This window comes from Nonomuraea sp. NPDC049750, assembly GCF_040659625.1.
GTDB lineage: Bacteria > Actinomycetota > Actinomycetes > Streptosporangiales > Streptosporangiaceae > Nonomuraea.
Genome location: NZ_JBFANB010000035.1, coordinates 1 through 57,671, shown reverse-complemented (window position 1 = coordinate 57,671; position 57,671 = coordinate 1). Strand labels below are relative to the sequence as shown.

The following is a 57,671-nucleotide window of genomic DNA, read 5'->3' as shown; positions in this document are numbered from 1 at the left end:
TCGATCACGCCCCGCTCGGGACCGGCGGCGACCAGGTCGGTCAGATACACGGCGACCTCGGAGCGGTCCACGGGCTGCCAGGGGAGCGTGCGGTCCACCGGGATCGCGGGGAAGGCGGCGGCCAGTTCCCGGAGCAGCTGGTCGAGGTGCTGGTGGAAGGTGGTGCAGCGCAGGATCGTCCAGCCGACCCCGCTCTCCCTGATCAGCCGCTCGGCTTCGAGCTTGTCCTCGAGATACCCGGTCGCGGCCTGGTCGGCGCCGACGATCGAGGTGAACACCAAATGCGGCACCCCGGCTTCCTTGGCCGCGTCGAGCAGCACCGCGGTACCCGCTACATCGACGGAGCCGGCCCGGTGGGCCTTACGGGCGAAAGTGGCGAGATGGATGATCGCATCGACGTCCCGCACGGCGCTGTACACGCCTTTGCCCCAAGTCAGGTCACCCCATACCCATTCGATGTCCCGGCCCGAGTGCGCCTGGCGGCTCAACGCCCGCACCGCGTGACCCGTCCTGAGGAGTGTGGGCACTACTGCTTTGCCCAGCATGCCGGTTGCGCCCGTGACCAGAATGTGCATTCCCCGCCCCTACCCGCAGCCTGGGAATTCTCCCGAAATGACAACGAAATTCATCGCATGCTTGGTCAAAGGGTCTGTCTACTTCGGTCGAGGGTAGGGCCGGGGTCATGGCACGCATAGCAGCGGAATCCCTGGTAGAGCGGCTCGCCGAGTGGGGCGTCGACACCGTCTTCGGCATGCCGGGCGACGGCATCAACGGCATCATGGAGGGCCTGCGACGCCATCGCGACAAGGTGCGCTTCGTCCTGGTGCACCACGAGGAGGCCGCCGCGTTCATGGCCACGGGCTACGCCAAGGCGACGGGGCGGATCGGCGTCTGCCTGGCCACCTCCGGCCCCGGCGGCATCCACCTGCTCAACGGGCTCTATGACGCCAAGCTCGACCACGCTCCCGTGCTGGCCATCACCGGAATGCAGGAGAGCTCCGTGCTGGGCACCGCCTACCAGCAGGAGGTGCAGCTGGATCGGCTGTACGCGGACGTGGCCGAGTACAACATGATGATCACCAATCCGGCCCAGCTGCCGGCGCTGGTGGACGTGGCGATCCGCACCGCCTACGCGCGGCGCGGGGTCGCCCACCTCACGCTGCCCAACGACCTGCAGGTGGCCGACGCGGACGCCGACCCCTGGCAGCACGTCGCCCCCGCCAGGACCCCGCAGACCGCGCCCGTCTACCTTGAGGCCGCCGGGATCCCCCGCCAGGAGGACATCGAGTGGGCAGCCGAGGTGCTCAACACGGCCGAACGGCCCGCCATCCTGGTCGGGGCGGGCGCGCTGCACGCCAGGGACGAGGTGCTGGCGGTCGCCGAGGCGCTCGGCGCGCCGGTGGTCAAGACGCTGCCCGGCAAGGCGGTGGTCCCCGACGACTCGCCGTACACGACGGGCGGGATCGGGCTGCTCGGCACCCGGCCGAGCGAGGACCTGATGGAGGAGACCGACGTCCTGCTCATGGTGGGCACCAACTTCCCCTACTCCAAGTTCCTGCCGGAGCCGGGAGGGACGCGGGTCGTGCAGCTGGAGGCCGACCCCGCCAGGGCCGGGGCACGGATCGCCACCGACGTGCCGGTCGTGTGCGACGCCAAGGAGGGCCTGCGTGCCCTCCTGCCGCTGCTCTCCGGCCGCGATGGGAACGCCCATCTGGCGAAATATCAGAAGCAAATGGTCAAGTGGCGTGAGGACATGGACGCGCTGGAGAACGCCGACCGCGACCCCATCGCCCCCCAGTACGTGGTGTCGGTCCTCGACGACCTGGCCGCCGACGACGCCATCATGACCTGCGACAGCGGCACGATCGCCACCTGGGCCGCCCGGCACTGGACGATCCGCGGCGGGCGCGCGTTCTACCTGTCGGGCAACCTGGCCTCGATGGCGCCCGGCCTGCCGTACGCGAACGCCATGCAGCACGCCTACCCGGGCCGGCAGGTGATCGCGTACGTCGGCGACGGCGGGTTCGCCATGCTCATGGCCGAGTTCCTCACCGCCGCCCAGCAGCGGCTGCCGGTCAAGGTCGTCATCAACAACAACCGCTCGCTCGGCATGATCCTTTGGGAGCAGATGGTCCTCGGCTACCCCGAGCACGGTGTGCGCTTCCCTGAGCCGGCCGGCGACTTCGCCGGCTGGGCCCGGGGCTGCGGCGGGTTCGGGGTCAAGGTCACCAAGGCGGGCGACCTCGTGTCCGCGGTCCAGCAGGCGCTGGCCTACGACGGGCCCGCGCTGGTGGACGTGGAGGTGAACCCGAACGAGCCGCCGCTGCCCGCCAAGGTCTCCTACGACCAGGCCAAGAGCTTCGCCCAGGCGTTCATCAAGGGCCAGCCGCACCGGGCCGCCATCGCCACCACCCTGTTCAAGGACCGGATCCAGCGGCTCGGCGACTAGCCAGGCGCCCGGTGATCAGCAGCGGCTCGGCGACCAGCCGGCGAGTCAGCGGCTAGTCGGCGGCTCGGCGCTTGGCCAGGTGCTCCTCGATCCGCTCGGTGCCCCACCAGCCGGTCGCCAGCACGATCCGGTAGCGGCGGGCGATCGTCTGCCCGCGCGCCAGCTCGAACTCCTGGTGGAAGGCCCATGAGGGATTGACGGCGGCGAACGGGCCACTGCGCACGAACCAGTGCGACTCCGGCCCCGGATCCGGTACGAAGATCAGCGTGGACGACCGGTCCACCTCGTCGTGCCGCCCCTGGAAGGCCAGCCAGCGGGCCCGCTGCCCCATCATCTCCTCGCCGCCCATCCCGTCGGGGCCGAGCACCTCGCCGCCGGTGAACGAGCGCGGGCCGCGCCAGAACAGGCCGCTGTATCCGGCGAGCGGGCGGCCGTGCGTGGTGGGGCTGCCGAAACGTAGCGGCTCCTCACGCAGGCCGGTGAGGGTTGTGTGCCAGACCAGCTCCCAGGAGCCGTTGGCCGGATCGACCGCCTCGACGGTGAGCTCGCGCCGCTCCTCCACCCAGGGCTCGCCGCGCGAGCTGCGCCAGGTCAGCTGCCCCGACAGGCCGTCTTCGCGTACGTCGAGGCTGTCGTGGCGCATCGTGCCGTTGTTGTCCAGGTCGATGTAGCGCTTCTCCTCGCGGACGAACGTGCCGCCGCCCCAGAAGTTCTGGCCGGACACGTGCGAGGCGGTCAGTTGCAGGCCCTTGTGCCAGCGGTGGTCGTGCGGCCGGTAGGAGGTCACCACGTCACCGGCCAGCGTACGCATCGGGTGGATGTACGGCTTGGGCGCCTCGAACGGCTGCGGGTCGGGCTCGTGAACGTAGCGCATCAGCTCCACGCCGTGCGCCTCGAAGACGATCGCGCTCATGAGGGGCTCCATCCGGGGGTGTCGCCGTGCAGGCTGCGGTAGAAGGGATCGCCGGGGCCCACCTCGCCCGCGTGTACCGTACAGCCGGTCAGCGCCGCCTTGTACATGGCGGTGATCAGCTCCAGCGACCGGCGCCCGTCCCGGCCGCTGGCCCGGGGCCGCCGGCCCGCGCGCAGGTCCGTCACCAGGGCCCGCAGCTGCTTCAGGTGGGAGGTGGGCTCGTCCTCGGCGGGCGGCCACTCGATCGGGCCGGCGTGCTCGGCCGGGGTGCAGGTCCAGTCGTCGTTGGTGTAGCCGTACAGGTGGGTCAGCTCCAGGGTGGCGTCGGCGAGGTCGATGCGTATGTGGCTGACCTGCCGCGGCGACAGCACGCTGTTGACCACCGTGGCCAGGGCGCCGGACTCGAAGCGGACCAGCGCGGTCGTGACGTCGTCGGTCTCGACGTCACGCGCCAGCCTGGCCGCCATGGCGCGCACTTCGCTCCACTCGCCCAGCAGCTCCAGCAGCAGGTCGAGCTGGTGGATGCCGTGGCCCATCGCCGGGCCGCCGCCCTCGGTCTCCCAGCGCCCGCGCCACGGCACCGCGTAGTAGGCGTCGTCGCGGTACCAGGTGGTCTGGCAGTGCGCGACGTACGGCGTGCCGAGCGCGCCCTTCTCGATCAGCCGCCGCAGGTGCTGCGCGCCGGAGCCGAAGCGCTGCTGGAACACGATCGCCGCGTACGGCCCGCCCTCCTGCTCGGCCGCGACCATGGCGTCGTACTCGGCCAGCGACAGGCACGGCGGCTTCTCGCACCACACCCACGCGCCCGCGCGCAGCGCGGCGGCCACCTGGGCGGCGTGCAGGGAGGGCGGGCTGCAGACGTCGACCAGATCGGGGCGTACCTCGGCGAGCATGCCTTCGAGGTCGTCCGAGGCGTACGGCACGCCGAACCGGTCGGCGAACGCCTGGGCCAGCTCGGCGGTCGCGTCCACGACGGCGACCACCTCGATGTCGTCAGACAGCTCCTGGAAGGCGGGCATGTGCGCGAAGCTCGCGATCGCGCCGCCGCCGACGATGGCGACGCGCAGGGGGGATGGCACGGGCGACCTCCTTGGGAGACCTTTGGAAAGCGCTTACCGGAGCACGTTATGGTGCGCGGGCACTCCTGGGCAAGGGCTACGCCGTGGCGGCACACGCTCTGGCGATGCCGTTCGCGGCGGTCAGCAGGGGCTCGACCAGCCGGGGGAGCTCGCGGGCGCGCCTGGAGGACAGCACCATGCCGAGCGCGGCGATGGCCCGGCCGTCGACCAGGACCGGGGCCGCGGCCGAGCAGGAGCCGAGCGTCATCTCCTCATACGTCAGCGCGTACCCCTGGGCGCGTACGGTGGCCAGCTCGCGCGCCAGCCGCCCCGGCTCGGTGATCGTGTGCGGGGTCGGCCGTTCGAGCACGCGGTCCAGGTACGACCGGACGAACCACTCGGGCTCATAGGCGAGCAGGGCCTTGCCGACGCCCGTCGGATGCATGGGCAGCCGCCCACCCGTCCTGGACACGATCGGCACGGCCCGCCGCCCGGCCACCTTGTCCACGTACAGCACCTCCAGCCCGTCACGGACGGCCAGGTGCACGTTCTCGCCGGTGCTCGCGAACAGCTCCTGCAACCACGGATGAGCCAGGTCCTGGAGCTTGGCGGGCGCGAGCTGGCCCAGCTCCCACAGTCGCAGCCCGATGCGGAGCCGCCCGTCGGGCGCGCGGCTCAGCGCCTGCCACTCCTCCAGCTCGCCGACCAGCCGGTGCACCGTGCTCAGCGGGACGCCGCTGCGCCTGGCCAGGTCGGTCAGCGTGAGCTGCGGGTGCCCGGAGTCGAACGCGCCCAGGATGGCGAGCACCTTGGAGGTCACCGTGCGCCCCTGGGATCCACCTGACATACCGCAAATCCTGCACAATTCTTCCGCTCAGTGGAAGAGGCAGCTCGAACAATCGGCCGCCGAAGCAGGATGCTTCCTTCATGCGCACTCAGGTAGGGATCATCGGGGCGGGGCCCGCCGGTCTGCTGCTGTCCCACCTGCTCCACCTGCGCGGCATCTCCTCCGTGGTGCTGGAGAAGCGCGGCCGCGAGTACGTGGAGCGCCGCGTGCGCGCCGGCGTGCTGGAGCAGGGGACGGTGGACACGCTGGTCGAGGCGGGCGTCGGCGCGCGGTTGCTGCGCGAGGGCCTGCCGCACCGGGGCATCGAGCTCAGGTACGGCGGGCAGGGCCACCGCATCGCCTTCGAGAAGCTGGTGCCCGGCCGGACCATCACGGTGTACGGCCAGCAGGAGGTGGTCAAGGACCTGATCGCCGCCAGGCTGGAGGCGGGCGGTGACGTGCGGTTCGAGATCGAGGACGTGGCCGTGCATTCGCTGGAGGCCGAGCCTTACGTGACGTTCGGCGGCGAGCGGCTCGACTGCGACGTGATCGCCGGTTGCGACGGCTTCCACGGCGTGTCCAGGCCGTCCATCCCGCCGGGCGTTCTGCGGCTGTTCGAGCGGGACTATCCCTTCGCCTGGCTCGGCATCCTGGCCCGGGTGGCGCCGTCGTCCGAGGAGCTCATCTACGCCAGAACCGAACGCGGCTTCGCGTTGCACAGCATGCGCTCGCCCACGGTCAGCCGCTTCTACCTGCAAGTTCCGCCCGACGCCACCGTGGCGGAGTGGCCGGACGAGCGGATCTGGGCCGAGCTGAAGGCGCGGCTGGAGACCGTACCCGGCTTCGTCCTGGACACCGGCGAGATCTTCGACAAGGGCGTCACGCCGATGCGGGCCTTCGTCGCCGAGCCCATGCAGTACGGCCGCCTCTACCTCGCCGGCGACGCCGCCCACATCGTGCCGCCCACCGGCGCGAAGGGGCTGAACCTCGCCGTGGCCGACGTACGCGTCCTGACCGAGGCGCTGGACCGGTTCTTCGCCACCGGCTCGGCCGACCTGCTCGACGCCTACTCCGAGTCCTGCCTGAAGCGGGTCTGGCGGGCCCAGCACTTCTCCTGGTGGATGACGACCCTGCTGCACACGTTCGACTCCGACGACGACTACGGGCGGCGGCTGCAGCTGTCCTACCTGGACTACGTGACCTCCTCCGAGTCGGCCGCGACGACGCTGGCGGAGAACTACGTGGGCTTGCCATGATCAACTTCGAAGGGCGGCCATGACCCATCCTCCTTACCTGAGCCCCGGCTACCGCAGCACGATCCTGCGCGCGCCCGCGCGGCCACCGGTGGCCTTCAGGAGCGATCCCGACGCGATCGAGCTGACCGGCCCGGTCTTCGGCCACGACGAGGTCGGCTCGCTCGACTCCGACCTGACCAGGCAGCACGTCGGGGAGCCGCTCGGCGAGCGCATCTCCGTCACGGGCCGCATCCTGGACTCCGCCGGAAAACCGGTCCGCGGCACGCTGGTGGAGCTCTGGCAGGCCAACGCCGCCGGCCGCTACGCCCACGAACTCGACCAGCACCCCGCCCCCCTCGACCCGAACTTCACCGGCGCCGGCCGCTGCCTCACCGACGAGGACGGCCGCTACCGGTTCGTCACGATCAAGCCCGGCGCCTATCCCTGGCGCAACCACCACAACGCGTGGCGGCCCGCGCACCTGCACTTCTCCGTGTTCGGGCGGGCCTTCACCGAGCGGCTCGTCACGCAGATGTACTTCCCCGGCGACCCGCTGATGCCCTTCGACCCGATCCTCCAGTCGATCCCCGACGAACCGGCCAGGCAGCGGCTCGTCTCGGCCTTCTCCATGGAGCTGACCGAGCCCGAATGGTCGCTGGGCTACTCCTTCGACATCGTGCTGGGCCGAACCCCGATGGAGTCGTCATGAACCTCACGCCGTCCCAGGACGGAGCCTTCATAGAGCTCACGCCCTCCCAGACCGTGGGGCCGTTCTTCAGCCACGCGCTGCCGTACCCGCACGACTGGGAGCTGGTGCCTGCCGGGCACGCGGGCGCGATCATGCTGACCGGCCGCGTCCTGGACGGCGCCGGTGAGCCGGTGCCGGACGCGCTGCTGGAACTCTGGCTGGGCCGCACCGGCGACCGCGGCGCGCTGCTGCGGGGCGACGGGGAGGTGTCCGGCTTCGGGCGTTGCGCTACGGCTCCTGATGGTTCGTTTCGCTTCCGTACGGCGCGGCCTGAGGGGGCGTACCTGTCGCTGCAGGTGTTCGCCCGGGGGCTGCTGCGGTCGTTGCTGACCCGCGTCTACCTGGAGGATCTGCCCGATCCGCTGCTGGACGGCTTGGAGCCGGAACGGCGGGGGACACTGATCGCGACGGGGTCGGGGGACCGGTACCGGTTCGACGTGCGGCTCCAGGGGGATGGGGAGACGGTGTTCCTTGACTTCTGACGGGACTGCCGCTTTTGGCGGGGTTGCCGGCGGAGCTTCTGACAGCGCTGCGGGGGTGGCCTCTGGCGGCCACTCCGGCGGGGCTGCCGCGGACAGCGGGCTGCTGGCGCCGGTGCGGGCGGGCACCCGGGTGGAGGCGGTGACGTCGGACGCGGCCTGGCTGCGCGCCATGCTGGACGCCGAGGCGGCGCTGGCTCGTGCGCAGGGGCGCGCCGGGCTGATCCCCGGTGCGGCGGCGGCCCTGATCGACCGGGTGGCCTCGGGGTTCACCGCGGACCTACCGGACCTCGCCCACCGAGCCAGACAGGCCGCCAACCCCGTCGTCCCCTTGGTCGCCGACCTGCGCAAAGCCGTCACCGCAGCCGGGGCCAGCGCCGCCTCCTCCGAAGCCGCCGCCTCTTCCGGTGCCTCCGGTGCCACCGGGCCCCGAGGGGTTGGTAGCGCGGCTACCGGAAGCGCTGGGGACGCGCGAGAGGCCATCGGGAGCGGAGGGGCGGCCGTCTTCGTCCACCGGGGGGCCACCAGCCAGGACATCTGTGACACGGCCGCCATGCTGGTCGCCGCGCGTGCCGTCAGCTTGATCGCGGCGGATCTGGACGCGGCCATGGAGGTGCTCGCCGGATTGGCGGAGCGGCATCGCGACACGCTGATGGCGGCTCGCACGCTGAGCCAGCAGGCGGTCCCGACGACATTCGGGCTGAAGGCGGCGGGCTGGCTGACCGGCCTCCTGCGCGCCCGCGACCGCCTGACCGCGCTACGCCTCCCCGCCCAGCTCGGCGGCGCGGCCGGCACACTAGCCGCCCTCGTCGAAACCGTCCGCACCGCCGACCCCGAACTCGCCCACGCCGAACCAGGCCGCACCGCCGACCCCGAACCCGGTGGTGGCGAGAGTGCGCAGGCGCGGGTGCTTCGGCTGGTCGAGCTCTATGCCGGGGAGCTCGGGCTGGCCGCTCCGCTGGCGCCGTGGCATGCCGAGCGGTCCGTGGTCGCCGAGCTGGGCGCGGCCCTGGCCGGTACGGCGGGCGCGCTCGGCAAGGTGGCGACCGACGTGATCCTCATGGCCCAGACCGAGGTCGGCGAGGTGGCCGAGTCATCCCGGGGCAACTCCTCGGCCATGCCGCAGAAGCGCAACCCGGCCCTGTCGGTGCTGATCCGGTCGGCGGCGCTGCAGGTGCCCGCGTACGCCCAGCTGCTGGGACAGGCGGGGGAGCACGAGCGGGCCGCGGGCGCCTGGCAGGCGGAGTGGTCGCCGCTGCGCGAATGCCTCCGCCTGACCGGCGGCGCCGCGGAGACGGCCGCCGAGCTGGTCGCCGGGCTTCAGGTGTTCCCGGACAGGATGCGGGACAACGCCTGCCTGACCGGCGGGCGCATCGTGTCGGAACGGCTCGCGGTCCACCTCGGCCGCGATGCGCTCAACGAGGCGCTGAGCCGTCCAGGTCCGCTGGAAGGGCCGGAGGAGCTGCTGGATCCCGAGGGCTATCTGGGCGCCGCGCCGGAACTCGTCGATCGCCTCCTGGCCGACTACCGAGAGCGTCGCGTCCCCTCCGACTACCGCAAGCGCAGCGTCCCGGGCGAACACCGCGAGCGCCGCGTCCCGGACGACTACCGGAAGTGATCGTGAGCATGAAGCTGCATCACCGCGTCGACGGTCCCGCCGGAGCGCCGTTGCTGGTTCTCGGGCCGTCGCTCGGCACCACGCTGGACATCTGGCAGCCGCAGCTTAGCGCGCTCACCCAGTCGTGGCGGGTGCTCCGGTATGACCTGCCGGGCCACGGCGGCTCGGCCCCTGCCACCTGCGGCCTGACGATCGACGACCTGGCGCGGGCCGTACTGGACCTGGTGGGCGATGTGGAGGACACGGAGGCCGGAGAGTTCGCGGTCGGCGGCATCTCTCTAGGCGGCGCCATTGCCACCACGATCGCGGCCGGTCAGCAGGAATCCGGCGAACAGCAGGCCAGTCAGCAAGAGCCGGGTCAGCAGGAATCCGATCAGCAGCCGGCCGGACAGCGGCAGGCCGGCCGGCGGGGTCGGGTGCGGAGTCTGGTGCTGTGCTGTACGTCGGCGCGGTTCGGGGAGCCGGGGCCGTGGCTGGAGCGGGCGGCGCTGGTACGTGCCTCCGGTGTGGCCCAGCTCGCCCCGGCGCTGGCGGCCCGCTGGTTCACCGCCGGCTACGACGGCCGCTGGGTGACGGACATGCTGGATCGCGTGGACGCCGAGTCGTACGCGGCCTGCTGCACCGCCATCGCGTCCTGCGACCTGACCGGACGCCTGGCCGCCATCACCGCCCCCACGCTGGTCGTCGCGGGTGCCGACGACCCGGCCACGCCCTTGGACCAGGCTCTCACGCTGGCCCAAGGCATCCCGGGGGCGCTGTTGCGCGTGGTGCCCGGCGCGGCTCACCTGGCGAGCGTGGAGCGGGCCGACACCGTCACGTCCGCGATCGTCGGCCACCTTGGCGGCGACTCCGGTCACACGGCCGGGATGCGTACCAGGCGTGAGGTGCTCGGCGACGCCCACGTGGACCGGGCCGTCGCCGCCACGACCGGCTTCACCCGCGACTTCCAGCACCTCATCACCCGCTACGCCTGGAACGAGATCTGGAACCGGCCCGGCCTCGACCGCCGTACCCGCAGCTGTGTCACCCTGACCGCGCTGGTCGCCCGCGGCCACCTGGACGAGCTGGCCATGCACGTGCGCGCGGCCCTGCGCAACGGCCTGACCCCGGACGAGATCGGCGAGGTGCTCCTGCAGACGGCGATCTACTGCGGGGTCCCGGCCGCCAATGCCGCCTTCGCCGTCGCCCAGCGCGTCCTGGCCGAAGTCCCGACAGAAGTCCCGACAGAAGTCCCGACAGAAGAAGACTGATCCCACGAGCGGGTCGAGCGCGTGTCTCCCATGAGCTGGCACGAGCATGCGCCACGGCAAGCCACGCCCGTGCTCGATGTCCTGGCTGCAACGGATTTGCAACGTCGGTTGGCAGCATCTTGAGCGGATTGTTCGGCTCAAGGAAGGGACCGATCTCATGCCCAAACTGACCCCGGAGCAGGCCGACCGGATCGTGGCCGGCTGGCGGAGCGGTACGCAGCTCGTCGAAGGATGGGACAACCCGGCTGGCCCGCTGTTCGCCAGCGGTGAGTACGCGGAAGCGGACATCACCCTCGAATCCATCCTCGCCGCGTCGGGCTGCAACCCGCCTCCCCCTCCGCTCACCGAGGGCGGCTGCGGCACCGCGTGCAGCGCCTCCGCCGGGCGCTTGTGCTGCTGACCTGACATGGGGGAATACACCGTAAGCGACACCGTGCTGGACCGCCTGCTCGAACCTTCACTGGAGCGACTGGCGGCCCGGCTCGGGTCCGTCGCGGGCCTGGCGGAAACGGAGCGCCGGGCCGTACACGCGGGCGCCGCCACGGCGCTGTTGAACACCGTGCGCATGAGGACCAACCGGGTGCTGCTCCTGGAGCTGAACGCGGCCAGGATCACCGGCAGGCTCACGGGCGCCGACCCGGAGGCCAGGTGGCGGGATTGGGAGTCCCAGGCGGCGAACCCGGAGTTCTGGGAGTCACTGGGCGGCCACTACCCGACCCTGCTCCCACGCCTGCGACGGCTGATCGGCCACAGGTGCGCGGCGGCGATGAGCCTGGCCTGCCGCTTCGCCGCCGACCGCCCACTGCTCACGACGCTGCTCCGGCCGCTCGAGGGGGGCGAGCCGGGGGAGCTGGTGAGCGTCGAGTTCGGCGCGGGCGACAGCCATCGCGGCGGGCAGAGCGTGGCGATCCTGACCTGCGCCGCGGGCAAGGTCGTCTACAAGCCGCGGTCCGTAGCCGTTGACCTGGCCGCGGCGCGGCTGCTGAGCCGGCTGCTGGCCGACGAGCCCGCCGACACCCGGATCAGGGTCCCCGACGTGGTGAGCGGCGACGGCTACGGCTGGGCCGAGCACGTCGCCCATCGGTACTGCGCCGACGACGAGGAGACGCGCTGCTTCTACCGCAACCTCGGGCACTGGCTGGCCGTGATGCGGCTGATCGGCGGCACCGACCTGCACGCCGAGAACCTGATCGCCGCAGGACCGATCCCGACCGTCGTGGACTGCGAGACGCTGTTCACGCCCCAGCCGCCGACGCGGGTCTCCGGCTACGGGCTCGCGGCGGACCGGGCGGGGGCGCTGATCGGCGGTTCGGTGCTGGGCACCGGGCTGCTGCCGGGCCGGGGGCTGGCGCTCGGCTGGCGCGGCGTCGACATGTCCGCCATCGGCTCACTGCCCGGCCAGCAGCCGGTCACGGAGCTGCCGGTCATCCTCGGCGTCGGCACCGACGAGGCGCGGATCGGCCTCGCGCCCGTACGCGTCCCGCTCTCGCTCAACCACCCGAGCCCCGAGCCCGTGCTGAGCAAGCACTGGGACCTGGTGGTCGACGGGTTCACCCGGCTGACCAGGCGGCTCAGGAAGCTCGACGAGGGCGGCGAGCTGGCGGGGTGGCTGGGGGAGTTCGCCGACCTGCCGATCCGGGTCGTACTCAGGTCCACCGAGAGCTACGCCGAGCTGCAGCGGATGCTCTGGCACCCGCACTCGCTGCACGACGAGCCCGCCGCCCGGCGGCGCGCGGCGGACCTGCTGGCCAGGCAGGCGGCCAACGCGCCCGGTCGGCCGGACGACCCCGAGGTGATCGAGGCGGAGGTCGAGGAGCTGCTGGACGGCGACGTGCCGTTCTTCGCCACCACGCCGCGCCGTGGCCGGCTCACCGGGCCGCGCGGCACGCAGTGGGGTCCCGCCCAGGACCTGATCGCGGGGACGCTGGACCGGTGGCGGTCGGCCGACCTCGCGCTGGAGCACCAGGTGATCCAGTCCGCCCTGGTCAGCGCGTACCTGAACGAGGGCGGCGTACCCGACCAGCGGCGCCTGCTCCCGGCCGTACTGAACACCGACGACCTGGACCGCAGGCGGCGGACGCTGGCGGCCGACATCATGCGATCGCTGTCCGACGCCGCCGTACGCGCCGAGGACGGCACCGTCACCTGGATCGCGCCGGTGCTCAACCCGACCGGATGGGCGGTGCTGCCGCTCGGCCTCGACATGTACGGCGGCGCGGCCGGCATCGCCGTACTGCTGGCGGGCTATCTGCGTGAGATGGAGGCGGGACGGGCCGACCCGGTGCCGGACGTCGGGCAACTGCTGGCCGACGTGCTGCGTACCGTGCGGATGGCGGAGGAGCAGTGGGCCAAGGACCGGGCCGAGATCAAGAAGCGACGGCCCGCGCCCGCCGGCGGCTACCTCGGGCTCGCCTCGCGGATCTGGGGCTGGCTGCTGCTGGTACGCCTGGGCGTGATCGAGCCGGCCGAGGCGTTCTCGCGGTCGGCCGACCTCGTCCGCGAGCTGCCCGCCGCGCTGGAGTCCGACCCGTCACTCGACCTGGTACGCGGCATGGCGGGCGCGGTGGTGCCCCTGCTGCGGCTCCACGAGAGCGCGGGCGACGCCGAGGCGGGGGACCTGGCCAGGACGATCGGCCGCAAACTGGTGTCGGCGGCACAGGTACGCGGCGGCACCGCGTGCTGGACGATCGACGGCTTCCCCGACGGCATCGGCGGCCTGGCCCACGGGGCGACCGGCATCGGCTGGGCGCTGTCCCGGCTGGCGGCGGACACCGGCGACACCGACTGCGCGAGCGTCGCCGAGGCCGCCTTCGCCTACGAGGAGACCCTGTACGTCCCCGAGACCGGCAGCTGGCGCGACCTGCGCGGCCCGGACCAGATCGGGGCGGCGTGGTGCCACGGGTCCGTCGGGATCGCGGTCGTGGCGGCCGACCAGCTCATGGAGGGCCGCGGCGACCCGGAACGACTGCGTGACCTGCTGCGGCGTGCTGCGCAGGCCAGCCAGGCCGACGGCATCGGCTGGAACCACACCCTGTGCCACGGCGACTTCGGGGCCTGGGAGGTGCTGGACCTCGCCGTCACCGCGGGGCTCGGCGCGGGCGGACTGGACCGGCCCCGGCTGGAGGCCCACCTGCTCGGCAGTGTCGAGGAGCATGGGCCGGTCAGCGGGTTCGCCAGGGACGCGTTCGTTCCGGGGCTGATGCCGGGGCTCGGCGGAGTCGCGTACCAGTTGCTCCGCATGCATCCCGAATGCCCACTGCCCTCGGTGCTGCTGCCCGACCCCGGCCCGGTCTCCAGCATGGTTCCCAGCACAGTCTCCAGCACGGCGAAGCCGTCTTGAGCGCGTCCGCCGATGCCCAGATGGTGTCGCCTTACTGGCAACTCGACGACGCGGGCGACATGGGCTTCTGGCGGATGTGCCGGCGGCTGCCGGCCACCAGCCGGGCGGTGCTCGCGATCGTGGCGCGGGCGGCGCCCCGGCAGGCCGTCACGGTCGTACTGCTGCAGGTCGTGTCGGGAGCCGCCACGGCCTTCGGCCTGCTGGCCACCACGGGGGCGCTGGAACGGCTGCTCGCCACCGGCCCCACCGTGGAGGTGGTGGCGGCCGCGCTGCCCATGATCCTCCTCGTCGGCGGGGCGTACCTGCTGCGGGGGGCGGTCGAGACGGCCATCGCGGCCGCGTACGCCCGGCTGACGCCCGCGGTGCGCCGGATGGCGGAGGGGGAGCTGTTCGCGGCCGGGCTCCGCGTCGAGCTGGCCGCCTACGACGACGCCGGCTTCTACGACCGGATGCAGCGGGCGCGCGACCGGGGCCTGTTCCACCTCGCGCGGGCCGTGGACAACCTGGTCGACCTCGTCGGCGCGGCCCTGGCGTTCGCCGCCGCGTTCACCGGGCTGGCCGTCCTGCACGCCGCGCTGCTCCCGGTGCTGGTGCTGGGCGTACTCCCGTCGGCCTGGACGGTGCAGCGCTCGGCCCGGCTGGCGTACGCGCACATGACCCGCACGGTCACCTTGAACCGCCGGGTCCAGATGATCACCGAGCTGGGCACGCAGCGCGAGCCCGCCCCGGAGATCCGCGCCTGCCAGGCCGAGGAGTTCCTGCTGCGGGAGTACGCCGAGGTCGCCGATCCGCTGCGCGACCAGGAGGTACGGGTGAAGGCCGGCCAGGTACGCGTCGGCACCGTCGGCCGGGCGCTCACCGGGCTCATGTCCGCCATCACGTTCACCGTGCTCGGCCTGCTGCTGCAGGCGGGCTGGATCCCGCTGGCGGTGGCCGGCGGCGCGGTGATAGCCGTGCGGACCGCGAACGCCGCGCTCAGCCGGCTGGTCCACTCGGCACACCAGCTGCTGGAGCAGGGCATGTACGTGGCGGATTACCAGGAGTTCGTCGACGACGCCGCCTCCAGGAGCCGCGCGGCGGCCACCCGCACCCGCATGGCGCCGGTCGCGCCGGAGGTGATCACGCTGAGCGGCGTCGAGTTCGGCTACCCGGGCGGGACCCGCGAGGCGCTGCGCGGCATCGACCTCACCGTCCGCACCGGTCAGACCATCGCCCTCGTCGGCGAGAACGGCTCCGGCAAGACCACGCTCGCCAAGATCATCGCGGGCCTGTACGAGCCCACCAACGGGCAGGTCAGCTGGGACGGCGTGGACATCCGCGAGATGGACCCGCACAGCGTCGGCGACCGGATCATGATGGTGCTCCAGGACCCGATCCGATGGCCGCACACCGCCCGCGCCAACGTACGAGCCGGCCGCCACGACCGCGACGACCCCGGCGACCTGGCATTGCGCGCCGCCGCCGAGCTGGCGGGCGCCGACACCGTGGTGGCCGACCTGCCCAACGGCTGGCAGACGCTGCTCTCGAAGTACTTCCGCGGCGGCCAGGAACTGTCGGGCGGTCAGTGGCAGCGGCTGGCCGTCGCCCGCGGCGTCTTCCGCGACGCGCCCGTACTGATCTGGGACGAGCCGACGGCGCCGCTGGACGCCAAGGCGGAGTTCGCCGTGTACGAGTCGCTGCGCCGCCTCGCCACCGGCCGGATCGTCATCCTGATCACGCACCGGCTGGCCAGCGTACGCAACTCCGACCGGATCTACCTCCTGCACGAGGGCGCGCTGGCCGAGCAGGGCACGCACGACGAGCTGATCACCCGATCCGGTCGATACGCGGAGCTGTACGAGCTGCAGGCCCGCATGTACGCCGACGAACTCCCCCTCAGCGGAGTTCGGGGCGGTGGCTCCGGCCGTTGAGCACCGGCCTGTTGCCGCGGTGTCCGAGCAGGTCGGCGGCGCGGCGGCGGTAGACCAGCTGGGTCGGGACGGGCGTGGCGGCGTACAGGGCCTCCCTCGTCACCTCGTTGGCGAACTCGTACCCGCTGCCCGTCACCACGAGCAGGCCCACCCTCAGCGCGCGCTCACACAGCTCGGCGGCCACCTGCGGCGGCAGGCCGAGCAACTCGCCGGCCAGCGCGGGCTCGAAGGCACCCCGGAACACCGAGGCGGCCCGCAGCAGGCGCTCCACCAGCGAGCCGGTCCGGTGAACCCGCGCGAGCACCGCCGCGCTCAGCCTCGCCGGCACCCCGTGCTCACCCGCCGCCAGGCCGCGCAGCAGCTCGACGACGTACAGCGGGTGGCCGTGCGTACGCCGGAAGACGTCGTCCGCCCACCTGCCCTGACCGCTCCGCGTGGCCAGCCGCCCGACCGCCCGCGCGGGCAGCGGCCCCAGCTCCAGCCGTACGACTGCATGCCCGAGCGCCTCCAGCGCCGCCGCGCCCTCCCCTGAACGCGCCGTCGCGACGACCAGCAGGCGCGCGCCGGAGACCCGGCGGGCCAGGTAGTGGACGAGCTCGACGGTCGCCGTCCCGGCCAGATGCAGGTCCTCCAGCACCAGCAGCACCGGTTCCCTGGCCGCCAAGGCCCGCAGGAACGCGGTCACCGCCTCGTACGACGATCTCCGCCCGGTCTCGCCGACCGTGCCGTGGCGTCCCTGCCGCAGCGTCGGCGCGGCCTCCGGGATCACCCTGGCCAGCGCCTCCGCCCCATCACCGACCATGTCGCGGAGCACGGGCCCGGCCAGACGGGTGATCGGTGGTGTCAACGCGTCGGTGAACGGCTGGAGGAAGAGCGAACGCTCGCTCTCATGGCACCGCGCTCGCAAGATGGTCCCGCAGGTGGTCCGCGCGACCCGTACCGCCTCCTCGGCCAGCCGGGACTTGCCGATGCCCGCCTCACCCACGATCAGCAGCGCACCGGTCCGCCCCGCCACGGCCGCCGCCCAGGCCCGGGAGATCCCGGCCACCTCCTCCGCCCGCCCTGGCAGCGCGGCCTCCGCCTCCGCCCGCGCCGCCAGGGCGGCGGCCCCCTCCTTCGCCGCGCCCTCCTTTACGGCTCCGTCCTTCACCGCTCCGGCCTTTACGGCTCCCGTTAGGGGACCGGCCCCTTCCTTGGCGGTCCCCTCCTTCGCGGCTCCGGCCTTCGCGGCTCCGGCCTGCACGGCTCCGGGCTTTACGGCTCCGGGCTTTACGGCACCGCCCAGGGGAGCGGGCGGCTGCTCGCGAAGGACCGCCAGGTGCATGGCCCGCGTCTCGGCCGCCGGATCCGTGCCCAGCTCGGCCGCCAGGAGGTCGCGCAGCCGCTCGTAGGCCAGCAACGCCCGCGCGGGCTCGCCCGCCTCGGTGTGGGCCCGCATCAGCAGCCGGTGCGCGGCCTCGTCGAACGGGTCCGCGGCCACCGCCGCCTCGGCCGCCCGCCGCGCCCGCCCCGGCTCGGCGATGCGCAACGCCGCCGTCGCCGCCGCGTGGAGCGCCCGCCTGAGCAGCCCTGCCGCCTCACCACGCGCCGGCGCCGCCCAAGGAGCGTCGTTGTCCCCATCCAGTACGGCACCGCCGTCGAGCAGGTCGATCGCCCGTGTCGCCGCGGCGACGGCCACGGCCGCCTCGTCCTTCGCCAGCCGACTCTCCGCCTCCGCGGTCAGCGCGGCGGCCTCGTCGAGATCCACACTCACGGCCGGTGGCACGCCCAGCCGGTAGCCCCGCCTGCCGCCCGTCACGGCCTCAGGGCCGAGCGTCCTGCGCAGCCTGCTCACCAGCGTGGCGACGTTCTCCACCGGCCGTTTCGGCGGGCAATCGCCCCATAACACCTCCACGACGCGGTCGGTGGGCACAGCGTGGCCGCGCTCGACCGTCAGCAGTTTCAGGAGTGTCGCGGCCCGGCCGCCGACCGCCCTGCGCATACCGTCCTTCTCGACCGCGAACGAGCCCACCAGCCGGATCAGCACCCTGCTCTCGCGGCCGTCTGTCCTGTCGATCATGTTCTTCCGCCGCCTCCCCGAGCCCCTCACCTTGAGGCGTGACATCGAGGGACAGCGATGTTCCACGGAGCGGGGGGCGGCTCGGCCGGCGCGTACCCCGGTCACCAATGGCGACCAAGAGCTCTGACCGCGCACCGGCGACGTGCCGTCACTGGGCTCCGGCGACGCGACCCGCGGTGAGTCTCGCGTGGGCGATCGCGGTGGCGGCTTCCACCGTCGTGATGTGTTCACGGTCCGCCCGCTCGAAGACGTCGGCGACGATCCCGCCCACGCGTTCGACTCGCGCGGCCGAGCGGGCGTCGTCGTGCCCGAGGAGCTGCCCTTCCAGGTACACCAGCCCACCGGCGTTGACGAGGAAGTCCGGCGCGTACAGGATGCCCCTTCGGGTGAGCGCGTCGGCGAGGCCTGGTTCGGCCAGTACGTTGTTCGCGCCCCCGGCGATGACGCGGCACCGCAGCCGCGGCAGCGTCTCACCCGTCACCACCTCGCCGAGAGCGCAGGGGGCGAACACGTCACAGGAGGCCGAGAGGATGTCCTGTGGTGACATCCGTCGCGCGCCATACCGTTCGGCCACGTCGCGGGCACGTCGATCGACGAGGTCGGCGATCAGCACCTCGGCCGACTCCGCGCGCAGGAGGCGCGCGAGGTGGGATCCGACGTTGCCTGCTCCCTGAACGGCCACGGTCGCGCCCGCGAGATCGCCGGAGCCTGCGGAGGCGCGCAGCCCAGCCCGGATCGAGGCGAGAACTCCGAGCGCCGTGTACGGGGAGGGATCGCCTTTGTCGCAGACGGGCGCCGTTTCGCGGCCGATGACCTCGATATCCGCCTGCACTGTCCCGACGTCGTTCACCGGGATGAACCGGCCGCCCAGCGCGGCGATGAACCTGCCGAGGGCACGCAGAAAGACACCTGGATGTCGACCCGACCACCCGCTCGTGGCCGGGCGCCAGCTGGATCGCCGTCGACTGGCCGAGCACCCATGGATCACCTTTCCGCCGCGCCCCGGTGAAGCCCGCCAGCCCTACGCCGACGCACTGGAACGGCTGCTGGGCAGAGACGCGCTCACCACGACGGAGATCGTGCCGATCGACAGCCTGACCGCTCAGCTCAAGATGGTCGAAGCCGGATTCGGCCTGGCCCTGCTGCCACGCAGCGGAGTCGAGGACGAGGTCAACTCGGGCCGGATCCGCGTCCTGGACATCGCGGAGGCCGCGTTCTCGATCCCGGTCGCGCTCGTCCACCGACGCCACGGCTTCCTGAGCGGTGCCGCCAAAGCCCTCCGGGACCTGCTCCTGGAGGGTGATCAGAGCGACAGCGGTACGGGGTGAATCTCGTCGGCGGGGTGGCCCGACCGCTGGTGAATCCGTTGTACGGCCTCCGCGCTCGGTGCGTCGGACAGGCAGTAGATGACGCCTTCCTCGGGGTCCGCCCACGCCTGCACGAAGGACACTCCCTCGTCGGCCTGTATCGCGAGGTCGGCCTCGTGCGCTTCGCGGAACTGCTCGTCAGTGATACCCACCATGTCGTGGTGGACGTCCATGAACCTCGTCATGGCTTCCTCCTGTAGACATCTGTCGCCGCAGACATGCTGTAGACACCCGGCGCACGTCGTTCTCAGCCTAGATCCGACATAAGTCATCAATCACCCCAACATTCCTCAAATGGCATATCCGGGAAGCATCCGCCTCCCGGCTTACCCGGCATATGATCATTCAACGGCCTTATGATCATTTCGACTGTTCCCGATCTCGCGAGGAGTCCACCGTGACCGAAAATTCGGACTTGTGGGCAAAAGGCATCGACACCACCCGGCCCAGCATCGCCAGGGCCTATGACGTCGTGCTCAACGGCAAGGACAACTTCGAGGTCGATCGCACGTTCGTCGCCGAGATCGTGAAAGTCGTCCCCGAGATCTACGATGTGGCCACGTACAACAGGGAGATCCTCGGCCGGGGCGTGCGCTTTCTCGTCGAGCGCGGCATCACCCAATTCATCGATCTCGGCTCCGGTTTGCCGACGGTGGAGAACACGCATCACGTCGCGCAGCGCGCCAACCCGGACGCGCACGTGGTCTATGTCGACAACGACCCGATGGTGCTGGCCCACGGCCGGGCGATCCTGGCCGAGAACGACCGGACCGGGGTGGTCACGTCCGACCTGCGTGAGCCGAAGTCGATCCTGGCCGACGAGACGGTCCAGCGGCTCATCGACCTGGACCAGCCGGTAGGCGTGATGCTGGTCGGCATCCTGCACCACCTGCACGACAGCGAGGCCCCGAAGGGCATCGTCGAGGAGTACATGGCGGCGGTCCCGTCCGGCAGCTACGTCTTCATCACCCATTTCTGCTCCGCCACCCAGGACGCGCGTGACGCGGAGAAGAAGTTCCTCGCACTGCTCGGCACCGGCCGCTTCCGGACCCCCGAGGAGATCACCTCGTTCTTCGATGGATACGAGCTGGTCGAGCCCGGCGTCGTCCCGCTGCCCTTGTGGCGTCCCGAGGACACCGTCCCCGAGGTGCTCAGTGTCGGCCAGCGCCTCATGTACGGCGGCATCGCCAGGAAGCCCTGACCCGCCCGCACTGGTGGGGCCGGGGGTCTCGCCCCGCTGCCCCCTGCTCCCCGTCCCCGGCGCCTCGCCGATCGTGAGCGGCGCGCCGACGCGGGGGCGACACGTCGGTGTGGCGGCCATGGTAAGCTGGTCTCAGTTGCAGTTCTGGTACCCAAATGAACTTTGTGTGCGCCTGACGGGACGTAAACCTCAGGCGCATTTTGTTTGCCGGTCATTTCCGGATGGGTCATTTCGGCGACGTGGGGCCCGTGACCTGCGGGTTCTGTCTATTGCGCCTACCTAAAGGAGATCGACATGGCGACTGGCACCGTGAAGTGGTTCAACTCTGAAAAGGGCTTCGGCTTCATCGAGCAGGACGGCGGCGGCGCTGACGTCTTCGCCCACTACTCCAACATCGCTGCCCAGGGCTTCCGCGAGCTGCAGGAAGGCCAGAAGGTCAGCTTCGACATCACGCAGGGCCAGAAGGGCCCGCAGGCCGAGAACATCGTTCCCGCCTGACGCTAGTCACGCACGACGAGCCGGGGTTCGCACCTGAAGAGGTGCGGGCCCCGGCTCGTCGCATTGAGGGCATGTGTCGCGAGCCCGGCCGCCCCGGGCGAGGGTTAATGTCGGTGAAACCGCACGTCGCGTGGTTGCGAAACAGCGGACTGCCATCCTGCCCGCATGAGCGATGCGAAAGACGTAGATCGGGCGCACACTCCTGAGCAGGGCGCCGCCTCGTGGAAGCGTGAGGTTGTAGAACTGGCGGTGCTCTTCGTCGCGGTCGGTCTGGCCCACCTGTTCGCCACTCTTATGGGGCACGCCGCCCCAGGCCCCGCGGTGCTGGTCACCCTCGGTGCGGGGCTCATTATGTGCACCTTCGTCCACAAACGCCTGGCCCACCGACGACCCGGCCGCAAACGCCTGGGCCGCAAACGCCTGGGCCGCGAAGGCCACAAACGATGTGGAACCGAGCGCCAAGCCGCTGAGGTGATCGATATCGAAGGAGGCCGGCCGATGAAGTTGTGGCGCATCCGCACGCGGGTGGTCGACCGGCCGGGCCGTCTGGCGGAGTTGGCCACGGCGTTCGCCAGGCTGGACTGCAACGTGCTGGCCCTGCACATCGCCGCGACCGGCAGCAGCGCGATCTCTCCGTCCGGCTGCGACGCCCTGGACGAGTTCGTCGTCGAGGCGCCCACGCAGCTGAGCGAGAAGGACCTGTGGTCGGCGGTCGAGAAGGCCGGCGGGCTCGACATCGTCATCGTCCGCGCCTACGTCAAAGACCTGGTCGACCCCGGGGTCCAGGCCCTCGTCCTGGCCAATGCCGTCAGCGACGACCCGGAGCAGCTGCCCCATGCGATGGCGGAGCTGCTGCGCGCCCCGGACGTCCAGTGGCGACGCCCCGGAGACACCCTCGCCGACAGCGGCGAGTCCGGCACCACTCTGGTGATTTCCGTCCATCCCGAACGGGCGCTCCTGGTCAGCCGCCCCGCTCTGCCGTTCACCCCGACAGAGGCGGCCAGAGCCGCCGCACTGGCCGCCAGCGTGAGACAGCGGCGCTACTCCGACTGAACGCCGCCCGCTCAGCCAAGGCTGCCTCGTGTACGCGTCACCGCAGCGACCCACCAGATGCCGCCGTACTCACTGACGAAGTACGGCTGCCCCCGATAGGCAGCGGACATCGGGCCATCCGGGCTCGTGTTCATGAACGGCCGCCGGGAGGCGAGGCCGGCATGGTTCGCGGCGAAGACCGCCGGATCCTGCTCGTAGTCGTGCGAGTCCACGACGTCCGTCTCCGCGACGCGGTGCGCGTAACCCGACACATCCAGGACGGGACGCGTCGGGTCGGCGAGCTTCGTGGCCAGCCACATCGCTCGCGTCACGTCGTCGAGCTGGGTGATCCGGTCTGTCAGTATCTGCGAGGTCTCGTTCAGCGGGCACCAGCCGACGATCGACGGATGGCTCAGGTCGCGGCGCACGGCTTCGAGCCACTGCGTCACCATCGACGCCGTCGGCCGCTGGTTGTCCCCGGCCGGTGAAGCCGGACGACGCCAGTTGGGGCGATCAAGGCCTTTCTGAAGATCGGTTTTTGCCCTGCTCCTACCGCACATTCGGCTCGCCCGCAACCCGTTGACCCTTGAGGTAAACGCCATGTATACCTGGGCCATACCTGATGCATCCTCCAAGCGCCGACGAGGTGGAGATGTCATGGCAGTAATCAGCAGGCGGACCTTTCTCGCAGGCAGTGCCGCCGCGCTGGGTACCACCACCCTGGCGGCCTGCGGCAATCCCACGACCTTGCCCGAATCCATGCAGGTGGTCCGCGCCGGTAGCGGTGGCCCGAGCCGGGGCGGAATCCTGTACTTCGGTCTCTCCACGGACCCGGCCAATCTCGACCCGCATCTCAGCACCGGCAGCGCCTCCGACTACCTGCGGCAACTCGCCTACAACGGGCTGGTGCAGTACAACGGCGCCGGAGAGATCGTCGGGGACCTCGCGGCCGAGTTCGGCTGGGCGGATGAGCTGACCTACAAGGTCAAGCTCCGCTCAGGAGTCACCTTCCACGACGGCTCCCCGATGACGGCCGAGGACGTGGTCTTCTCCTTCCGCCGCATGATGGACAAGGAGACCGCGGCGGCATCGGGGCCGCTGCTCACGCAGGTCACCTCCGTCGAGGCGCCCGACGCCACGACCGTGACCTTCACCCTGAAGCAGCCCGACGTGGCCTTCCCCTTCGCGCTGGCCGCGCCCACCTCCAACGTCGTCTCCAAGAAGTGGATCGAGGCGGGGGCGAACACCAAGACGCAGGTCATGGGCACCGGCCCGTTCCGGTTCGTGGAGCGCATTCCGGGAGTGAGCACCACCTTCGTCCGGTTCGAGCATTACTTCGAGTCCGGCCTGCCGTACCTCAACGGCATCGTCTTCCAGCCGATGAGCGACGACTACGCCCGCGTGATGGCCCTGCGCACGGCGACCGTGGACATGATCGACTATGTCCCGGCCACCCACGTCGGCGTCATCTCCGAGAACCCCCGGCTGCGGTTCGCCTCGGACAAGACCTTCGGCTTCGGCTTCGTCGGGTTCGTGACCAGCAAGCGGCCCTTCGACGACGTGCGGGTCCGCAAGGCGATCGCCATGTCGATCAACCGGCGGTCGGTCCTGGACACCGCGCTGCTCGGGCACGGCAGGCCGATGGACGGCGCCCTGATGTCGGAGACGTTCGCTCCGTACGCGCGCGGGCTCGACGGCACCATGCCGTACGACCCGGAACAGGCGAGGTTCCTGCTGAAACAGGCCGGGCAGGAGGGCCTGACCCTGCCGGTGGTCACCACCAGTTCCTACTCGGTCATCGCCCGGCCCGCCCAGGCGATGCTGCCGGGCCTGCGCGCAGCCGGCTTGAACGTGAACCTCACGCAGCAGGAATGGCTGACCTTCCGGGCCAGCGTGACCGACAAGGTCTTCCCCGTCCACTCCTGGGGGACGGCGCCGAAGTTCGGCGACCCCGCGTCGCTGGGCGACTTCATCGGCAGCACCGGCACCTTCGCCAAGTACCTCGACTTCGCGGACGACAAGATCGACGAGCTGCTCGCCCAGGGGCGCAAGACCTCGGAGCAGAGCCTGCGCGACGAGATCTACCTCGACATCGAGAAGCGGGCGCTGGAGCTGGTTCCGATGACCTACACCGTCCGCCGCGAGCAGGGCGAGGCTCACTACACCTACGTCAAGGGTTACGAGCACCCGCCGAAGGGCGCCTGGACGGCCACGGCCCTGCGCCGGACCTGGATGGAGAAGACGGCGTGAGGCGATTCCTGGCCAAGCGGTTCGCGCAGGCGATCCTGCAGTTGCTCCTCGTCGGCACCATCGTCTTCTTCTTGGTACGCCTCATCCCGGGCGATCCCGCCAAGGCGGTGCTGGGCGAGGCGGCCACCGAGCAGCAGATCGCCCAGACCCGGCTGGCGATGCACCTCGACGAGCCCTTCTTCGGGCAGTTCATCGGCTTCTGGGCGCGGCTGTTCCAGGGCGATCTCGGCACCTCGCTGATCAGCGGGCGCCCGGTGATGCAGGACCTGCCCTCCCGCATCGGCAACTCGCTGGAACTGGTCCTGATCGCGCTGGCCGTCTCGCTGGTGGTCGGCATCGTCCTGGGCCGGATGGCCGCCACGCGCGCCGACAAGCCGTCGGACCACGTGCTGGTCGCCGGATCCATCTTCGGGATCTCCCTGCCCGTCTTCGTGGTCGGCACCCTGCTGCTGCTGGTGTTCGGCATCCTCATCCCGATCCTGCCGCCGGCGCGCTTCGCCTCGCCGTTCGAAGATCCCCTTACGCACCTGCACATCCTCATCCTGCCGGTGGTCACGCTGACGGCGGCCTCGTGCGCGGTGGTCACCCGGATGACCAGGGCGTCCATGCTGGAGACCCTCAACGCCGACTACGTCCGTACGGCCCGCGCCAAGGGGCTGGTGGAGAAACGCGTCATCAACCGGCACGCCCTGCGTACGGCGATGCTGTCCGTGGTCTCCGTGACGACGGTGGAGCTGACGACGCTGATCGGCAGCACGGTCCTGGTGGAGACCATCTTCGGCTGGCCGGGGATGAGCTCCCTGCTCATGAACGCCGTCGGGCAGCGCGACTACCCCGTCATCCAGGCCGTCGTCCTCGCCGCGGCCACCATCGTCATCCTGGTCAACCTGGTCGGAGACCTGGTCGTCAGGGCACTCGACCCCCGGGCGGAGGACAACTGATCATGGCCACTGTGCTGTCAGGCGCACCGGCGATCACGAGCGCCGACAGGAAGACCTTCCTGCGGCGGCTGCTGGCCAACCGCAGGACGTCCGTCGCGGGCGCCTTCCTGCTGCTGGTCGCGCTCGTCGCGCTGTTCGCCCCGTTCCTCGCGCCCTACGACTACCGCGACATCGTCGGCAAGCCGCTGACCTCCGGCTCGGCGCTGGGCATCGACGACTTCGGCCGCGACGTACTGTCCCGCCTGCTGATCGGGCTGCGGGTCTCCCTCGGGGTGGCGCTGTCCGCGGTCCTGGTGGCGGCGGTCATCGGCGTCGCGCTCGGACTGGTGGCCGGGTACGTCGGCCGCTGGGTCTCGACGATCATCATGCGCGGCATCGACGTCCTGCTGAGCTTCCCCCCGATCGTGCTGGCCATCGCGGTGGTGGCGATCCTGGGGCCGGCCCTGGTGAACGTCGTCCTGGTGATCGGCGTCCTGTACATCCCGAGATTCACCAGGATCGTGTACACCCAGGTGCTGTCCATCAGGAATTTGGAGTACGTCGAAGCCTCGAAGATCATGGGCGCGAAACCGGCCGGCATCCTGGTCGGCACGATCCTGCCGAACGTGGCCGCGCCCATCATCGTCCAGCTCAGCCTGTCGGTCAGCTTCGCCATCCAGATGGAGGCCGGACTGAGCTTCCTCGGCCTCGGCGCGCAGCCGCCGCTGCCCTCGCTGGGCACGATGGTCGGCTCGGGACGCGACTTCCTGGAGGTCCAGCCGACGCTGCTGATCTACCCGTCCGTGCTCATCATCCTCGTCGTCCTCGCCCTCAACGTGTTCGGGGACGGCCTGCGTGACCTGCTCGACCCGCGCCGCCGTGGCACCAGCTGAGTCGTGGCACCCACCGAGTCCTGGCACTAACCGAAAGGAACCACCACATGACCCTCCCTTCCACCCACAGGCTCGGTGAGCTCTCCTGGACCCAGGTCAAGGAGCTGGCGGAACGGGACCCGATCATCCTGCTGCCGATCGGCGCCGTCGAGCAGCACGGCCCGCACCTGCCCATCCACGAGGACTCCATCGTGGCCGAATGGGTCGCCGACAAGCTGGCGGCGGAGAACGGGTGCTATGTCGCCCCGGCCCTCCACTATGGGCACTCCGGCACCTTCCGCGGCTACAACGGCAACCTCTCCTTGAGCCAGACGACCCTGCGCAACGTCACGTACGAGATCATCGAAGCGCTGGTCCAGTCCGGATTCCGGCGCATCATCATCGTCGACAACAACGGCGGCAACGTCGGGCCCGTCACCGGCGCCGCCCTTGACGCGCGCCGCGACCTCGGCGTGCTGATCGGGCACCTGTACCCGTGGCAGCTCGGCTACGCGCTCATGCGCGACGTCTACGAGGACCCCGCCACGGCGTACGGACACGGCGCCGAGCCCGAGCACTCCGCGATGCTCGCGATGTTCCCCGAGCAGGTGCGCAGTGAGCTGGCCGTCCCCGGCGGCCTGGCGTCCGGCAGCGGCTGGACGCCGACGAGCTACCTGGAGACGGCGATCCCCGGCCAGACCGTACGCGGGACCGTCTTCTGGGACTTCTCCGAGGTGAGCGAGACCGGATGCACCGGCGACGTGAGCCTCGGCGACGCCAAGATCGGCGAGATCTGGATCGAGCGGGTCATCGGTTTCTGCTCCGCCTACATCCAGGAGTACGACCGCAACACCAAAGCCGAGTAGCCCTGCATGAGCATTTGGGGAGACACATGACAACCGACACGATCCTCTCGGTCGAGCAGCTCTCGGTGGACTTCCAGATCGCGGGCGAATGGACCTCCGCCGTGAAGGACGTCAGCTTCTCGGTCGCCAAGGGCGAGGTGGTGGCGCTGGTCGGGGAGTCCGGCTCGGGCAAGTCGGTCAGCTCGATGTCGGTGCTCGGGCTGCTGGCGCCGAACGCGCGGCGTCGCGGGAGCATCCGGTTCGGCGACACCGAGCTGATCGGCCTCGGCGAGGAGCCGCTGCGCGCCATCCGGGGCAAGCGGATCGCGATGATCTTCCAGGAGCCGATGACCGCGCTGAACCCCGTCTACACCATCGGCGAACAGATCATCGAAGCCATCCAGTGCCACGAGCGCCTGCCCGTCGCCGAGGCCCGCTCGCGGACCCTGGAACTGCTGCGCAAGGTCGGCATCCCGGAGCCGGAGTCGCGGATCGACAGCTACCCGCACCAGCTGTCCGGCGGTCAGCGGCAGCGCGCGATGATCGCCATGGCGATCTCCGGCTCGCCGGAGGTCATCATCGCCGACGAGCCGACCACCGCCCTCGACGTCACCGTGCAGGCGGAGATCCTGGAGCTCCTGCGCCGCCTGCAGAAGGACCTCGGCTCGGCGGTCATCGTCATCACCCATGACATGGGAGTGGTGGCCGACCTGGCCGACCGGGTCGTGGTGATGAAGCAGGGCGAGGTCGTGGAGGAGGCGCCGGTCGCCCGGCTGTTCGCCGACCCCCGCCACGAGTACACCCGCAAGCTGCTGGCCGCGGTGCCCCGGCGCGGGCAGGCGGAAGCGGCCCGCGCCACGGCCGCGCCCGCTGATGGCATGACGCTGCGGGTCATCGATCTCGAGGTCGAGTACCCGGGCCGCCTCGGTCGCAAGGGCTTCAAAGCGGTGCACGGCGTCAGCTTCGCCATCGAGAAGGGGAAGGTCCTCGGTCTCGTGGGGGAGTCCGGCTCGGGCAAGTCCACGATCGGCCGGGCGATCGTCGGGCTGGCGCGGGCCTCTGCGGGCGCGATCGAGATCTGCGGGCGCGAGGTGACGGGGCTCAAGGCCGGGCAACTGCGCGACTTCCGCCGGACGTACTCGATGGTCTTCCAGGACCCCGGCTCCTCGCTCGACCCGCGCCGGTCGATCGGCGACTCGATCGCGGCACCGATGATCATCAATCGGTACGCCGGTCGCGCCGCCGTACGCGCGCGGGTGCTGGACCTGCTGGAACAGGTGGAGCTGCCCAAGAGCTGGGCCGACCGGTTTCCGCACGAGCTGTCGGGCGGTCAGCGGCAGCGCGTCGGGATCGCCCGCGCGCTGGCGCTGGAGCCCGAGTTGCTGATCGCCGACGAGCCCACCTCGGCGCTGGACGTGTCGGTGCAGGCCACCGTCCTGCGGTTGTTCCAGGAGTTGCAGGACAGGCTCGGGTTCTCCTGCCTGTTCATCAGCCATGACCTCGGCGTCGTCGAACTGCTCGCGCACGACGTCGCCGTCCTGCAGCACGGGCGGCTGGTCGAGCACGGCCCGGCTCGCGAGGTGCTGAACGAGCCGCAGACCGACTACACCAAGCGGCTCGTCGCGGCGGCGCCGGTGCCCGATCCCGTCGAGCAGGCCGAGCGCCGCGAGCTGTGGCGGGCCATGGCGAAGTGATCGAGCTGTCTATCGGGTGTTCACTTCAGGCGGGAGACCACCGACTCGTCGGGGCGCAGATGGTTGCGCAGCGTGCGTTCGGCGGCCTCGAAGTCGTGCTCGGTCAGCGCCGCGAGCAGGGCGCGGTGCTCCGGGCCGATGACCGCCAGCCGGTTGGGCCGCAGCGAGATCGCGCTGACCCCGATCCGCTGGTGGCGCGGCTGGAGGCTGGTGAACAGGTCGGTCAGGACGGTGTTGCCCGTCGCCTTCACAAACGAGTAGTGGAAGAAGAAATCCATCTTCGCGTGCTCGGCGATCGCGTCGCGGTCGCCGGCCCGGCACCGCGCCAGCGTCGAGGGCTCCTCCATCAGGTCCAGGTGCGCGGACAGGCCCGCCGGGATGTCGGTCTTCGTCTCGCACAGGATCCGGAAACCGTGGATTTCGAGCACCTGCCGCATCTCGTAGGTCTCGAACAGCTCGCCGGCCGTGACGCTGCGCACCTGGGCGCCGCGCCTGGGCTGCAGGTCGATGTACTTCTCGGCCGCCAGACGGTGGAACGCCTCCCGGACGGGAGTCCGCGACACGCCGGCTTCGTCGCAGACCAGCTTCTCCTCCAGGAAGGAACCCTCAGGAAACCGGCCACCGAGGATCGCCTCCCTCGTCCACCGGTAAGCACGCTCACCGGCCGTCGTCGCCGGAACCCTGTCCGGTTCCCAATCCATGCCACCCCCCATGTTCATGTGTATACACAGCGTATACCAATTTCTGTTAGGAGTATCCATTGCAGGACCAGCAAGACCGGAGATACGCCGCCTGGCTGTCCGGTCCGAGCTTCGCCGCGGCCGAGATCGTGGCGGACCTGGGTTACGGGGCGGTGGTCCTCGACATCGAACACGGCTCGTTCGATCTGGCCGATCTGGAACGCTATATCCCGTTCCTGCGCGCTCTCGACCTGGAGGTGCTGGCCAAGGTCCTGGGGCCGGAGCGGGGCCCGATCCAGCAGGCCCTCGACTTCGGCGCCACCGCCGTCGTCGTGCCCCACATCGAGGGCGTCGCGCACGCGGCCGCCATCTGCGCGTTCGGAAAGTTCCCGCCGCTGGGCGACCGGAGTTTCGCGGGCGGCCGTACGACGCGCTATGGCGGCTTCGACGACGAGTGGACCGCCCGGCAGGACCGCGAGACCCGCGTCTACCCCATGATCGAGGACGTCGGCGCCCTGGAGCAGATCGCCGACATCCTCGCGCTCCCCACGGTCGACGGCGTCTTCGTCGGCCCCAGCGACCTGTCCCTGCGCCGGGAGCGCGGCGCCTACAGCCGGTCGGCAGGCGATTTCGCCGACCTCAAGATCGTGGCGGACGCGGCCCGCGCCGCCGGCAAGCCCTGGGTGCTGCCCGCGTGGTCGGCGGAGGAGAAGGCGTTCGCGCTGGAGAACGGCGCCGACCAACTCGTCCTGACCATGGAGCACGGCGCCATCATGGCCGGTTTCCGGGCCGCTCTCGACCAGACCCGCGAACTCACCCGCAATCGTTAGGAGACACAGCATGCTCGTCACCGTCGGCCAGTTCGGCGCCACCACCGACAAGTCCGCCAACCTGGAAGCGGCCACCGCACTGATCGAGCAGGCGGCGGCCCAGGGCTCCCAGCTCATCGTCCTGCCGGAGAACGCCATGTACTCCAACTCGGACGTCACGGCCGACATCGTCTCGGAGACCGAACCCCTTGACGGCCCCTTCGTGACCACGATCGGCGCGCTGGCGAAGCAGCACGGCATCGCCGTCGTCGCCGGCATGACCGAGGCGCCGGGGGGAGGGTCCGGCAAGCCCAGTAACACCGTGATCGCCGTGGACTCCGGTGGCGACCTCGTGGGCGTCTACCGCAAGGTCCACCTCTACGACGCCTTCGGCTACCGCGAGTCCGACCGGGTCCAGGCGCACAAGCCCGAGCCGCTGATCTTCACCCTGGGCGACCTGACCTTCGGCGTCATGACCTGCTACGACCTCCGCTTTCCCGAGATGGCCCGGTTCCTGGTCGACGCCGGGGCCGAGGCGCTCGTCGTACCCGCCGCGTGGGTCGCCGGGCCCGCCAAGGAGGATCACTGGATCACGCTGGCCCGCGCTCGCGCGATCGAGAACACCGCCTACGTGATCGCCTGCGGGCAGACCGGCCCGAACTACACCGGTCACAGCTCCGTCGTGGACCCGATGGGCCAGATAGCGGCCTCGGCGGGCGAGGCTCCGGGAGTGGCGTCCGCGGTCATCGGCGCGGAGCGGGTGAAGACCGTACGCGCCAAGAACCCCAGCCTGACCAACCGCCGCTTCGAGGTCGTCCCCGCCTGAGGACCGGCACCTGAGGACCGGCGTCTGAGGGACAGCGCCTGAGGGACAGCGCCTGAGGGGGCGCCGCGCGCCGGAGGGACGCCGCCCACCTGAGGGGCGGCGTCCGTCACGGCGTCTTCGAGCCGGGTTCGTGCCGGCCGGCGTCCGCCGTGGCGGGTGCTTCGGGGCTGCGCAGCCCCGAGGCGGCGATGGCGATGAGGGCGCAGAGCCCGAGCATGGTCGCCCAGACGCCGTGGTACGCGGCGGTCGAGCCGAGCCGATCCCCCGACAGCACCAGGACGAGCGCGGAGACGCCGATGACCGCTCCACAGGCGCGCGAGGTGACGGACATGGCGGTGCCGGTGGCCAGCCGGGCGGGCGGAATCTCGGCGACGGCGGCACCGCTGAGCGCGTTGACCAGCACGGCGATGCCCATACCGGTGGCGACGACCGCGGGCAGGACCACCGTGAGGTACGCCTGACCGCCCCCGGCCGCGAGCGCCAGGTAGCCGGTGGCGAGCGAGAGCAGCACCACCCCGCCCAACGCCAGCCTGCGGTGCCCGGTCTTCGCCGCCAGCCGGCCGGCGAGCGGCGCGGTGAGGACCTGTACGACCGCGCCGGGAGTGACGGCGAGCCCGGCCTGGGCCTCGGAGTACCCCCAGATCTTGGTGAGGAACAGGATGTTGGCCAGCGGCAGGGCGAACATCACCAGCCCGAGCAGGAACATCGCGAGGTTGGCCCGCTGGGTGCCCCGTGCCCGGAGGATCTTCAGGTCCACGATGGGAGCGGGATGCGAGCGCGCCCGCCGGACGAAGACCACGCCGACGAGGACACCGGCGACGAGGGCGAGGATCGTACCCGGGCTGCCCGGCCCCCACGCGTCACTCTGCACGATGGCCAGTGAGGGCAGGCCGATGGCCGCCACCAGCAGGACCAGGCCCACGATGTCCGGCATCCGCGACGGGGCGGACGGCGGCGTCCGCGCCAGGGTCCGCCACGCGCCGAACAGCACGACGAGCCCGACCGGCAGGTGGAGGAAGAACACCGTGCGCCAGTCCCAGACGGCGACCAGGAGGCCGCCGAGCGAGGGCCCGGACGCGGTCGCCACCGACTGCGTCGCGCTCCACAGACCGATCGCCGTGCCGCGCCGTTCCGGCGGGTAGTACGGCAGGATCAGCGCGAGCGTCAGCGGGGTGATCACGCCGCCGCCCACACCCTGCACCACCCTGGCCGCGATCAGGATGCCGGCCGAGGGGGCGACCGCGCACAGGGCGGCGCCGACCACGAACACCGTCAGCCCGGCGAGGAACACCCGCCGATAGCCGAACCGGTCCGCCAGGCCGCCCGCCGGCAGCAGCGCCGCCGTGAACGTGATCGCGTAACCGTTGAACACCCACGAGAGTTCGGGCAGCCCGCTGCTCGGAAAGCTGCGGAGCATGTCGGGAAAGGCGATGTTGGCCAGCTGTACGTCGATCGCACCGAGAAAGGCGCTCCCGCACAGCACCGCCAGGGGGAGCGCCCGGGATCCGCGCACCTCAGCCGGACGCCGCGCCGAACCGCTCGCGGAGCTCGACCTTTCGGATCTTGCCCGTGACGGTCCGTGGCATGGCCTCGACGACTTCGAGGCGTTCGGGCCAGAACCAGCTGTTCACGCCTGCTTTCTCCAGGTGCGTCCGCAGATCCTCCAGCGTGGGTGGTTCGTCCGTCGGCGTCACGACGGCGCAGACCAGCTCGACCAGCTTCGGATCCGGGATGCCGATGAGCGCGATGTCGCGGACGGCGGGGTGCCTGCCCAGCAGCGCTTCGATGTCGCTCACCGGCAGCTTGAGACACATGTTGGCGATGATGATGTCCTTGGTCCGGCCGGAGATGCGCACGCCGCCGTACCCGTCGTCGCGGGCGAGGTCGCCGGTGTCGAACCAGCCGTCCGGCGTGACCGACTTGGCGTAGATCTCGTCGCGCCGGTAATAGCCGAGGCATTGGGCCGCGCCGCGTACCTGCAACGCGCCGATCTCGCCGACCGGGACCGGCTTGTTCTCCTCATCGACGATGCGCGCCTGCATGCCGGCCACGACGGTGCCGTCGCTCTCTCCGGCCCGCTCCGGCGGGTCTTCGGGCCGGGTCATGGTGACGCCGCCGTTCTCGGTCATGCCCCACAGCGCGTACACCCGTACGCCGAGGATCTCGCTCACCTGCTCCACCAGGTGCGGTGGGACGGGCGCCGAGCCGGACACGAAGATCCGCAGAGTGGGGATCTTCCGTGGGTTGGCCTCCTGCTCCTCGCTGATCTCCCGGGCGAAGGGCGGTGTGCCGTAATACATCGTGACGCCGTGCTCGGCCATGAGGTCGAGGTAGACGCCGGGGTTCCAGAGGTCGGCCGTGACCGCGGTGCCGCCCAGCATCAACGCCTGCAGGTACGTCATCACCAGGCCCACATAGTGCATGGAGGTCTGCGCCGTCATGATGACCAGGCTGTCGTCCAAGCCGTACGCGTCCCCGTAGCCGCGGATGGCGGCATGCAGGGTGTTCTGGCTGTGCAGCGCGCCTTTGGGCTCTCCGGTCGTCCCCGAGGTGAACAGAATGAGGAACGGATCGTCCGGACCCAGCGCGCGCCCGGCCAGCTCCGCAGGGTCACCGGGTTCGGGGTCGAGGAGGTGCTCCTCGAACCCGAGGGACCCGGCCGGGCCGTCGCCGCCGAGGACGACGACGTGCTCCAGGGCCGGGATCTCGCTTGCGAGCGTCATCGCGGTCTCCGCGGTCGGCAGGTCACCGAGGCGGTTCACGGTGATGAAGACGCGCGCCTCGGTCAGCCGGATCATGAAGTCGAGCTCGCGATGCCGGTAGATGGGGAACTGCGGTGCGATCCGCGCGCCGATCTTGATGCAGGCCAGCGTCAGGGGCAGCATCTCGCGGCGATTGGGTAACTGGACGGCGATGTAGTCTCCCGGCCGTACGCCCAGCCGGATCAGGCCGTGGGCGATCCGGTCGGTCAGCCGGTCGAGCTCGGCGTAGCTGACGACGTCGGTTTGGCCATCGGCGACGCGCCGACTGATAAGTGCAGGCTTGTCGGGAAAATCCGTCACATGATGCCGAAGGTCATCCAGGAAAGTCGCGCTTCGCCACCAACCGTTGCGCCGATATTCCTCATGTGTGTCCGTCACGCTCGCCCGCCTTCCATCAGGCGCCCCGCGGACGCCCTCGTCTGCTGTTCCGCACGAAATTCAACGTACGGCATTTACCGCAATTCATCGCCTACGGGTTTTATCCTCCCCGGAGAGGCCGCCCTTTTGCTCCCCCGGAGTGCCTCCGCCACGATGCGCCGTGTTCTTCTGCTCCCCCGGAGGGGGTATCTGTCCCCAGAGACCCCAGCCACCACGGACCGTCACAGGAGCCGAGACGGTTGGGGGACGAAGGGGGACCATGGTCACGACGCAGGAGTGACGAGGTAGAACAGAGCCGGCAGATGGACCGCCACCCCCTCGTACACCTCCGCACACACGGCCACACCAGGCCGGGCGAACGTGCCCGGCGGCGGTTCGGCCACCCGGATCACCGAGTGGCGAGCGTCCAGGAGCCGGGCCGCCACCGAGATGTCGCCGACGAGGGCGGACCCCGGGCTGATCCACCGGTTGCGGCTGATCTTCATGCCGTTGCCCGCCGCCAGGTCGGCCAGCAGGCCGTTGCGGCCGACGAGCCGGTGGTAGTAGTCGTTCGGGTTGATGATCATCGCGTGCGGGGTGGCGCCCGACTGCTCGACCTCGTCGCAGGCCGTCAGGACTCCGGTGACGTAGTCGGTGTCGTAGGGGAGCCGGGCGATCTCCGGGTGGTCGAGCAGGGCGTTGGTCAGGGCCAGGTTCTCGGCGGTGGCGAGCCGTACCAGTAATCGGTAGTCGAGGAAGGTGGCCAGCGCGTCCGGGTCGTCGGCCAGCCCGTCGGGGATCTGCACCCACGCCCGGATCGGGTGCACCCCCGCCTCGCTCATGCCGAACCTGAAGGCCGCCTCCCGGCGGACGTCGGAGCCGCGTACCGCCTTCTGCTCTTCCGCGGTGGGCCGGGACTCCGTCCAGAACCGGGCGGTGTCGTCGGTGGGGCGGACCTTGAGCAGGTTCCGTACGGTCAGCCGTGGTCTGTCCTTGGTCGGCTCGTGTGCCTCGGTGATGGTGTAGTCGAAGGTCACCTCGGCGCGGCCCGGGTCGGCCGCGAACGCCCGCGCGAACGCCTGGCCCGGGGACTGCTTCACGGTGGTGGGGGCTGGGGCGGTGTCCGTTGACATGGGGCCTCCCGGTCAGAAGTCGTGCTGGATGAGCCGCTGGTAGAAGGGCAGATGGTGGTCGTAGAAGGCCCTCAGGGCGGAGTGGTTGTCGACGGTGTCCGGGTAGGTGTTGCGGCGGTCCTCGAAGCCGGCGCTGCCGATCGCGTCGAGATGCCACCGGCGGGTCCGCCGCCACTCGGGCCGCTCTCCGGAGTCCCAGGTGAGCGCGTCCGCGAGGAAGGGCAGACCGGCGTACGCGCAGAAGACCTCGGCCACCTTCGCCGGCTCCGCGACCAGCCGCTCCGTGCGGATGACGAGCGGCCTGCGCCCGGTCGCCGACCAGGCCAGCTCGAACAGCCGGTACAGCCTTTCGTAGCCGATCTCCGCGCAGGTCACGGCTGGTTTGATCGCGTAGTGCGAGCTGATGGTCGGCTTGGGATCGCGGACGATGAAGGTGTGGACGATCCCGGCGAGTTCCTCGGGATGGTCGAAGAGATAGCCGTAGTCGTAGTCGAGGACCTCCTTGACGAACACCGGCCGCACGCGGGCCAGCTCCCTGAGGCCGATGAGGAGCTCCTTCTCCGAGCGCGCCACCGCCCGGCCTCCGTCCGGTGACGGCGATGGGAGCGGCACCGCGCCCTCCTCCGTCAGGGCGAGGAACGGCTCGTGCAGGACGGCCACATCGCCGCGCTCGATCATCATGCGCAGGAACGCCGTCGAGGCCGAGCGGGAGTGCGCCCACATGACGATCAGCGGGTTCACCCGGACCACCAGGCCGGGACGCGGTCCCAGCGATGCCGGCGGAGCTCCTGGAGCAGCGCGTCGTCGAGCGGCCGGCCGTCGCTGACCGAGAAGTTCGCCCGTACGTGAGCGGGTTTGCGCATGCCCGGGATCACCGTGCTGACCGCCGGGTGGTTGAGGATGAAGCGCAGGGCGAGCTCGGGCAGCGAGGTGCCCTCGGGGAGAGCCGCCTTGAGGCGTTCGACCCGTTCGACGCTCGGCCCGAGGTTCTCCGCGCAGAAGTACGTGCTGCGCCAGTCCTCCTCCGGCCAGGTGCTGTCGGCGCTCAGCGTGCCGGTGAGGGTGCCCTCGTCGAACGGTACGCGGGCGATGATCCCGATGCCGTCGCGCAGCGCGCGGTCGAACAGCTCGTCCTCGGGCGCCTGGTCGAAGATGTTGTAGATCACCTGGATGACGTCGATGAGGCCGGTGTCGAGCGCGGCGAAGCAGTTGGCCGGCTCCCACCGGTTGACGCTGATGCCGACCGCGTCGATGACCCCCTCACGCTTGAGGTCGATGATCGCCTCCTGCCAGCGTTCGTCGGCCGCCCAGCGGTCCTCCCAGGTGTGGAACTGCATCAGGTCGATGCGCGACACCCCGAGGTTGTCCAGGCTGCGATGGGTGTACTCCCTGATGTGGTCCGCGGGGTAGGCGTCGTCGAGGGTGTCGTCCGGTCCCGGCGGCCATTCGCGGTTCTTCGGGGGGATCTTCGTGGCGACGTACAGCTTCCGGTCGGGATGGCGGCGCAGCAGCGCGCCGAGCATCTGCTCGCTGACGCCCCGGCCGTACACCCAGGCCGTGTCGAAGAAGTCGCAGCCCAGCGCCACGGCCTCGTCGAGGCAGCGCGGGGCGAGGTCGTAGTCCCAGCCGGTGAAGTTGCCGGGGCCGCCGCCGATGCCCCACATGCCGTATCCGACCTCGCTGACCGCCCAGCCGAGGTTCCCCATCTTGCGGTGTCGCATCCCTAGCCTCTCTGTCGCGTGGTGATCAGCGGGCGTCCCTTCACCGCGCGGCCGTCCCCGCTCCCGCTCGTCAGCCGGGCGTGGTACGCGGTGATCGAGCCGTCCAGGCCGTCGTCGTCGAGCTGCCAGCGCTGCTCCAGCCGGCGGCATTCGTCCTTTCGGAACAGCGCGGGGTTGTCGGTCAGCAGGCCGGCGAAGGCCCGCTTCAGCCGGTCCTCGCTCGTGCCCTCCGGAGCGGGCAGGAGGGACGCGAGGATGGCCAGCTCGCGATCGGAGGTGGCCCGCCCCGCCTCACGGACCAGCGTCACGAAGTCCCCGCACGGGATCGGCGCGATGACCGCGCCGGCGCGCGGCAGGACGTCGTCGAAGCTGACGCTCTCCGCGCGGAAGATGTGCAGCGTACGGCCCCAGGCGCCGTCGTCGCACACCGCCGCCGCCACGCGGGCCGCCACATAGTCGACCGGGGTGTAGTCGGAGCGCGTGGCGACCTCGGGCATGACGCCCAGCCGCAGGAAGGCCGACAGCAGCAGATGGGTGAAGGCCACCGGATTCGGGTATCCGTTGTCGGCGCTCGGCATCACCTCGCCGAGCCGCAGGATGGTGACCAGCGCGCCGCGGCGCCGGGCCTCGGCGAGGTAGCGTTCGGCGATCCACTTGGACCGGCCGTACCCGCCGGCGGGCGTCCTGGCGAGGGCCGGCTCGTAGTCCTCCGGCAGGCGGTCGTCGTGCCGCAGCGCCTCGTCCTGGAGCGCCCCGAGCGTCGAGACATAGTGCACCGGCACCGGCCGGTAGGCCATCGCGAGCCGGACCAGCTCGATGGTGCCGCGCACGTTGACCTGACGATGGGCGCGATAGTCGAACAGGAAGTTCACCAGTGCGCCGTTGTGGAGCACCAGGTCACACGTACGCGCCAGGTGCTCCCAGGTCCGGGCGGTCAGCCCGAGGCCCGGTAACGCCAGGTCGCCCGCGTACCCCTCCAGCCGGTCGGCGAACCGCGGCTCCCACAGACCCCGCTCCAGCAGCGCGCCGACGACCCGCGCGGTCGCGCCGGTGTCGTCGGCGGCCCGCGCGAGGCAGCGAACCCGCAGGTCGGTACGGGCCAGCAGCTCATGGACCAGGCGGCTGCCGACGAAGCCGGTCGCCCCGGTGACCAGCACGGTCCGCAGCCTGCCCGACCGGTCGGCGGGCCGGATGGGCTCGCCCTCCGGCACCGTCGAGTCGTGGGCCATGAGCACGGACTCGTCCTCGATGGCCACGCCGTCGCGCCGCCGGGCCTCGATCAGGGGCGTCAGCTCGTTCGCGGTCGGGTGGTCGTACAGATCCTTGACGTCGACGCGCACACCGCACTCCGCGGTGATCATGTGCACGACGGACAGGGCCTGGATGGAGTCGCCGCCCGCCTCCGCGAAGTGCGTGTCGCCCGTCAGTCCGGGCCGGCCGAGCGCCGAGCGCAGCGCCCGCAGGACCTGGTCGGCCAGGTTCGTGGTCGGCGCGCTCTCGGCCAGCCGGGCGGTGTCCTCGGCCAGTCTGCCGTCGAGGACCGCCTGGAGCCGGCCGCGGTCGACCTTGCCGTTGTCGTTCAGCGGCATCTCCGGCAGCAGGAAGAAGTAGCGGGGCATGCTGGTCCTGGGCAGAGTGCGGCGTAGGTGCCCGCTGAGCGCCGCCTCGGTGAGACCGGCGCCGGAGACGAACAGCGCCAGCGCCTTCGTACCGCGCTGCTCGGCCACCAGGACCTCCGCCTGCCGGACCCCGGGGCACTTCTCGGCGGCCACCTCGATCTCGCCCAGCTCGATCCGGACGCCGCGGATCTTGACCTGGAAGTCCTTGCGCCCGGAGAAGAACAGCCGGCCCTCGTGGTCCAGATGACCGAGATCGCCGGTGAGGTAGAGCCGGGGGCCGGGGATGATCTCCGGGAACGGGTTGGGGACGAACGCCTTGGCGGTGGCCGCCGCGTCGCCCAAGTACCCCTCGCCGAGGCACTCGCCGCCGATGGCCAGCTCGCCGGTGGTGCCGGCCGGCACCGGGCGCAGGTCGTCGCCGACCACCACGGCGTAACAGTTGTCGATCGGGCGGCCCAGCGGAATCGTGTCCCCGTCCGCCGCGGACACGGGATGGAAGACCATCCCGATGGACGCCTCTGTCGGCCCGTAGCCGTTGGTCACCCGCAGGCCCGGCAGCAGCGCCATCAGCCGGTGCACCGCGCGCGGGTTGACCGCCTCGCTGCCGACGACGAGCCGCCGCAGCGAGGACAGCTTCCGGAGCGCCTGCTCGTCGCTGTCCACGATGGCCACCAGCGCGTTGAAGACGCTGGAGACGAAGTCCGCGGTCGTGATGCCGTACTCGGCGATCAGGTCGATGGTGTGCCGCAGGTTGAGGAACTCTTCCTGTACGGGCAGCACGGTGTGACCGCCCGTGGTCAGCGGCCAGAACAGCTGCCAGAGCGAGGAGTCGGAGGTGTGCCTGCTGTTCTGCAGGACGACGTCCGCGCCCGTCGCGGTGAAGTAGCGCGTCATGAAGCGAAACCGGTTGGTCAGCCCCGCGTGCCGGTTCATCGCGCACTTCGGCGTGCCCGTGGTGCCCGAGGTGAAATAGCCGTAGATCAGGTCATCGGGGCCGACCGGCACCGCCGGGCGCCGGGGCGACGGGACGATCCGGTCGACCTCGACGGTGACCGCGCGGTGCCGTAACTCCCGTGGCAGCGCGTCTGCGGTGGCGCACAGGATCGGCCCGCCCGGCAGCACCCCGAAGGTGCCGCGGATCCGGTCCTCCGGCCACGAGGGGTCCAGCGGTACGAACGCCGCGCCCAGCTTCATCAGCGCCAGATACGTGACCGGCAGTTCCAGGGAGTTGACCAGCAGGACCGCGACCACGTCGCCCTTGCCCACACCGTGCCCGGTCAGCGTGGCCGCCAGGCCGTTCACCAGCTCGTCCAGCTGCCGATAGGTGAGCATCCGGCCCTCGAACGACACCGCCGGGCGCTCGGGACGGCGGTCGGTCTGCTCCTCGATCAGCGCGGAGATCGGGCGGAACGCCCCGAAGTCGACCGCTCGGCCGGCGAAGCTCTGGGATTCGATCGATAATGGGGAAGGGGCTGATTGCTGCCCCTCGGACCCTTCCTGGTCGTTGCCGGTCGGCTGTCCGGTCATTTCCACCTCTCCGTTAGGAATGCCGCCCTACTCGTAGGCGTTCCATGCCGTTCCAGATGAGTGCGTTCCGGTGAGAGGTGGTCGTAGGCGACGTCCGGCGGGGTGCGCGTCGCCGCCGCGGCGGCGATCCGGCCGACGGCGGGCGCGGTCTGCACGCCGTAACCGCCCAGCGCGGCCATCCAGACGAAGCCCGGCGCGTCCGGGGCCTCGCCCACCACGGGCGTGTCGTCCGCCACCACACTGCGCAGGCCGGCCCACGCGTGCCTGACGCTGCGGATCTCCAACGTGGTGGCCCGCTGTAATCGCTCCACGCCGATCGCGACGTCGAGGTCGTCGGGACGGACGTCACCGGGCGGCATGGGGGTCGTGTCGGCGGGTGAGACGAGCAGGCGTCCCGACTCGGGCTTGAAGTAGAAGGTGTCCGCCACGTCGGTGACCATCGGCCACCGCGCCGCGCCGACGCCGTGGGGGAGGCCGGCGTCTTCGGACAGGCCAGCGTCTTGAGGCAGGTCGGCGTCTTCGGGCAGGTCGGTGAGGAAGGCGGTGCGCCGTAGCGGCCGCAGGCCGATGAGCCGGACCCCGGCGAGCCCGGCCACTTCGTCGGCCCACGCCCCGGCCGCGTTGACCACGATCGGCGCGGCGAACTCGCCCGCGTCGGTCGCCGCGTGCCAGAGCCCGTCCCGCCGGGACAGCCCCCGCACCCGCGCCGACGTGATCACCTGGCCGCCACGCGCCCGAATGCCGCGGAGAAAGCCCTGGTGGAGCGCGTCCACGTCGATGTCCATCGCCCCGGGTTTCAGCATGGCGTGGCTGTACCAGCCGGACCGCACGATCGGGCAGAGCCGGTGTACCTCATCGTGGTCGATCTCACGGACCGGAGTCGGGGCCGACAGCCCGTCGGCCAGCATCTCGGCGAACTGCTCCTCCGCGCCTACGGGACACAGCGTCAGCACGCCGCGCGGGGTCAGCAGCGGACCGTCCGCGAAACCGGGCGGTGGCGTGGTGAGGAACGACCGGCTCGCCGTGGTGAGCGCTCGTACGGCCGGGTTGCCGAAGTACTCCGAGAAGAGCGCGGCGGACCGTCCGGTCGCATGGTAGCCGGGAGCGTGCTCCATCTCCAGCAGCGTCACGGTGCCGAACTCGGCGAGGAAGTATCCCGCGCTCGCGCCGGCCACCCCGCCGCCCACGATGAGAAAATTTCTCACGGTCGTAACCGATCATATTTCGGGCCGGACCCGCAATATTTTCTGGGCTTCCTGACTTCTGGTATAGAACCAGCGGGAATATAAGCGTCCTGAAGCGTCTTCGGAAAATGGCAGGTCAGAAAATTAGGACCGATGCCGGGCGGGGAGCTGGCCTGTCCGAAACTGGCCCTGCCTTAATGATGGCAAAAAGGGCAAAAAGGCACTATGTCGCCTTTTTGTGTATATGGCTGTCTTTAATGCAGCTTAGGGACGTCCATGATCAGGGGTCATGGGCGGAGCCGGAGCAGGCCCACGGCGTTGTCCTTGAGGATCATCGGACGGACCTCGGGCTTGATGTCGAGCTTGGCGAAGTCGGCCAGCCAGCGGTCGGGGGTGATCACCGGGTAGTCGGAGCCGAAGAGCACCTTGTCCTTGAGCAGCGTGTTCGCGTACTGGACGAGCTGTGGGGGGAAGTACTTCGGCGACCATCCGGACAGGTCGATGTAGACGTACGGCTTGTGCGTGGCCACCGCGAGCGCCTCGTCCTGCCAGGGGAAGGACGGATGGGCCAGGATGATCCGCAGCTCGGGGAAGTCCACGGCGACGTCGTCGACCAGCATCGGATTGCCGTACTTTAGCCGGATCCCGCCCCCGCCCGGCACTCGCGCGCCGATGCCGGTCTGCCCGGTGTGGAACAACGCGGGCACCCCGAGCTCCTCGATGACCTCATAGAGGGGGTAGGCCATCGGGTCGTTCGGCGCGAAGCCCTGGATGCTGGGGTGGAACTTGAAGCCGCGCACCCCGTACTCCTCGACGAGCCTGCGCGCCTCACGGGCGCCCGCCCGTCCCTTCCATGGATCCACGCTGCCGAACGGGATCAGCACATCGGCGTGCTCGGCGCAGCTCTCCGCCACCTCCTCGTTGGAGATGCGCGGGTGACCCGTGGCGTGCTCGGCGTCCACGGTGAACACGACCGCGGCCATCTTCCGCTCACGGTAGTAGGCGGCGATCTCGGGGATGGTCGGCCGCGCGTGCCCCTTGAAATACTCCGCCGACGCGCCGAACAACTCCGGACTGAGCGAGCCGTGGCCGTCCTTGGACACCTCGGCGTGCGTGTGGACGTCGATCGCGACGAGCTCCTCGACGTTCATGCCGGGTCCGAGTGCCAGGAGTCGGTACGACGGGCGACGGCTGATTTCCCTGTGAGATTCACCGCTCGAACGTAAGGCGCTTCTGTGACCATGGTCAAGTTTCTGCCGAACGAAGCTGAGGGACCCGTTCACACCGAAACCTCCGCGGGCGTGACCGCGGAGGTTTCGGTGGTGCGGGGAGTGGCTGTTGGGTTCTCAGGGGGCGGGGACCTCGCGGACCAGCTTGGACGTCCAGGGGCAGAAGACGCAGCCGGGCAGGAAGGCGCCGCATGCCTCATCGAGATGGTCTTCGGTGTAGGTCACCGTGGCGTCGCAGACCTCGATGGCCACCGCGAAGAAGCTGATGGTGTTCGGGTCGTAGTGGAAGCTCCAGTGCGGGTTGTAGGGGGCCGGTCTCTTGATGATCCGGCCCAGGACGTGCACCTCCTCCTGCTCCTCGCCGCTGAGGATCCGCCGGGCGTGCTCGATCTTCGCGGGGTCGGTGAGCTGGAAGACGAACGGCCTGGCGCGCTCCGCGGTCTGCATCTCGAAGTAGACCGGCGCGACCGCCGCGCGAGTGGGGGCGGCCTGGAGGGAGGCGGGCACGCACGAGCGTGCCGCGGCGGCATGGGCGGGGGCGGCCGTGAGCGTGGGGGCGCCCGCGGCGAGCAGTGCCGCGAGGGCGAGGGCTGACGCCGCGAGGGAGGGGATGCGCATCGGCTTCCTTTCGATCAGGAGTGGACCCTCTGCACCGATGCCCATCAGCCAAAACTACCTAACGTAACTGTACGACTACAGAAAGCTACCGGTTGGGCATGATCAGCCGGTCGACTAGGTAGGTGTCCCGGGGACTACCTACGTAGTCGAAATAGGTAGTCGTATGGGGATTTCTCACGTCTCGTCATCGCGAGGTGTGAGGAAGGCTTGTGGCCAAAGTACCAATGCCGCCGAAAGTGAGGATCGAGGCTGCGAGCCATGTACAAGCATCAGCCCCCCAAGTCCACCCCCCTTCGTTCCCGACCGCGAGGCGAAATCTTTCGCCACCTACTGCTTGGAGCAGGGATGGGGTCTGCGTCGCAAGGGGATGGTGCACATGAGCGACACCGGTTCGCGGCCAGGGTCGAGAACGACTGTCCAGCCGACGCGCGGCGGGTTGCCTCATGGAGGCTCCCGCACCAGCTCGGCTCGGTGCCCAGGGCACGCCATCTGACACGTGCGCTGCTGTCCCAATGGGGCTTCGACGGCCAGAGTGAGGTCGCCGAACTGCTGGTCAGCGAGTTGGTCACTAACGCGCTGAAATATGTGAAAGGGACCGTCGATCTCAGCCTCTCCGCTGAGGACGGGTTGCTGCGCTTCGAGGTCGAGGATGCCAATCCCGAACTGCCTCAGGCGCGTAGACCCCGCCCGGACGAGGAGAGGGGGCACGGTCTGCACCTGGTCGACACACTGTCGTGTTGCTGGGGAAGCATCCGCACCCATCGGGGAAAGGTCGTCTGGTGCGAACTGCCTGTCGGCGCGCGCCAGTGCTGAAGCCCGGGCCCACTCGCCCACGATCCGGAAAGGTTACGAGAGAGAGTCCATGCGCCAGATCCGTGTCCGCAAAAGTCCTATCCGCACCAGAGATGATCGGCCAGATCTGCGGACGCCATCAGGACGGAGGTTGCCATACTGAATAAACGATCATTACGGAACCCCCTGAACAGAGGGACGCCGGAGCCGATCGGGTCACCGCTGAGATCGGTCCCGGCGTCCCGCCTTGTCGGCGAGGGTCTGGCGAGGGTCAGGTGAGGGTCACTCGCCGTCGGCCCGCTCGATCGCGTACGTGATCGTCCGCTTCAGCCCGAGCCGCGCCCCTTGACGGAAGGCCGCCGCGAACGCCCGCCCGCCCAGCTCCTCGTGGGCGCGCGCCATGCACTGCTCGTGGCCCCGTACGTGGGGAAACAGCCGGGTCGGTGAGGCGCCCATCGCCCGCCACAGCGGATGCGCGGTGCCGAGTATCGTGGCCGCCCGTTCGTATCGGCCCTGCGCGCAGGCCGTCCAGGCCAGCACCTCCAGGCATTGCGTGAGGCCCCACCGGTCGTTGAGCGTGTTCCTCAACTCGGCCGCCTCCCTCATCAGGGCTTCGGCCCTGCGCCAGTCGCCCTGGTTCCACGCGGCCATACCCAGGGCGAACAGCGCGTATCCGCGCGACAGCTGTGCGTCCCGGGCGTCCGACAGCGCGAGGAACCAGTCGCCCAGGGTGATACTGAGCTCCGGGGCCTCGGCCGCGCCGTAGGCGGCGGCGTAGAACCGGTTGATGGCGGCGGCGTCGACGTCTCCACCGGCCAGGTGTCCGGCGCGGGCCTCCTCCAGGAGCGCGAGACCTCGCCGGGGCTCTCCTGCCGAGAAGGCGGCGATGCCCGAGACCTGGGTGGCGAACGCGAGAGCCGATTCGTCACCCAGCCGCTGGGCCAGGATCCGACATTCCTCAAGCTGCGGCAGGGCCGTCTTCAGGTCGCCCTGATGGAGGGCGAGCAGGCTGTCGACCCACAGGGCGTGGGCCCGGGCGGAGTTCGCCTCCGGCACGAGCCGCAGGCCACGGTCCAGCCAGTGCCGGCCCTCGGTGAGAGAGCCGGCGATGATCCAGAAGACCCACAGCGCCGAGGCGATCTCCAGCCCCACGGACGCCTCGACCGTCCGGCCGAAGCACAGGTCGAGCGCGACGCGCAGATTGGGCAGCTCACGATGCAGGGCCCTGAATCCCTCAAGCTGGTGGGGAGAGAGCCGATCCAACCGGTGCCGCTCGACCTCACCCCGGTAATACTCGACGTATCGCCGGCCCAGCGCCCTCGCCTCGGCCGGGGACAACTCCTCACGGCCGTATGAGCGGATGCTGTCGAGCATGCGGTAGTACACCCCGGTGTCGCGCTCTGTCGCGATGAGTACGGACTTGTCCACCAAGCCGGCGATCAGATCGACGACATCTTCCTTGTCGATCTCCGCTCCCGGGCAGATCGCCTCCGCGGCCTCCAGCGCGACGCCGCCGGCGAACATCGACAGCCTGCTCCACAGCCGCTGCTCCGCCGCCGAGCACAGTCCGAAACTCCAGTCCAGGGTGGCGCGCAGCGACCGGTGCCGGGGCAGGACGGAACGGGCGCCCTCGACCGGCGCCTCGAAGTGCTCGTCCAGCTCACGCAGCAACTGCTCCACGGGCGTCGTGCGCAGCCGCACCGCGGCCAGTTCGATCGCCAGCGGGATCCCCTCCAGGCGCTGTGACAGCCGGGCCACCGTCGCGGCGTTGGCCGCGTCGACCGTGAATCCGGGTCGTGCCCGCGCCGCGCGCTCGGCGAACAGGCGGACCGCGTCGTGGCGGGCGATGTCGCGCACCGCCTCGCCGGGATCCGATGTGGTCAGCGGCGGCACGTACAGCACCTGCTCGCCGTAGACGCCGAGCGCCTGCCGGCTGGTCGCCAGGATCCGCAGCCGCGGGGCGCCGCGCAGCATGCGGTCCACCAGGAGGGCGCACTCCTCCAGCAGGTGCTCGCAGTTGTCCAGCACCAGCAGCATCCGCCTGTCGGCCAGGTAGTCGACCAGCGTGGTCATGGAGCAGGGGCCCAGCTCACGCAGGCCCAGCGCCGTGGCCACGGCCGACTCCAGAAGGTCGCCATCCTCGAGAGTGGCCAGCTCGACCAGCTCGACCCCGTGCGCGAACGCCCCGCGCAGGGCCTCGCCCGCCTGCACGGCCAGCCGGGTCTTGCCGACTCCACCGGTGCCCGTCAGGGTCAGCAACCGGGTATGGCCCAACATTCGCCGCACAGCGGACATCTCATGCCTGCGCCCGACGATGCCGGGTCCCTCTACCCGCCGATGTTCCGGAGAACCGGTCACCTCCGCGTCCATCCTGCCTTGTGGCGCCGCTGTAATCGCGCCATCACTCACCACCAGGCTATGTCCACTTCATCGCGCTGCGCACCGGAAAACGGTCTGGGCATAACCTAGGTAGTTAAGGGCCCGGATTCAGCACGGTGGTGACCTGCTTGGCCGAGCCGGCACGAGGGCGCGTCATGGCAACAGGGGAGTCCCGGCGGCAGCGGAGCGGATGGCTGCCGGCCGAGGTGACGAGTTTCGTGGGACGTCGGCACGAGGTGGCCGAGGTCAAGACGTTGCTGTCCGCGTCCCGGGCGGTGACCTTGATCGGCGTGGGCGGGGTGGGCAAGACCCGGCTGGCCCTGCGCGTGGGGCTCGAGGTGCGGCGGGCGTTCCGCGATGGCGTGTGGCTGGTCGAGCTCGCCTCGCTGGAGGATTCGGAGCTGCTCGCTCAGGTCGTGGCCGAGGCCCTGGAGATTCGCGATCACACCGCCTGCCCGCCCCTGCAGGTGCTCGTCAGCCACCTGCGCGACAAGCAGACGCTGGTGATCCTCGACAACTGCGAGCACCTGGTCCACGAGTGCGCCGTGGTGGCCGACACGCTCCTGCGGGCCGCCCCTGAGCTGCGGATCCTGGCCACCAGCAGGCAGGCGCTGGGCATCGGTGGCGAGCAGATGCTGCCCGTGCCGACGCTTCCGCTGCCGAACTCCGACCGCCCGGGGATATCCGCGGAAGCGCTCATGCAGTGTGACGGGGTGCGGCTGTTCACCGAGCGGGCCCGGGCCGTGCTGCCGACGTTCGCCGTCACCGAGGACAACCGGGACCTCGTGCTGCGGATCTGCCGCCGGCTGGACGGGCTGCCGCTCGCCATCGAGCTGGCGGCCGTGCGGCTGCGGGCGCTGTCGCTCCAGCAGCTCCACGACCGGCTGGACGACCGTTTCCGGCTGCTCACCGCGGGCTCGCGGGCGACGCTGCCGCGCCATCAGACGCTGCGCGCGATGATCGACTGGAGCTTCAGCCTCTGTTCGGAGCGGGAACAGCAGATGTGGGAGCGTGCGTCGGTGTTCGCCGACACGCTGGACCTGGAGGCGGCGGAGGCGGTCTGCTCCGGCGACGGCATCAGCCGCGAGGAGATCATCGACCTGGTGATGGCCCTGGTCGACAAGTCCGTCTTCCTCCGGGAGGAGCATGGCCGGGTAGTGAGATACCGGCTCCTCGACACCATCCGCCAGTACGGCCGCGAACGGCTCACCGCCTCAGGCCAGGAGTCCACGCTGCAACGGCGACACCGCGCCTACTACCGGGCACTGGCGGCGCGGGCCCACGCGCAGTTGTTCGGCCCCTCGCAGGTAGCCTGGTTCGACCGGCTGCAGCTCGAACACGCCAATCTGCGTACCGCCCTCGACAGCTTCTACGGCGACCCGGCGGAGGTCAGGGCCGGCCTGGGCATGGCGGCCGACCTGCTCTACCACTGGATCACCAGTTACTACCTCGGCGAGGGCCGGCGCTGGCTGGACCGAGGGCTGGCCCTGGACACCGAGCCGAGCGAGGTACGCGCCAGGGCCCTGTGGGCCAACAGCTGGCTGGCCATCATCCAGGCCGACATCACCGCCGCCTCGACCATGCTGGAGGAGAGCCGGATCCTGGGGGAGCTGCTGGGTGACGAGCTGGTCCGCGGGTACGTCGCGCTCTACTCCGGCATGATCGCCATGTACCGCGGCGACACCGAAACGGCCATCAAGCTGTACGAGGAGGCCGCGGCACGGCACCGCAGCACCGAGAACCCCGTGGGTCTCGCCCTGGCCCTCATCCGGCTGTCCCTCGCGCACTCCTACCTGGGTGACTCGTCGCAGGCCATCTCCCTGGGCGACGACTGCCTGGCCGTGTGCGACACCTTTGGGGAAGGGTGGCACAAGGCGTACACGATGATGGCGCTCGGTGTGGAGGTGTGGCGGCAGGGAGACGTCCGCCGCGCGACCGAACTCGAGAAGGAGAGCCTGGCCTTCAACCGCTCGCTCGACGATCCGCTGGGCGTCGGGGTCAACCTCGAGGTGCTGGCCTGGATCGCCGAGACGGAGCATCACCACACCAGGGCCGCCCGGCTGCTGGGCATCCTGAAGACGGTCTGGAGTTCGATCGGTGCGCCGCTGTCCGGGTACGGGCACCTGGTCCGCTACCACGACGAATGCGAGAGCCGCACGCGCGCGGCCCTGGGGGACGCGACCTTCGACACCGAGCTCAAGCGGGGTGCCCGGCTCTCCTACGACGAGGCGCTCGGCTACGCGCTCCAGGAGGAGCCGCCTCAGGGCGAGAAGGCGGCGAAGGCGGAGCCGGCGCGGCTGACCCGCCGCGAGACGGAGATCGCCCAGCTGGTCGCCCAGGGGATGACCAACAAGCAGATCGCCGCCGCGCTGGTGATCGCCCCGCGCACCGCCGAGGGACATATCGAGCACATCCTGAACAAGCTCGGCTTCAACTCACGCGCCCAGATCGCCGTGTGGGTCGGCGACCGGGCCCGAGCCGCGGACGGGGAGGCTCCCGATTCGCGGGACTGACTATTTCGCGAGCGCGCGCAGGAGCTTGGGTTTGGCGGCCTTCTTCCAGATCGGCGCGAGGGCACGGTACGCCTCGGCGGCCTCGTGGCGTTCCTCGGCGAGCAGCAGGCCGAGGGTGAAGGCGTCGGCCGCCGACAGGTTCGCCCTGGTGGCGAGCTGGGTGAGCTGTTGCTGGGCGACCAGCGCGTCCTGGCGGCGGCCGAAGGCGTCCTGCAGTCGTTCGCCGTGCTTGGCGAGCTTCGCGGCGGGCTTGCCGAGTACGTCGGTGGCGGCTTCGGCGGTGTAGCGGGCGCGTTTGGCCGCCTTGCGGGTGGCGTGCAGGGCCTGGTCACGCTCCGCGCCCAAGGGCAGGCGCTCGGCCTTGGCGTATTTGGCCAGGACCTTGCCCCAGCTCTTGGCCACCAGGGCCGAGGGTCGGCGGTTCGCCCTGCCCTGGAAGGGCGGGTCGGCGATGAGATCGTCGAGGGCGGCCAGGAGAGCGAAGTAACGCGGTGTCCGCAGCGTCTTCTTGAGCGCCCGCCTGGCCCTGTGCTCGCGCGCGGCCAGCACGGCAGGCCATTCCGCCTCCCGGGGACCGCCGGCGGGCTGGTCGGCGAGGCGGCGGGCGAATCGGGCGGTGAGCACTTCGAGATCGCGCACCGTGCCCAGCTCGGCGGCCAGCCACTTCAGCTCCGCGTCGAGCGGGCCGATCCGGTCGCTGTCCAGCAGCCGCGCGTGGGTGCGCAGGAGGCTGCGGATGCGCCGCAGGGCCACGCGCATGTCGTGCACCGAGTCGTCGTCGTGGTCGGCCAGGCGTACCAGCGGGTCGTTGGCGAGCAGTTGCCCACGTTGGCGCCGCACGTACGCGATCAGGACCGCCCTGGCGCTCCGCCCGTCCTTGCGGCCACTTTCCGGGGGCAGGTCGGCGCCCAGCACGCGCGCCAGCTTGGAGCCGGATGACGACGGCGCCAGCCCGGCGTCACGCAGCCTGCTCTCGACGGCATCGAGTACGTCCATGCGGCCGTCCACCAGCTCGACCTCGATCTCGCGCCACGAGACGGGCGGCCGGTCGGCGTTCTGGCGGCGGCCCTCCACCACGTCGTCGCTGACCTCGGCCAGCACCCGGCCCTCTTGGTCGCGCAGCTTGCGTGTCGTGCGGGTGGTCCGGAGGGTGGCGACCGGGACGAGGTCGCGCCCGCGCAGATGGGCGGCGACGAGGTCGGTCAGCCGGGTGGGCACCTGGTGCACACCGGCGCCCAGCGGCGCGCGCACCTCCCGCTTGGCCCCCTTGGCCACCGGCAACTTGAGATGCCACCCGGCGTCCTGGCCGCCCCGGCGGCGGCGCAGGGTGATGCCCTGGGCGGCGAGCGTCAGGGCCGGGGTGTCGACGTAGTCGGCCACCAGCCGCCACGTCTCCGGCTCGTCCACCGTGACCTTGCCGTCCGGGCCGGTGAAGTCCTCGATCGCGATCTCGGCGGGGCCGTTGACATCGTACTTGCGTTCGATCTCCACAATGTTCCTCAACTCTCCGAAACCCCCACTACCCCGGCGAGTCCCACAAAACGTGCAAGAAGCCCCTTCCTGGGGCTCATCCACGACGGACCGTCTTCTTCTCTCTCCCCGCTGGGGTCCCTCCAGAAGGACCCCAGCCACCATGGACCGTCGCTGGGACCGAGACGGTCGCGTGACGCCGCACCAAGGGGTTTGGTCGAAAACCAGTTGAACGAGTGAGTACTCGCTCATTAGGATCGTCCGCATGACGAAGAGGCGAAGGGTGCCGGCTATGGCGCCAGAAGAGCGTCGGGCCACACTCATCGCCGCCACGCTGCCCCTGTTGCGCGAATTCGGCACCGCCGTGAGCACTCGCCAGATAGCCGAGGCCGCCGGTGTGGCCGAGGGGACGATCTTCGGGGTCTTTCCCGACAAGGCCTCGCTGGTGCGGGCGGCGCTGATGAGCGCGTTCGACCCGAAATCGGCGGTGGCCGCGCTGACCGGCATCGGCACGACGACCGAGCTGCGCGCGCGGCTGCGCGAGGCGGTCACGATGCTGCGGGCCGGAATGAACGCCAACGCCAACCTGATCGCCGGGCCCAAGGAGCTGATGGTCGACGACGTCGAGTTCCGCGAGCATATGTTGGACAGCCGGCGTCAGATCCTGGCCGCGGTCACCGCTCTGCTCGAGCCCGACCGCGACCGGCTGCGCCGCTCTCCCGAGGCCACGGCACAGCTGCTCCTCATGTTGGTCGCGGTGAGCGCGCATCGCGGTTTCGGCCATGGCGGCGAGTTCGGCGACATGGACGACGCGGAGATCGTCTCCGTTCTGCTCGACGGGCTGCTCCTGCGGCCTTCCCCCACTCCTTCGACAGAAAGCACTTCTTGATGCTGCTCCGTCTCTTGCGGGCACAGCTCAGGCCGTACGGGAAAGAGATCACGCTCGTCGTCCTCTTCCAGTTCGTGCAGACACTGGCCACGCTCTATCTCCCCACCCTCAACGCCGACATCATCGACAACGGCGTCGTCAAGGGTGACACCGGATACATCGCACGCGTCGGGCTGGTGATGCTCGGGGTGACGCTCATCCAGATCATCTGCTCGGTCGTGGCCGTCTACTACGGCGCCCAGACCTCGATGGCCCTGGGCCGGGACTTACGGGCCGCGATCTTCCACCGGGTCCAGGACTTCTCCGCCCAGGAGGTCAACCGGTTCGGCCCGCCGTCCCTGATCACCCGCACCACCAACGACGTGCAGCAGATCCAGCTGCTCGTGCTGATGACGTTCACGATGATGGTGGCCGCGCCGATCATGTGCGTCGGCGGGATCGTGCTGGCGCTGCGCCACGACGTGGCGCTGTCGTCGCTGCTGCTCATTGTGCTGCCCGTGCTGCTCGTCATCGTGGGCCTGATCGTGATGCGCATGCGTCCGCTCTTCCGCACGATGCAGGAGCGCATCGACCGGATCAACCAGGTGCTGCGCGAGCAGATCACCGGCATCCGGGTCATCAGGGCCTTCGTCCGCGACCGGCACGAGCGTGAGCGTTTCGCGGTGGCCAACGACCAGCTGACCGACGTGTCGCTGCGGGTCGGGCGGCTCATGGCGCTGATGTTCCCCACGGTCATGCTGGTGGTGAACGTGTCGAGCGTCGCCGTGGTGTGGTTCGGCGGCCATCGCATCGCCGACGGGAGCATGCAGGTGGGCGCGCTGACCGCGGTCATCTCCTACCTGATGCAGATCCTCATGTCGGTGATGATGGCGATGTTCATGTTCATGATGATCCCTCGGGCCGAGGTCTGCGCCGAGCGCATCGAGGAGGTCCTCGACACCGAGCCGACCGTCCACCCGCCGGCCACCCCCGTCGCCCCGGAGAGTCATCTCGGTGAGCTGGAGCTGCGGTCGGTGGACTTCCGCTATCCGGGCGCCGACGAGCCGGTGCTGTGCGACGTGAGCTTCGCGGCGCGGCCGGGCCGTACCACCGCGATCATCGGCAGTACGGGCAGCGGCAAGACGACGCTGCTCAACCTCATCCCGCGCCTGTTCGACGCGAGCGCCGGTGAGGTGCTGGTCGACGGCGTCAGCGTACGAGACCTCGACCCGGCCGTGCTCTCCCGGGCGGTCGGCCTGGTCCCGCAGTCGCCGTACCTCTTCTCCGGCACGATCGCCTCCAACCTGCGCTACGGAAGGCCGGACGCGACCGACGAGGAGCTGTGGCAGGCCCTTGACGTGGCGCAGGCCCGCGAGTTCGTCGAGGCGATGCCCGAGGGCCTGGACGAGCCGATCGCCCAAGGTGGCACGAACGTCTCCGGCGGCCAGCGCCAACGCCTGGCCATCGCCAGGACGCTGGTGCACCGGCCCGAGATCTACCTGTTCGACGACTCCTTCTCCGCCCTCGACTACGCCACCGACGCCCGGCTGCGCGCCGCGCTGGCCGAGGAGATCACCGACGCCACGATCGTCATCGTGGCCCAGCGGGTCAACACGATCCGCGACGCCGACCGCATCCTCGTGCTCGAGGACGGCCGCGTGGTCGGCAGCGGCGACCACGCCGAGCTGATGGCGACCTGCCCGACCTATCGGGAGATCGTGCTGTCTCAGCTCACCGAACAGGAGGCCGCGGCATGACCGAACTCATCGACTCGCACAGCACCTTGGTCAGGCGACCGAGCGTTATGCGATCAAGCGTTCTGCGATCAAGCGTTATGCGATCAAGGAAGGAGGGTTCATGACCACCCCGACGCCCGCGCGCCGCCCCGCGCCCGCTTTCGGGCCGGGCCGGATGATGTCCGGGCCGGCCGAGAAGGCGCACGACTTCGGCGGTTCGTTCCGCCGCCTGCTGCGGCTGCTGCACCCCGAGCGCGCGATGCTGGCCGTCATCCTGGCTTTAGGTACGGTCAGCGTCGCGCTGACCGTGACGGGACCCAAGATCCTCGGCCACGCCACGGACCTGATCTTCTCGGGCATCATCGGCGCCCAGTTGCCCGCCGGGATCACCAAGGAGCAGGCCGTGGCGGGGCTGCGCGCCAGGGGTCAGGGCACGTTCGCCGACATGGTGTCGGCGATGAGCGTGGTGCCCGGCCAGGGCATCGACTTCACCGCGCTGGCCCAGGTGCTGGGCTGGGTGCTGGCGCTCTACCTGGTGGCGGCGCTGCTCGGGATCGTGCAGTTCCGGCTGACCACGATCGTCGTGCAGCGGGCGGCGTCCCGGCTGCGCGAGCGGATCGAGGCCAAGCTGGCGCGGCTGCCGCTGAGCTACTTCGACGGCCAGCCGCGCGGCGAGATTCTCAGCCGCGCCACCAACGACACCGACAACATCGCGCAGACGCTGCAGCAGACGATGAGCCAGCTCATCTCGTCGGTGCTGACGGTCGTCGGCGTACTGGTGATGATGTTCTGGATCTCGCCGATCCTGGCGATCATCGCGCTGGTCACGGTGCCGCTGTCGGTCTACATCACCACGGTCATCGGAAAGCGGTCGCAGCCGCAGTTCATCAAGCAGTGGTCCTCGACGGGCAAGCTCAACGGCCACATCGAGGAGATGTTCGGGGGGCACACGCTGGTCAAGGTGTTCGGCAGGCAGAAGGAGGTCGCCGAGGCCTTCGACGAGCACAACCAGGCCCTGTTCAACTCCAGCTTCCGGGCCCAGTTCATCTCCGGGCTCATCCAGCCGGCGATGATGTTCATCGGCAACCTCAACTACGTGCTGGTCGCCGTGGTGGGCGGGTTCAACGTGGCCTCGGGTTCGATCTCGCTGGGCAACGTGCAGGCCTTCATCCAATACTCCAGGCAGTTCAGCCAGCCGCTGACCCAGGTGGCCGGCATGGCGACCCTGGTGCAATCGGGTGTCGCCTCGGCCGAACGGGTCTTCGAGCTGCTGGAGGCTCCGGAGCAGTCCGCGGAGCCCGCCAAGCCCGCGCGCCCCGATCAGGTCAGGGGCCGTGTGGCGTTCGAGAACGTCTCCTTCCGCTACGATCCGGACCGGCCGCTGATCGAGAACCTGTCGCTTACCGTCGAACCCGGCCAGACCGTGGCCATCGTCGGCCCCACGGGAGCGGGCAAGACGACGCTGGTCAACCTCATCATGCGCTTCTACGAGGTGACCGGCGGCCGTATCACGCTCGACGGCGTCGACATCGCGGAGATGTCCAGGGAAGAGCTGCGCGACAACATGGGCATGGTGCTGCAGGACACCTGGCTGTTCGGCGGCACGATCGCGGAGAACATCGGCTACGGGGCGGAGGGCGCCACGCGCGAACAGATCGAGGCCGCCGCGGAGGCCGCCCACGTCGACCGCATCGCGCACACGCTGCCCGACGGCTACGACACGGTGATCGACGAGGAGGGCGCGACGGTCAGCGCGGGCGAGACACAGCTGATCACGATCGCCCGCGCGTTCCTGTCCGAGCCGGCGATCCTGATCCTGGACGAGGCCACCAGCTCGGTCGACACCCGGACCGAGGTGCTCATCCAGCGGGCGATGAGCTCGCTGCGCGAGGGGCGTACCAGCTTCGTGATCGCCCACCGGCTGTCCACGATCCGCGACGCCAGCCTGATCCTGGTCATGGAGAACGGGCGGATCGTCGAACAGGGCACGCACGAGTCGCTGCTGGCCGCGGACGGCGCCTACGCCCGGCTGTACTCGGCCCAGTTCGGCCGGGCGGTCGCGGAGGTGGACTAGCCGCCGAGGACCCGGCGACTCCTGTGTGGTACTTGGATGATCGACGCCGGGTACACGATGATGTTCGGGAGTCGCCGGAGCTTGACGGGAGCCACGCATGCGGATCGGTGTCGTCTTTCCCCAGACCGAACTCGGCGCCGACGTGGGCGCCGTACGGGCCTACGGACAGCGGGTCGAGGAGCTCGGGTTCCGGCATGTACTGGCCTATGACCACGTCGTAGGCGCCGATCCGGCGGTCCACCAGGGCTGGGACGGCCCCTACGACGTGCGGACCACCTTCCACGAGCCGATGGTCCTGTTCGGCTACCTCGCCGCGCTGACCTCACTGGAGCTCGTCACGGGCATCATCATCCTGCCCCAGCGGCAGACGGCCCTGGTGGCCAAGCAGGCCGCGGAGGTCGACCTGCTCACCAACGGCCGGTTCCGGCTGGGCGTGGGACTGGGCTGGAACCAGGTGGAGTACGAAGCCCTCGGCCAGGACTTCAGCACCCGGGGCAAGCGCATCGACGAGCAGGTCGCGTTGCTGCGCCGGCTGTGGACCGAGCAGTCACTCACGTTCGAGGGCACCTTCGACCGGGTGACCGGCGCGGGGCTGGCGCCCCTGCCCGTGCAGCGGCCGATCCCGGTCTGGTTCGGCGCGCAGTCGCCCCCGGCGTACCGCCGCGCCGGACGCCTGGCCGACGGGTGGTTCCCGCAGATGTCCCCGGGGCCGAAGCTCGACGAGGCCAAGGCCATGGTCGCGGAGGCCGCCACACAGGCGGGCCGCGACCCCGCCACGCTCGGCATGGAAGGCCGGGTCAGCTGGACGGGCGACGCGGCGGAACTACGCGAGGCGGCCCGGCGGTGGCAGGAGTCCGGAGCCACTCATATCGCCATCAACACCATGCGGGCGGGACTCCGCTCGGTCGACGAGCACCTCGCCGCACTGGAGACAGCCGCCGACGCACTCGAGGTCCGGAAGGCCGACTAGAGCTCGGTTCGTCGCCGCCCTGCAGGTGCTGGGTATCGGTGGCCCTAGCGCTTCGTCAGGTTAGGAGTGCGCCGGCGATCACGTGGGCCATGGCTTGTGCTCCGGCGTCGTTGAGGTGGATGTGATCGCCGCTGTCGTAGGCGGCTGCGACGGTGGCCGGGGCCGCGGAGTCGCGCACGGCCTGGTCGAGGTCGGCGACGGCGTCGAACTTCGCGCTGGTGCGGATCCACCGGTTGACGCGCCGGCGGAGTTCCTCGTTACCGGGGGTGTCGAATCCGGGGCTGATCGCCCCGGCGCCGTTGAACGGCGTGAGGGTCGTGATGACCGTGGTCAAACCGTGGCGCCGGGCGCGTTCGGCGATGGCGGTGTATCCGTCGATGAGCTCGTCCGCGGACACCGGAGGGGTGCCGAGCATTCCGGGCAGGCAGATGTCGTTGAGCCCCAACTCCAGGATGAGGTGTGTCACTCCCGGTGCGGCGAGCACGTCGCGATCGAACCGGGCGGTTCCGCTTTCCCCGAAGACGTCGGTGAGCAGCCGGTTTCCGGCGATGCCCAGGTTGATCATGGATATGCCCGCGGCAGCGGCGCGGCGGGCCATTTGGTCGGTGTAGCGCAGGTTGGCTTCGGGTGTGGTGCCCACGCCGTCCGTCAGCGAGTCGCCGAAGGCGGCCACAACGCGGCGGCCGGGGGGCGTCAGCACATCGATCCCGGTGAGGTGGAAGCGGGATTCAACCTCTTCCGCGTGGGTCAGTTCGGGCTGGGAGGCCACGTCGCCGGCGGTGACGTAGCCGGTCCGCAGAGCGAAGGGGTGGTAGGTGGCGGGTCCGCACGGTGCCGCGTAATAGGTGCTGATCACCAGGTCGGTCTCGGCGGTCGTGGCGAGGTCGACGGGGTCGCTCACGGCCTCGTGCTCGGCCTCGATGGTCACGTCGGGAGTGCCACCGAAGGTGACCTCGGTGTCAGTGCCGGGGGTGATCGCGGATGCGGTGGCGTGCAGTGCGATCCGGATGCGGGCGATGGTGAGCGGTTCCTTGCCGTACAGGTTGCTGAGCCGTACCCGTAGACGGGCACCGCCGCCGCGGACGCGAACGATCTGGCGGAGGGTCTGGTCATCGAAACTGCGGGAGGGATGGACAAGCGTCGGCTCGTACGGGCTGACGGGAGCGGATCTGAAGGCCGCTATCCATGTCTGGGTCATGGGCACACTTCTCCTGGAGCGCTGGCGGATGAGGTCGTCGAAGCGGGCGGCGTCGCCGGTGGCGAAAGAGGGGTTGTCTGGCTGGGCGCCAGGCAAGTCCGGATCACGATCGGGTCGAGCACCCCGGCGCCGCAAACGAGATTGAACGCATGGGTTCAAAATAGTTATCTGGACGACTCAGTACAACTCAATAGTTCATTCATTTGAACCAGCGAGTACAATCTAGGGATGGTTAGACACATCGGCCCGCTGGAGGCCCGCTCCCAGATGGGCACCCGCCAGAGGCAAACGCCGGCTTGGCGGGGCGATCGCCTGGTCAGTGCGACGCGCGCTGGCGCAGTCCGCGTTCTGTGCGCCGAAACGCAGGCCGTCGAAGAGGATCGCCGTGATGCGCACGGCTTCGTTCTGCCAGCCTTCGGTGGCGTGCATGCCGCACGGTCGGCCTGAGCTGCCGATACTTACCCCCGAGCCGGTGCGGGACCGGACCTGTCCGGCTCGCGTGCATCGTTCTGAACTTTGGGGCCGTTCCGGCTCAGTACTGTGACTTCGCATGACCGACACCGAGTTCGAGATCACCGCGGACCTGGTCCGCGAGTTGCTGCGGGAGCAACATCCAGACCTTGCGGGGCTGGCCATCCGCGA

At 70.2% G+C, this 57,671-nt stretch carries 48 protein-coding genes (1 of these 48 running past the window's edge); 26 read left to right on the top strand and 22 right to left on the bottom strand.

The window, feature by feature from the left end; genetic code table 11:
• Positions 1-575 carry the 5' portion of an NAD(P)H-binding protein gene (locus AB0J16_RS49925; RefSeq protein ID WP_358553417.1) on the bottom strand. It extends 325 nt beyond the left edge of the window, so only the first 575 of its 900 coding nucleotides appear in the window; its start codon is at positions 573-575; its stop codon lies beyond the left edge, outside the window.
• A 107-nt stretch (positions 576-682) separates the two neighbouring features.
• Here AB0J16_RS49925 and AB0J16_RS49920 point away from each other — a divergent pair, with 107 nt between their 5' ends.
• On the top strand, positions 683-2,449 hold the full coding sequence (locus AB0J16_RS49920) for a thiamine pyrophosphate-binding protein (RefSeq protein WP_358553415.1): 1,767 nt from the start codon (positions 683-685) through the stop codon (positions 2,447-2,449).
• Between the two features lie 52 nt (positions 2,450-2,501).
• On the opposite strand, the gene AB0J16_RS49915 is transcribed toward AB0J16_RS49920, so the two are convergent.
• The 3 genes from AB0J16_RS49915 to AB0J16_RS49905 form a co-directional block, all read right to left on the bottom strand.
• A complete protein-coding gene (locus AB0J16_RS49915) occupies positions 2,502-3,362 on the bottom strand; it encodes a PmoA family protein (RefSeq protein WP_358553413.1) in 861 nt (286 codons plus the stop codon).
• The gene (locus AB0J16_RS49910; RefSeq protein WP_358553411.1) at positions 3,359-4,441 is read right to left on the bottom strand and encodes a Gfo/Idh/MocA family oxidoreductase; all 1,083 of its coding nucleotides are present in this window, start codon (positions 4,439-4,441) and stop codon (positions 3,359-3,361) included. Before AB0J16_RS49910 ends, AB0J16_RS49915 begins: the two co-directional genes overlap by 4 nt.
• A gap of 76 nt (positions 4,442-4,517) precedes the next feature.
• Positions 4,518-5,267, bottom strand: coding sequence for an IclR family transcriptional regulator (locus tag AB0J16_RS49905; RefSeq protein WP_358553409.1), 750 nt, complete (start codon positions 5,265-5,267; stop codon positions 4,518-4,520).
• An 80-nt stretch (positions 5,268-5,347) separates the two neighbouring features.
• Between AB0J16_RS49905 and AB0J16_RS49900 the strand changes: the two genes are divergently transcribed.
• The 8 genes from AB0J16_RS49900 to AB0J16_RS49865 all read left to right on the top strand — a co-directional run bounded on the left by AB0J16_RS49900 (position 5,348) and on the right by AB0J16_RS49865 (position 15,826).
• The gene (locus tag AB0J16_RS49900) at positions 5,348-6,502 is read left to right on the top strand and encodes a 4-hydroxybenzoate 3-monooxygenase (RefSeq protein ID WP_358553407.1); all 1,155 of its coding nucleotides are present in this window, start codon (positions 5,348-5,350) and stop codon (positions 6,500-6,502) included.
• Between the two features lie 19 nt (positions 6,503-6,521).
• Entirely contained in the window at positions 6,522-7,190 is a 669-nt protein-coding gene (pcaH, locus tag AB0J16_RS49895; RefSeq protein ID WP_358553405.1) for a protocatechuate 3,4-dioxygenase subunit beta, read from the top strand.
• Positions 7,187-7,711 (top strand): protocatechuate 3,4-dioxygenase subunit alpha, encoded by a 525-nt coding sequence (locus tag AB0J16_RS49890; protein ID WP_358553403.1) that lies wholly within the window; start codon positions 7,187-7,189, stop codon positions 7,709-7,711. Before pcaH ends, AB0J16_RS49890 begins: the two co-directional genes overlap by 4 nt.
• Positions 7,712-7,766: 55 nt before the next feature.
• Positions 7,767-9,326, top strand: a complete 1,560-nt coding sequence (locus AB0J16_RS49885; protein ID WP_358553401.1) for a lyase family protein — start codon at positions 7,767-7,769, stop codon at positions 9,324-9,326.
• Positions 9,327-9,328: 2 nt separating this feature from the next.
• Positions 9,329-10,576 carry a 4-carboxymuconolactone decarboxylase gene (pcaC, locus tag AB0J16_RS49880; protein ID WP_358553399.1) on the top strand — a complete coding sequence of 416 codons (1,248 nt, stop codon included), beginning with the start codon at positions 9,329-9,331 and terminating at the stop codon, positions 10,574-10,576.
• Positions 10,577-10,733: 157 nt separating this feature from the next.
• Positions 10,734-10,976: a DUF6229 family protein gene (locus AB0J16_RS49875; RefSeq protein ID WP_357951270.1), complete on the top strand. Its 243-nt coding sequence runs from the start codon at positions 10,734-10,736 to the stop codon at positions 10,974-10,976.
• Between the two features lie 6 nt (positions 10,977-10,982).
• Positions 10,983-13,916: a type 2 lanthipeptide synthetase LanM family protein gene (locus AB0J16_RS49870; protein ID WP_358553397.1), complete on the top strand. Its 2,934-nt coding sequence runs from the start codon at positions 10,983-10,985 to the stop codon at positions 13,914-13,916.
• Positions 13,913-15,826: an ABC transporter ATP-binding protein gene (locus tag AB0J16_RS49865; RefSeq protein WP_358553395.1), complete on the top strand. Its 1,914-nt coding sequence runs from the start codon at positions 13,913-13,915 to the stop codon at positions 15,824-15,826. Before AB0J16_RS49870 ends, AB0J16_RS49865 begins: the two co-directional genes overlap by 4 nt.
• Here AB0J16_RS49865 and AB0J16_RS49860 read toward each other — a convergent pair.
• Both AB0J16_RS49860 and AB0J16_RS49855 read right to left on the bottom strand, forming a co-directional pair.
• The gene (locus AB0J16_RS49860) at positions 15,792-17,885 is read right to left on the bottom strand and encodes an AAA family ATPase (protein ID WP_358553393.1); all 2,094 of its coding nucleotides are present in this window, start codon (positions 17,883-17,885) and stop codon (positions 15,792-15,794) included. The genes AB0J16_RS49865 and AB0J16_RS49860 overlap by 35 nt on opposite strands.
• Positions 17,886-18,033: 148 nt before the next feature.
• The gene (locus AB0J16_RS49855; protein ID WP_358553391.1) at positions 18,034-18,735 is read right to left on the bottom strand and encodes a Glu/Leu/Phe/Val dehydrogenase family protein; all 702 of its coding nucleotides are present in this window, start codon (positions 18,733-18,735) and stop codon (positions 18,034-18,036) included.
• On the opposite strand from AB0J16_RS49855, the gene AB0J16_RS49850 reads away from it, so the two are divergent.
• Complete coding sequence (locus AB0J16_RS49850; RefSeq protein ID WP_358553389.1) at positions 18,695-19,213, top strand: substrate-binding domain-containing protein; 519 nt, start codon at positions 18,695-18,697, stop codon at positions 19,211-19,213. The two genes, AB0J16_RS49855 and AB0J16_RS49850, sit on opposite strands and share 41 nt — an antisense overlap.
• Here AB0J16_RS49850 and AB0J16_RS49845 read toward each other — a convergent pair.
• Positions 19,189-19,437 (bottom strand): SCO4226 family nickel-binding protein, encoded by a 249-nt coding sequence (locus tag AB0J16_RS49845; RefSeq protein ID WP_358553387.1) that lies wholly within the window; start codon positions 19,435-19,437, stop codon positions 19,189-19,191. The genes AB0J16_RS49850 and AB0J16_RS49845 overlap by 25 nt on opposite strands.
• A 212-nt stretch (positions 19,438-19,649) precedes the next feature.
• Here AB0J16_RS49845 and AB0J16_RS49840 point away from each other — a divergent pair, with 212 nt between their 5' ends.
• The 3 genes from AB0J16_RS49840 to AB0J16_RS49830 all read left to right on the top strand — a co-directional run bounded on the left by AB0J16_RS49840 (position 19,650) and on the right by AB0J16_RS49830 (position 22,004).
• The gene (locus tag AB0J16_RS49840; RefSeq protein WP_358553385.1) at positions 19,650-20,453 is read left to right on the top strand and encodes an SAM-dependent methyltransferase; all 804 of its coding nucleotides are present in this window, start codon (positions 19,650-19,652) and stop codon (positions 20,451-20,453) included.
• A gap of 294 nt (positions 20,454-20,747) precedes the next feature.
• Entirely contained in the window at positions 20,748-20,951 is a 204-nt protein-coding gene (locus AB0J16_RS49835; protein ID WP_086663560.1) for a cold-shock protein, read from the top strand.
• A gap of 165 nt (positions 20,952-21,116) precedes the next feature.
• Positions 21,117-22,004: an ACT domain-containing protein gene (locus AB0J16_RS49830; RefSeq protein ID WP_358553383.1), complete on the top strand. Its 888-nt coding sequence runs from the start codon at positions 21,117-21,119 to the stop codon at positions 22,002-22,004.
• Between the two features lie 11 nt (positions 22,005-22,015).
• Here AB0J16_RS49830 and AB0J16_RS49825 read toward each other — a convergent pair whose 3' ends face one another.
• Positions 22,016-22,600 (bottom strand): glycoside hydrolase family 2 TIM barrel-domain containing protein, encoded by a 585-nt coding sequence (locus tag AB0J16_RS49825; protein WP_358553381.1) that lies wholly within the window; start codon positions 22,598-22,600, stop codon positions 22,016-22,018.
• 40 nt (positions 22,601-22,640) lie between these two features.
• On the opposite strand from AB0J16_RS49825, the gene AB0J16_RS49820 reads away from it, so the two are divergent.
• The 5 genes from AB0J16_RS49820 to AB0J16_RS49800 are packed head-to-tail and all read left to right on the top strand — an operon-like array spanning position 22,641 to position 28,564.
• Complete coding sequence (locus tag AB0J16_RS49820; RefSeq protein WP_358553379.1) at positions 22,641-24,233, top strand: ABC transporter substrate-binding protein; 1,593 nt, start codon at positions 22,641-22,643, stop codon at positions 24,231-24,233.
• On the top strand, positions 24,230-25,174 hold the full coding sequence (locus AB0J16_RS49815; protein ID WP_358553377.1) for an ABC transporter permease: 945 nt from the start codon (positions 24,230-24,232) through the stop codon (positions 25,172-25,174). Before AB0J16_RS49820 ends, AB0J16_RS49815 begins: the two co-directional genes overlap by 4 nt.
• 2 nt (positions 25,175-25,176) lie before the next feature.
• The gene (locus AB0J16_RS49810) at positions 25,177-26,046 is read left to right on the top strand and encodes an ABC transporter permease (RefSeq protein ID WP_358553375.1); all 870 of its coding nucleotides are present in this window, start codon (positions 25,177-25,179) and stop codon (positions 26,044-26,046) included.
• A gap of 47 nt (positions 26,047-26,093) precedes the next feature.
• Positions 26,094-26,891 (top strand): creatininase family protein, encoded by a 798-nt coding sequence (locus AB0J16_RS49805; RefSeq protein WP_358553373.1) that lies wholly within the window; start codon positions 26,094-26,096, stop codon positions 26,889-26,891.
• A gap of 26 nt (positions 26,892-26,917) precedes the next feature.
• Entirely contained in the window at positions 26,918-28,564 is a 1,647-nt protein-coding gene (locus tag AB0J16_RS49800; RefSeq protein WP_358553371.1) for an ABC transporter ATP-binding protein, read from the top strand.
• Between the two features lie 20 nt (positions 28,565-28,584).
• On the opposite strand, the gene AB0J16_RS49795 is transcribed toward AB0J16_RS49800, so the two are convergent.
• Positions 28,585-29,265, bottom strand: coding sequence for a GntR family transcriptional regulator (locus AB0J16_RS49795; RefSeq protein ID WP_357951292.1), 681 nt, complete (start codon positions 29,263-29,265; stop codon positions 28,585-28,587).
• Positions 29,266-29,324: 59 nt separating this feature from the next.
• On the opposite strand from AB0J16_RS49795, the gene AB0J16_RS49790 reads away from it, so the two are divergent.
• Together AB0J16_RS49790 and AB0J16_RS49785 are read left to right on the top strand one after the other, a co-directional pair.
• The gene (locus AB0J16_RS49790) at positions 29,325-30,074 is read left to right on the top strand and encodes an aldolase/citrate lyase family protein (RefSeq protein WP_358553369.1); all 750 of its coding nucleotides are present in this window, start codon (positions 29,325-29,327) and stop codon (positions 30,072-30,074) included.
• Between the two features lie 10 nt (positions 30,075-30,084).
• A complete protein-coding gene (locus AB0J16_RS49785) occupies positions 30,085-30,879 on the top strand; it encodes a carbon-nitrogen hydrolase family protein (RefSeq protein ID WP_358553367.1) in 795 nt (264 codons plus the stop codon).
• A gap of 106 nt (positions 30,880-30,985) precedes the next feature.
• Here AB0J16_RS49785 and AB0J16_RS49780 read toward each other — a convergent pair whose 3' ends face one another.
• The 9 genes from AB0J16_RS49780 to AB0J16_RS49740 form a co-directional block, all read right to left on the bottom strand.
• Complete coding sequence (locus AB0J16_RS49780) at positions 30,986-32,392, bottom strand: DHA2 family efflux MFS transporter permease subunit (protein WP_358553364.1); 1,407 nt, start codon at positions 32,390-32,392, stop codon at positions 30,986-30,988.
• Position 32,393: 1 nt separating this feature from the next.
• Positions 32,394-33,941 carry an AMP-binding protein gene (locus AB0J16_RS49775; RefSeq protein WP_358553362.1) on the bottom strand — a complete coding sequence of 516 codons (1,548 nt, stop codon included), beginning with the start codon at positions 33,939-33,941 and terminating at the stop codon, positions 32,394-32,396.
• 341 nt (positions 33,942-34,282) lie between these two features.
• A complete protein-coding gene (locus AB0J16_RS49770; protein WP_358553360.1) occupies positions 34,283-35,131 on the bottom strand; it encodes a family 3 encapsulin nanocompartment shell protein in 849 nt (282 codons plus the stop codon).
• Positions 35,132-35,143: 12 nt separating this feature from the next.
• Entirely contained in the window at positions 35,144-35,872 is a 729-nt protein-coding gene (locus tag AB0J16_RS49765) for a hypothetical protein (RefSeq protein WP_358553358.1), read from the bottom strand.
• The gene (locus AB0J16_RS49760) at positions 35,869-36,852 is read right to left on the bottom strand and encodes an aldo/keto reductase (protein WP_358553356.1); all 984 of its coding nucleotides are present in this window, start codon (positions 36,850-36,852) and stop codon (positions 35,869-35,871) included. The genes AB0J16_RS49765 and AB0J16_RS49760 overlap by 4 nt, the downstream gene beginning before the upstream one ends.
• 2 nt (positions 36,853-36,854) lie before the next feature.
• The gene (locus AB0J16_RS49755) at positions 36,855-39,998 is read right to left on the bottom strand and encodes an amino acid adenylation domain-containing protein (RefSeq protein WP_358553354.1); all 3,144 of its coding nucleotides are present in this window, start codon (positions 39,996-39,998) and stop codon (positions 36,855-36,857) included.
• A complete protein-coding gene (locus AB0J16_RS49750) occupies positions 39,995-41,203 on the bottom strand; it encodes an FAD-binding oxidoreductase (protein WP_358553352.1) in 1,209 nt (402 codons plus the stop codon). Before AB0J16_RS49750 ends, AB0J16_RS49755 begins: the two co-directional genes overlap by 4 nt.
• Positions 41,204-41,469: 266 nt before the next feature.
• Positions 41,470-42,333 carry an amidohydrolase family protein gene (locus AB0J16_RS49745; RefSeq protein WP_358553350.1) on the bottom strand — a complete coding sequence of 288 codons (864 nt, stop codon included), beginning with the start codon at positions 42,331-42,333 and terminating at the stop codon, positions 41,470-41,472.
• Between the two features lie 195 nt (positions 42,334-42,528).
• Positions 42,529-43,029, bottom strand: coding sequence for a calmodulin-binding protein (locus tag AB0J16_RS49740; RefSeq protein ID WP_358553348.1), 501 nt, complete (start codon positions 43,027-43,029; stop codon positions 42,529-42,531).
• Between the two features lie 258 nt (positions 43,030-43,287).
• On the opposite strand from AB0J16_RS49740, the gene AB0J16_RS49735 reads away from it, so the two are divergent.
• Positions 43,288-43,842, top strand: a complete 555-nt coding sequence (locus AB0J16_RS49735; protein ID WP_358553346.1) for an ATP-binding protein — start codon at positions 43,288-43,290, stop codon at positions 43,840-43,842.
• A 261-nt stretch (positions 43,843-44,103) separates the two neighbouring features.
• Here the strand turns inward: AB0J16_RS49735 and AB0J16_RS49730 are convergent, their stop codons facing one another.
• Positions 44,104-46,107 carry a LuxR family transcriptional regulator gene (locus AB0J16_RS49730; RefSeq protein ID WP_358553344.1) on the bottom strand — a complete coding sequence of 668 codons (2,004 nt, stop codon included), beginning with the start codon at positions 46,105-46,107 and terminating at the stop codon, positions 44,104-44,106.
• 248 nt (positions 46,108-46,355) lie between these two features.
• Between AB0J16_RS49730 and AB0J16_RS49725 the strand changes: the two genes are divergently transcribed.
• Positions 46,356-48,713: a LuxR C-terminal-related transcriptional regulator gene (locus AB0J16_RS49725; RefSeq protein ID WP_358553342.1), complete on the top strand. Its 2,358-nt coding sequence runs from the start codon at positions 46,356-46,358 to the stop codon at positions 48,711-48,713.
• Here the strand turns inward: AB0J16_RS49725 and AB0J16_RS49720 are convergent, their stop codons facing one another.
• Positions 48,714-50,216 carry a CYTH and CHAD domain-containing protein gene (locus AB0J16_RS49720; protein WP_358553340.1) on the bottom strand — a complete coding sequence of 501 codons (1,503 nt, stop codon included), beginning with the start codon at positions 50,214-50,216 and terminating at the stop codon, positions 48,714-48,716. It abuts the gene before it with no gap.
• Positions 50,217-50,475: 259 nt separating this feature from the next.
• Here AB0J16_RS49720 and AB0J16_RS49715 point away from each other — a divergent pair, with 259 nt between their 5' ends.
• The 4 genes from AB0J16_RS49715 (at position 50,476) to AB0J16_RS49700 (ending at position 55,831) form a co-directional block, all read left to right on the top strand.
• On the top strand, positions 50,476-51,072 hold the full coding sequence (locus tag AB0J16_RS49715; RefSeq protein WP_358553338.1) for a helix-turn-helix domain-containing protein: 597 nt from the start codon (positions 50,476-50,478) through the stop codon (positions 51,070-51,072).
• A complete protein-coding gene (locus tag AB0J16_RS49710) occupies positions 51,072-52,808 on the top strand; it encodes an ABC transporter ATP-binding protein (RefSeq protein WP_358553336.1) in 1,737 nt (578 codons plus the stop codon). Before AB0J16_RS49715 ends, AB0J16_RS49710 begins: the two co-directional genes overlap by 1 nt.
• 100 nt (positions 52,809-52,908) lie before the next feature.
• Complete coding sequence (locus tag AB0J16_RS49705) at positions 52,909-54,861, top strand: ABC transporter ATP-binding protein (protein WP_358553334.1); 1,953 nt, start codon at positions 52,909-52,911, stop codon at positions 54,859-54,861.
• A 97-nt stretch (positions 54,862-54,958) separates the two neighbouring features.
• Positions 54,959-55,831 (top strand): LLM class F420-dependent oxidoreductase, encoded by an 873-nt coding sequence (locus AB0J16_RS49700; RefSeq protein WP_358553332.1) that lies wholly within the window; start codon positions 54,959-54,961, stop codon positions 55,829-55,831.
• 55 nt (positions 55,832-55,886) lie between these two features.
• On the opposite strand, the gene AB0J16_RS49695 is transcribed toward AB0J16_RS49700, so the two are convergent.
• A complete protein-coding gene (locus AB0J16_RS49695; RefSeq protein WP_358553330.1) occupies positions 55,887-57,029 on the bottom strand; it encodes an SGNH/GDSL hydrolase family protein in 1,143 nt (380 codons plus the stop codon).
• Between the two features lie 222 nt (positions 57,030-57,251).
• Entirely contained in the window at positions 57,252-57,458 is a 207-nt protein-coding gene (locus AB0J16_RS49690) for a hypothetical protein (protein ID WP_358553328.1), read from the bottom strand.
• Positions 57,459-57,671: the final 213 nt, after the last annotated feature.

Coding starts and splice junctions, on each gene's coding strand:
- AB0J16_RS49845 (WP_358553387.1), bottom strand. CDS start 19,437: ATGACGAGGTTCATGGACGTCCACCACGACATGGTGGGTATCACTGAC.
- AB0J16_RS49870 (WP_358553397.1), top strand. CDS start 10,983: ATGGGGGAATACACCGTAAGCGACACCGTGCTGGACCGCCTGCTCGAA.
- AB0J16_RS49735 (WP_358553346.1), top strand. CDS start 43,288: ATGTACAAGCATCAGCCCCCCAAGTCCACCCCCCTTCGTTCCCGACCG.
- AB0J16_RS49850 (WP_358553389.1), top strand. CDS start 18,695: ATGACCTCGATATCCGCCTGCACTGTCCCGACGTCGTTCACCGGGATG.
- AB0J16_RS49705 (WP_358553334.1), top strand. CDS start 52,909: ATGACCACCCCGACGCCCGCGCGCCGCCCCGCGCCCGCTTTCGGGCCG.
- AB0J16_RS49835 (WP_086663560.1), top strand. CDS start 20,748: ATGGCGACTGGCACCGTGAAGTGGTTCAACTCTGAAAAGGGCTTCGGC.
- pcaH (WP_358553405.1), top strand. CDS start 6,522: ATGACCCATCCTCCTTACCTGAGCCCCGGCTACCGCAGCACGATCCTG.
- AB0J16_RS49915 (WP_358553413.1), bottom strand. CDS start 3,362: ATGAGCGCGATCGTCTTCGAGGCGCACGGCGTGGAGCTGATGCGCTAC.
- AB0J16_RS49785 (WP_358553367.1), top strand. CDS start 30,085: ATGCTCGTCACCGTCGGCCAGTTCGGCGCCACCACCGACAAGTCCGCC.
- AB0J16_RS49690 (WP_358553328.1), bottom strand. CDS start 57,458: ATGCACGCCACCGAAGGCTGGCAGAACGAAGCCGTGCGCATCACGGCG.
- AB0J16_RS49760 (WP_358553356.1), bottom strand. CDS start 36,852: ATGCGACACCGCAAGATGGGGAACCTCGGCTGGGCGGTCAGCGAGGTC.
- AB0J16_RS49695 (WP_358553330.1), bottom strand. CDS start 57,029: ATGACCCAGACATGGATAGCGGCCTTCAGATCCGCTCCCGTCAGCCCG.
- AB0J16_RS49725 (WP_358553342.1), top strand. CDS start 46,356: ATGGCAACAGGGGAGTCCCGGCGGCAGCGGAGCGGATGGCTGCCGGCC.
- AB0J16_RS49920 (WP_358553415.1), top strand. CDS start 683: ATGGCACGCATAGCAGCGGAATCCCTGGTAGAGCGGCTCGCCGAGTGG.
- AB0J16_RS49890 (WP_358553403.1), top strand. CDS start 7,187: ATGAACCTCACGCCGTCCCAGGACGGAGCCTTCATAGAGCTCACGCCC.
- AB0J16_RS49745 (WP_358553350.1), bottom strand. CDS start 42,333: ATGAACGTCGAGGAGCTCGTCGCGATCGACGTCCACACGCACGCCGAG.
- AB0J16_RS49900 (WP_358553407.1), top strand. CDS start 5,348: ATGCGCACTCAGGTAGGGATCATCGGGGCGGGGCCCGCCGGTCTGCTG.
- AB0J16_RS49860 (WP_358553393.1), bottom strand. CDS start 17,885: ATGATCGACAGGACAGACGGCCGCGAGAGCAGGGTGCTGATCCGGCTG.
- AB0J16_RS49825 (WP_358553381.1), bottom strand. CDS start 22,600: ATGGCCCAGGTATACATGGCGTTTACCTCAAGGGTCAACGGGTTGCGG.
- AB0J16_RS49830 (WP_358553383.1), top strand. CDS start 21,117: ATGAGCGATGCGAAAGACGTAGATCGGGCGCACACTCCTGAGCAGGGC.
- AB0J16_RS49755 (WP_358553354.1), bottom strand. CDS start 39,998: ATGACCGGACAGCCGACCGGCAACGACCAGGAAGGGTCCGAGGGGCAG.
- AB0J16_RS49800 (WP_358553371.1), top strand. CDS start 26,918: ATGACAACCGACACGATCCTCTCGGTCGAGCAGCTCTCGGTGGACTTC.
- AB0J16_RS49770 (WP_358553360.1), bottom strand. CDS start 35,131: ATGTCAACGGACACCGCCCCAGCCCCCACCACCGTGAAGCAGTCCCCG.
- AB0J16_RS49805 (WP_358553373.1), top strand. CDS start 26,094: ATGACCCTCCCTTCCACCCACAGGCTCGGTGAGCTCTCCTGGACCCAG.
- AB0J16_RS49700 (WP_358553332.1), top strand. CDS start 54,959: ATGCGGATCGGTGTCGTCTTTCCCCAGACCGAACTCGGCGCCGACGTG.
- AB0J16_RS49710 (WP_358553336.1), top strand. CDS start 51,072: ATGCTGCTCCGTCTCTTGCGGGCACAGCTCAGGCCGTACGGGAAAGAG.
- AB0J16_RS49795 (WP_357951292.1), bottom strand. CDS start 29,265: ATGGATTGGGAACCGGACAGGGTTCCGGCGACGACGGCCGGTGAGCGT.
- AB0J16_RS49905 (WP_358553409.1), bottom strand. CDS start 5,267: ATGTCAGGTGGATCCCAGGGGCGCACGGTGACCTCCAAGGTGCTCGCC.
- AB0J16_RS49820 (WP_358553379.1), top strand. CDS start 22,641: ATGGCAGTAATCAGCAGGCGGACCTTTCTCGCAGGCAGTGCCGCCGCG.
- AB0J16_RS49810 (WP_358553375.1), top strand. CDS start 25,177: ATGGCCACTGTGCTGTCAGGCGCACCGGCGATCACGAGCGCCGACAGG.
- AB0J16_RS49875 (WP_357951270.1), top strand. CDS start 10,734: ATGCCCAAACTGACCCCGGAGCAGGCCGACCGGATCGTGGCCGGCTGG.
- AB0J16_RS49740 (WP_358553348.1), bottom strand. CDS start 43,029: ATGCGCATCCCCTCCCTCGCGGCGTCAGCCCTCGCCCTCGCGGCACTG.
- AB0J16_RS49715 (WP_358553338.1), top strand. CDS start 50,476: ATGGCGCCAGAAGAGCGTCGGGCCACACTCATCGCCGCCACGCTGCCC.